Consider the following 57,671-nt stretch of genomic DNA (forward strand, 5'->3'; position numbering starts at 1 on the left):
GGGGGGAAGGTCGGTGGCTGCCGCGGGGCCGAAGGTGGCTGGACGGTCGGTGCTTGCGGGGTAACCGAGCCGTTCGGCGGGACAGTCGGAACCTGAGGCTGGACAGTCGGTATCTGGGACTGGCCAGTCGGGGCCTGGGGCTGGGTGGTCGTGCCGTTAGGTTGCGCGGTCGGTGCTTGGGGCTGGCCAGTTGGGATCTGGGGTTGGCCAGTCGGGGCCTGGGGCTGGGTGGTCGTGCCGTTTGGTTGCGCGGTCGGGGCCTGGGGCTGCTGGTGGGGCATGCTCGACTGGGGCTGCTTCGGAAGCTGGACGCCCGGGGCATGGGTGCCGCGCGCTGCGGCCAGTTGGAGCTGCAGCTCGTCGATTCTGGCGGCGAGCCGGGTAAGTGCCCAATCGACTTCACCGGCCTTATAGCCACGCACCACCTGTTGGAAGCGCAGGGCGCGCACATCCGCGCCGCTGATGCCCTCGGCGGGCAGCACGGTCGCCGTTGTTCCCTCGGGCAGTGGTCCGAGTTCCTCAGCTCGCCCGAAGACCGCACTGGCGAGTAGGAACAGCACCGCGGCGATCAAGCCGACGATCAGCACGTACAACAGCAGCGTGAGCATGTCCCCGAGCTTATTGGCCCACGCCGACACCTGACATCCGCCCGCCCGCGAAAAATGGACCTCGAATTGCGAGCGATCATGTCGTCGCCCGCCCGACCTGTGCGATCGCCCCGTCCATCCGAGTCGGGACTGCGCTGTTGCGGGGGTCGGGACTGCGCCTTTGCGGGAGTCGGCAATGCGCTGTTGCAGCCGACAAGGACCCGCGATTATGAAAAGCGTCGCAGGGCGGCCACACCGTGCGAAGGTGAGCTTCACCCAGCCGCCAGGGTGGCCCGCGATGCCTGTGTGGGCCTGCCGGTGACGAGTGCCCTCCATGGTGACTGTGCGGCCCGTCGTGGCGGCGCGGCGCGCGATGGCAGGCCGTTGTTCGCGATACCGGTGTGGGCCTGGGTTCGCCAGTGCGGTCCGTGGTGACCGTGCGGCCCGTCGTGGCTTGCCCGGCGTGCGATGGCAGATGTGGCATGGGGCGACATGTGCCGCCCGCGATGGCAGGCTGCAAGTATGTTCCGATCGGTCTCGCCCTGATCGGCACCGGCGTCGGGTGCACCGGCGTCGTGGGTCCATTGCTGGGCGGCGTACTCGTCGACAGCTTCGGCTGGCGGGCGCTGTTCTGGTTCGTGGCGGCGTTCGTTCTCGTGCTGACGCCGCTACTGCTGACCGTGGTTCCGGAATCCCCGGGCCGAGTGCCGGACCGGGTGGCCCGCGGCTGCGGGTGGCGCGTCCTATCAATACCGAGCGGCATACCCGCGAGTCCGCGGCGTCGCACTGCGGGTTTGTCGGCGGTATCGGTAGCGCCCTAGCGGCGGGTGTGGCGTGTGGTTATTGGTGGCGGGTCGTGTCGATTCCGGGTGGCATGCTCGCGAGTCCGCAGAGCGGGTTTGTCGTCAGTATCGGTAGCGCCCTAGCGGCGGGTGTGGCGTGTGGTTATTGGTGGCGGGTCGTGTCGATTCCGAGTGACATGCCCGCGAGTCCGCGACGTCGCACCGCGAGTTTGTCGGCGACGTCGAGCAGCGCCTTGGCAGCCGGATTCTCCGGGTCGCACAATACGATCGGGGTGCCCTCGTCGCCTGCCTCGCGCAGCCGCTGCTCGATCGGAATCTGGCCCAGCAGTGGCACATTCGCTCCGACGGCACGGGTGAGGCGCTCGGCGACGGATTGGCCGCCGCCGGAACCGTAGAGGTCCATTCGGGTGCCGTCGGGCAGATCGAGCCAGGACATATTCTCGATGACGCCCGCGATCCGCTGCCGGGTCTGCAGCGCGATCGCACCGGCGCGCTCGGCGACCTCGGCGGCCGCGGGCTGCGGGGTGGTGACGACCAGGATCTCCGCATTCGGAATCAGCTGTGCGATGGAGATCGCGACATCGCCGGTGCCGGGCGGCAGATCCAGCAGCAGCACATCGAGATCGCCCCAGAACACATCGGCGAGGAACTGCTGCAGCGCCCGGTGCAGCATCGGACCGCGCCACACCACCGGCGTATTGCCCTGGGTGAACTGCGCGATGGAAATCAGCTTCACATTGTGCGACTGCGGCGGCATGATCATCCGCTCGACCTGTGTCGGGCGCGCGTCGGTACCGAGCATCCGTGGAATCGAGTGGCCGTAGATATCCGCGTCGAGCACTCCGACGGACAGTCCGCGCGCGGCCATCGCGGCCGCGAGATTGACCGTGACACTGGACTTTCCGACGCCGCCCTTACCAGAGGCCACCGCGTACACGCGGGTGAGCGAACCGGGCTGGGCGAACGGGATAACCGGGTCGGCGGAGTCCCCGCGCAACTGCTTGCGCAGGCTGGTGCGCTGCTCATCGCTCATCACATCGAGGTCCACTGTGACCGCGCCGACGCCCGCGACATCGGCCACCGCCTTGGTGACCCGCTGGGTGATCTCGGTGCGCAGCGGGCAGCCCGCCGTCGTCAGGTAGACCTCGATATGGACATTGCTATCGGCACCGATCGCGATGCTCTTCACCATGCCCAGTTCGGTTATCGGTTTGCGGATCTCCGGGTCGTCGACCTTCGCGAGGGCTCCCCGCACATCCGCTTCCGTTACCACTGGCATGGCACGATTTTACGTTGTCTCAGATTCGCGGCAGGTCCCCGGGCTTAGGTGCGATGCCGGAGGCATACGATCCGGCCCACGCCATCACATTGGCGACATAGGCCATGGAGTTGTTGTAGCGCAGGATCGCCCGGGTCTGCTGGGTGAGATCGCGCATATTCAGCCCGCCGTCGCACAGGTACCGGCCCGCGGTCAGTGCCGCGTCGAACAGATTCTGCGGATCGGCGATGCCGTCGCCGTTACCGTCGGCGCCGTAGCGCTTCCAGGTCTCCGGCAGGAACTGCATCGGGCCGATCGCGCGGTCGTATCCGCTGAGTCCGTCCAGCGCGCCGCCGTCGGTATCGCGAATGACGTGGTTGCCCGCGAGGCTCCCGTCGAGCACGGGACCGTAGACCGGTGTCAGCGGATTGCCGTCCGCATCGGCCTTACCGCCGAAGGCGTGCGTCGATTCGACCCGGCCGATACCGGCGAGCATGTACCACGGAATTCCGCAGACCGGATTCTCGGCGGCGAGTATGTTTTCGGCGTTCTGATAAGCCGCGACGGCGACGCCGGGAATGCCGAGCGGCCCGGCTGGCAGTGCGGCCGGTTGCCTACCATCGGGCAGCGCAACGGTTTTCACGATCGGCGGCGCGCTCGGTGCCTGCTTTGCCATTGCGTTCGCGACGAATTCGGTCGCCGCCGGTTCCGCGGCGACCGATAATCTCGCCGCCTGGTTTTCTTGATCGTCCCCCGGAATGTGTTGCAGGACAGACGATTCGCTCGGATCGCCGGTGCCCGCGGACGCGGCGACAGCCACCAGTCCAGCGGGAACCAATCCGGTCAATGCGATAACGGAGCTGCGCTTGATCGTCGCAGGCGACTGCTTTCGGTGACGCCCCACTGTGCGGTGACCCTCCAATTGACTCGATAACGAGCCCTTCGTGATGGACGAAGTAGAGGGTACCGCATTCGAGACCTTTTTGTTACTGCTTCGTTATCGGGCCTCGGTGTGGCGTCGTCGCTTCGGTATCAGCCCTGGTCTCAGCCCTGCGGGGCCGGTACGGGCCCGGGCAGCGGGATCACGATGCCGAATGGCAGCGTGATGCCCGGGGCGGCCGGCGGCGGGGTTGCGGCTTCGGTCGGCGGCGGCTCCGGTGCATCGGCCACGCCGGGCTCCGGTGTCTTCTCCGGGGTGTTCTGCGGTGTTTCGCCCGGCGATTGCGCCGGATTCTGCGCATTCGGTGCGGGCGCCGGTTGGACGGCATCCGGTTGAGCGGGAGTGCAATTGGCGGGTTGCTGCTGCGGCTGCTGCTGATCCGGGTGCTGCTGGTTCTGCTGCTGAGGATCCTTCGGCTCGCCGTTTTCCGCAGCACCGTAGGTCTGCGCGGGTGCGATGGGCGACTGTGCCGGATCATCGGGTGCGGGCAGCTGCGCCGGGGCCACCTGCTGCGGATCGCATGGCGGCTTGGGTACCGGTCGCGGGCAGAAGATGCCACACGGGATCGGCGGCAGACCGGGGATGGTGATCATCACCTCGGTCGGTGTCGGGATGATCACCGTGTTCGGCGGCAGTTCGGGCTTGGTGGTTGTGGTCGTCGGTGCCGCCGAGGATGCGGCCAACATATCCGGGCCCGCCGTGATCGGCGCGGTACCCGGCGGGATGAGGTCGGGCGAGATGCTCACCTGGCTCGGGGTGCCGCCGGTGCGGTAAGCCGCCGACCAGCTCAGCACATTGGCGGCGTAGGCGAGGGAGTTGTTGTAGCGCAGCACCGCGCGCAGTTCCTGCTGCGGATCGCGCAGGTTCAACCCGCCCGAGCACAGGTACTTGCCCGCGGCGAGCGAGGCGTCGAAGACATTGTGTGGATCGGTGATGCCGTCACCGTTGCCGTCGGCGGCGTACCGGCTCCAGGTGCCGGGCAGGAACTGCATCGGCCCGATCGCGCGCACCGCACTGCCGTCGGCCGCCTTGATCACCTCGTTGCCCGGTAGCGAGCCGTCCAGCGCGGGTCCGAAAATCGGCGTCACGGTGGTGCCCGCCGCATCGGTGCGTCCGCCGCCCGCGTGCAACGATTCGATCCGCCCGATCCCGGCCAGCAGGCTCCACGACAGACCGCAGCCGGGCATCGAGGATTCCAGCGCGAGCTCGGCGTTGCGATATGCCGCGAGCACGATTTCCGGGATGCCGAGCGCGCCACCGGTGGCGGGCAGGGCGATGTCATGCAGCGGCACCGAACCCGCGAACAGCGGCGTGCCATCGGCAAGCGGAGTCATTGCTCGAAGTTTGCGGGGGGCCTCGGGTGTTACCGGAAGGAGACCAACTGTCCGGGACAATGCGGCCTCGCTGGTGTTGCCGGATGTTCCGTCGGCGACATCCGGGCCGGTCGACGCCGCGAGCAATGCCTCGGGGGCGGTATCGGGAGTGGTGGATTGGGTGGCATTGGTACCCGAGCCGGTGGCCACAAGACCAGCCACGACCAGCGCCGAGACGGTTATCGGAGCAGAGATTCGCATTCGGCCACACCAATCCTCTACGTCGTGAGAGCGCCTGTCCGGGACATCCCCCGCCCGTCCGCTCGGGACAACGTCGTCCAGGTTACCCGTGGGTCACAAGCTTGTTGAGCATTTCCTGTCAATCGTCAGCAACTGGCGGTGAAACCTGAACTGTGCCCGGCTTTCTGCCGGAGCTTTTCTTGCGATTGGCCTTCGGCGGTCTATCGGAGCTCGACTCGGAATCCGGTGACTGCGCGGCCTCGATCCGGTCCAGCACCTCTCGCATTTCCTCCAACTCCCGGCGCAAATAGTCACGCGTAGCAACCTCGCCGACCGCGATCCGCAGCGCCGCGAGTTCGCGGGCGAGGAATTCGGTATCGGCCTTGGTCTGGGCGGCCCGAGTTCGGTCCTCCTCCAACGACACTCGGTCCCGGTTGTCTTGTCTGTTCTGGGCTAACAGGATCAGCGGCGCGGCATATGCGGCCTGGGTGGAAAACGCGAGGTTGAGCAGGATGAACGGATACGGATCCCAGCGCAGCGCGATTACGAAGACGTTCAGCAGGATCCAGACGATCACCACAATCGTCTGGATCGCCAAATAGCGTCCGGTGCCGAGGAATCGGGCGACCCGCTCGCTGGAACGGGCCAGAGCCTCGGCGTCGTAGTCGAAGCGGAACCGGTATTCCAGCGGCGTTTCCAGCCGCTGGCGCGCCGGATTCTTCTCACTCGGCATCGACTACCCCCTCGTGGCCGACGACCGCGTCGTGGCCCGTATCTTCCTGCTCACGCCAATCCTCCGGTAGTAGATGGTCGAGTACGTCGTCCACACTGACCGCGCCGAGCAGGTGGTTCTCCTCGTCCACCACCGCACCGCAAACCAGGTTGTAAGTCGCGAAATAGCGGGTCACCGCACCGAGCGGGGCATCGGGGCGCAGCGGCGACAGATCGGTATCGAGAATGCCGCCGACCAGGTGTGCCGGGGGTTCGCGCAGCAGTCGCTGCAAATGCACCGAGCCGAGGAAGCGGCCGGTCGGCGTCGCGGTCGGCGGCCGCACCACGAACACCATGGTGGCCAGCGCGGGTGTCAGATCCGGATTGCGCACCCGGGCGAGCGCTTCGGCGACGGTGGTGGCCGGGGTCAAGACCACCGGTTTCGGCGTCATCAGACCACCGGCGGTATCGGGGGAGTGCTCGAGCAGCCTGCGGACCGGTTCGGACTCCTCCGGATCCATCAGTGCCAGCAGCGATTCCCGCTCGCCGGTCGGCAGTTCGCCGAGCAGGTCTGCGGCGTCGTCGGGATCCATCGCCTCGAGCACGTCGGCGGCCCGGCGCACCTCGAGGTGGCCGAGCAGATCGACCTGGTCGTCGTCGGGAAGTTCCTGCACGACATCCGCGAGTCGCTCGTCGTCGAGCGCGATCGCCACCTCAATGCGCCGCTTCTCCGGGAGTTCGCGCAGCATATGCGCGACATCGGCGGGGCGCAGGCCCTCGAACTGCTCGAGCAGTTGGGTGACGTCCTGACCCGGCCTGCCGATCTCGTACGGCGTCAGCCCGCTGACCTGCATCCAGTCCACCACGTGCACGGTCCGTCGGCGGCCGAGCCTGCGATGTCCGCGGACCGCGACCCTGGTCACCCGCCAGTCCCTGGTCCGGCTTTGTTCGATACCCAGATCGACAACGAGCACATCTACATCCGCCAGATCCGGCAGATCCGGATCAGCGACGCGCACCGAAGAATCCACGATCTGCGCCAGGGCGAGCATCTCACCGGGACGCTGGGTGAAGCGCCGCAGGCTCACCGTGCCGGTATTGAGCGCGACAACACCGGGTTCGATCGTGGTCACCCGCAGCATGGGCACGAAAATCCGGCGCCGGGACGGCAATTCGACGACCAGACCGTGCACCCTTGGTTGCTGGCGGTCGTAGCGGATGGCCACGACGACGTCCCGGATGCGGCCGATAGACTCGCCGTCCGGGCCGAGTACCACCAGTCCGGCCAGCCTGGCGACGTACACCCTGGTTGCTGCCATGGCTGTCAGGTTAGAGGGTTCGCGGACCGGTACTCGCACCATGCCACGATCGACGGGAGTGATCATGAAGCCGCGCCGCTCGGTGCTCGCCTGCCCCGGTAGCAGCAAGAAGATGATCGATAAGGCCAAGGGCTTGCCGGTCGACGAGGTCTTTCTCGATTTGGAGGATGCGGTCGCACCCGCCGCGAAGGCCGAGGCCCGCGCGAATATCGTGGCCGCGCTGAACGACACCGGCTGGGGTGAGCAACTGCGGGTGGTGCGGGTCAACGATTGGACCACCCAGTGGACCTACGCCGATGTGATCACCGTGGTCGAGGGCGCGGGTGCGGCACTGGACGCGATTCTGCTGCCGAAGGTGACCGACGCCGGTCAGGTGCAGGCGCTGGACTTGCTGCTCACCCAATTGGAGAAGGTCAGCGGGCTCGAGGTCGGACGGATCGGTATCGAACCGCAGATCGAGAACGCCATGGGGTTGCGCAATATAGATGAGATCGCCACCGCGAGCCCGCGGGTGCAGACCCTGGTCTTCGGTCCGGCCGACTTCATGGCCAGTATCAATATGCGCACGCTGGTGGTCGGTGAACAGCCGCAGGGCTATGACACCGGCGATGCCTACCACCACATTCTGATGACCATCCTGCTCGCCGCCCGTGCGCACGGCCTGCAGGCAATCGATGGCCCCTACCTGCAAATTCGGGATATCGATGGATTCCGCAGGGCGGCGGGGCGCACCGCCGCACTCGGTTTCGACGGCAAATGGGTGCTGCATCCCGGACAGATCGAGGCCGCGAACGAAATTTTCAGTCCGCGCCAGGCCGATTACGATCGCGCCGAGTTGATTCTGGATGCCTACGCCTTCCACACCTCCGAAAAGGGCGGTGCGCGCGGCGCGGTAATGCTCGGCGACGAAATGATCGATGAGGCGAGCGCCAAGATGGCTCAGGTAATCGCTGATAAGGGCAGAGCTGCGGGGATGCTGAGGTCCGCAGAGACGGGGACCACGCGTTTCACATCCCCGAACTCCGGCTCGGAATAGCAGAATAGAGATATGACGAATCCCTTGGGGAACTCGAATCGCGCGCGCCAGGGCTTGCCGACGCCGCCATCGGGCTGGCCGGTCGGCTCGTATCCGACCTATGCCGAGGCTCAGAAGGCCGTCGATTTCCTGGCCGACAACCAGTTTCCCGTGCAAGACGTGACTATCGTCGGCGTGGACCTGATGCAGGTCGAGCGCGTGTTGTACCGACTGACCTGGGGCAAGGTGATCGGCGGCGGGGTCGTTTCGGGCGCGTGGCTCGGCCTGTTCCTCGGCCTGCTACTGAGCTTGTTCACCACAAGCGGCGGGTTCGCGCCGGTGCTGGTCGGCCTGGTCGGCGGCATCATCTTCGGCGTCATCTCCACCTCCATCCCGTACGCGGCGACCAGGGGGCAGCGCGATTTCGCCTCCACCATGCAGTTGGTGGCGGGCCGCTATGACGTGCTGTGCGACCCGAAGTCGGCCGAGCAGGCTCGGGACATGCTGGCGCGGTTGGCGATCTGAGCGCATGGAGGTTGTGGACAAGGTCCGCGCCGAGGTGCTGGATCACTTCGGTGCCGCCTCGACGGGTGTCGACTCCGCGTCGGTGACCTTCCTCGGTCTCGAGCCCATCGAGATCCTGCGCATTTCGGGCGAGGAGCTGGTGCACTACGTGACCCTCGGCGGATCACGTCATCCCATGGGCGATCCCGGTGACCTGCATGCCGATCCGGTGCGCGGGCCGCGCGCCGAACTGGTGCTGACGCTGCGTGCCGGGGTCGGCCCGAGTTCCGGACTCGCCCGCACCCTCGGTGTACTCGTCGCGGCGCCCGCCGTGGAAGGTGTTGTGCTGCAGGCGGATGCGCTGCTCGATTTGGGCGAGCCGATGTGGCGCGACGCGCCGTTCACCGCGGTGTTGTTGGGACAGAGCGATATTCCCGAGGTCGCGCTGCCCGAACCTGCCGAACCGGTGCGGTATTTCGCGGTGGTTCCGGTGACCGCGACCGAGGCGGCCTGGGTGCGGGTGCGTGGTGCGCAGGCATTGCGTGATGCGTGGGCGGAGGCCGGAATCGATGTGCACGATCCGGCGAGAGGCGCTGCGTCGCTGTAGATCTCAGAGCCAGTTGTTGCGGTGGAAGTTGACATACAGGCCGGTGCAGATGGTCGCGATGAGCAGCAATACGGCCGGATAGCCCCAGATCTGTTTCAGCTCCGGCATATGCTCGAAATTCATCCCGTAGATCCCGGCGATCATTGTTGGCACCGCCGCGATCGCGACCCACGCAGAGATCTTGCGCATATCAGTGTTCTGCTGGACACCGACCTTGGCGAGCGCCGCGGTGATCAGTGCGCTGAGGGCCTCGTCGAAATCGTTGATCCGCTCGGCCACCGCGGTGTGGTGATCGCCGACATCGCGCAGATAGCGCCGAACCTCTTTGGGCAACGGCATTGCAGTGTTGCGGCCGAGTGCCTCGAGCGCGGTGCCGAGCGGATTCACCGCGCGACGCAGCTCCACGACCTCTCGCTTGAGCTGGTAGATCGATTCGATGGTCACCGTGCTGCGCGGCGTGAAGACCTCTTCTTCCATCTCGTCGATATCGTTCTCTACCGACTGCGCTACCGCCACATAGGAATCCACAACGTGGTCGGCGACCGCGTGTAGCACCGCGCCGGGACCGAGTATGAGCTGGTCGGGGTGATCCTCCAATTCTTTTCGGACACTGGCGAGTCCGGTGTGCTCGCCGTGTCGGACGGTCACCGTGAAATTGGGTCCGGTGAAGACCATGATGTCGCCGGTTTCGACGATCTCACTGACCGAGTGGATTTCGTGCGGGACGTAGCTGACGGTGCGCAGGACGAGAAACAAGGTGTCGTCGTAGCGTTCCAGCTTCGGCCGCTGATGAGCGTGGATGACGTCCTCGACGGCCAACGGGTGCAGGTCGAAGACCTTGGCGATATCGGCCATCTGGTACTCGTCCGGGTCGTGCAGTCCGACCCATACGAATCCGGTTCCGCGATTGCTGACCTCGGCCATCGCATCGGCATGGCTGAAGTGGCCGGGCAGGCGCCTGCCGTCGACGTACACGGCGCAGTCGACCACCGCACGCGCGGTGGGGACCGGGATACGGGGCAGTTGCGTCCGCGCTCGGCCTTGGCTGCGGAAAGACGGTAGCGGCGGAATCGATGGCACCGCCCGATGCTACGTCGCGTGCGCGTGCGTGCGCCCTGCGAGCGCACGGTATGAAAGAAGGCGTGCGCATCGACCTGCATACCCATTCGACCGCGTCCGACGGCACCGATACCCCGGCCGAACTCGTCCGCAACGCGGCGGCGGCCGGTCTGGATGTCGTCGCGATCACCGACCACGACACCACCGCCGGCTGGGCCGCGGCGGTCGACGCGCTGCCGAAGGGATTGACGCTGGTGCGGGGCATAGAGATGTCGTGTATCGGGCTCGGTGAGGACGGATGGCCGGTCCCGGTGCATCTGCTCGCATACCTCTTCGACCCGACCGACCGGAGTTTCGCCGACGAACGGGAACGTTTGCGCGCCGAACGGGTCGAGCGGTTGCGCGCCATGGCCGAGCGCATGCGCGCTGACGGACTACCGATCGATCCGGACGCGGTGCTGGCTTCGGCCGGACCATCGGCGGGGCGCCCGCATCTGGCACGCGCGCTCGTCGCCGCCGGTGTGGTGCCGACTGTGGACTCGGCCTTCACCGAATTGCTGGCACCGCACGGCCGCTACTACGCGGAGAAGGCGGATACGCCGCTGCGCCGGGCCGTCGAAATGATCGCGACCGCAGGCGGGGTCAGTGTGCTGGCACATACCCGGGCGCGTAAGCGCGGGCGGCTGCTGGCGATCGACGATATTCGCGAACTGGCCACCCTCGGACTCGGCGGGCTCGAAGTCGATCACCCGGATCATTCCGCGGCCGATCGCGCGCTGCTCACGGAGTTGGCTGCCGAACTCGGTCTCATCACAACCGGTTCGTCGGACTATCACGGATCCAACAAAACCATCCGGCTAGGTGAATTCACCACCGATCCCGCGCAATTCGAGGAACTCGCGGGCAAAGCGACGGGCGTGCCGGTGATCGCCTCGTGAGAGTGCTGCGCGGACTCAGCGGAATCGTCGCCGGTGGGATGTTCGTGCTGGCCCTGGTCGTTGTGGGTACTGCGGTAATCGCTGCTCGGCGTGGCTTTCCCGGACCCGGCGGCGAATCGGTGACCTGGCATGTGGTCACCTCGGCGATCGGCCTCGGCGCACAGCTTTTTTCGGATCGACATCGCGGGTTGGCAGCTTTTTCCGGATCGGTGGTCGTTTTTATTGTCGCCGCGATATTGCTGTGGACGCAGTGGTGGAGCTGATAAATCTGTAATGGTTGCGGCCGCGTGAATTGTGGCCGAACATTTCTTTTGTGACGGATTTCGAGACGGATGTGCTCGTGCTCGGCGGTGGTCCCGCCGGGACCTGGGCCGCCATCTCGGCCGCCGCCGCGGGCGCACGGGTTGCGCTCGTCGACAAGAGCCGCTGTGGTGCGAGCGGGCCGACCGCCGCCGGGACGACTTCGCTGTGGAATATCCCACCGGGCGCCGCGCGGGATGAGGCGGTGCGCCGCGCATATGCGCACGGCGGCGGGCTCGCCGAACCGGAGTGGATGCTGCGGGTGCTCGACGAGACGCACCGGCGGGTCGAACAGTTGGTGGCCTGGGGTTATCGGTTTCCGGGTGAGGCCAACGGTGGCACGTCATTGCGCGTATGCCTGGACGGCGCGGGCTATCTGCTCCGATTGCGCCGCGGCCTGCTCGAAGCCGGGGTGCGCATTCTCGATCATCATCCCGGGCTGCAACTGCTCGTCGATCGTGACGGTGTGGTCGCCGGTGCGGTCGGTGTGCAGCGGCACAACGGCTTTCGGCCATGGACCATCCGGGCCGGGGCCGTCGTCGTCGCCACCGGCGGCTGCGCCTTCCTCTCCGGCGGTGCGGGCACCGATGTGGATACCGGCGACGGACTGCTGCTGGCCGCCGAGGCGGGCGCGCGACTGTCGGGCATGGAATTCTCCAGCGCCTACGGTCTCGCACCGGCTGTCTCCCGCGACAGCGCCTTCGCTCCCGGGCTTGCTCTGCATTTCGCAACGCTCTACGACGAATCCGGCACGGAGATCACCGGGCATCGCTCCGCGGCATTCAACGCGATCGCCGATGGCCATCGGATCTACGCGGCCTTGGACGATGTGCCGTACCCGGTCCGGCGCTGGCTGTCCAGACAGGGATTGGTCGACCATACCCGCCGGGTGCCGTTGCGCGCGGTGCTCGAGGGCACGGTCCGCGGGACCGGTGGGTTGTGCATCGCCGGGACGGACTGCGCGACCACGGTGGCCGGACTCTACGGCGCGGGTGATGTGATGACGCGCGAGCCGATAACCGGCGCGGTCGGCGGCTTCGGCGGTCAGGGCGGAGCATGGGCCATCGCCTCGGGCGTATGGGCGGGAAAGGGCGCCGCGCGATTCGCACGTGGGCGCGGCGTGACCGGTCCGGTGCGCGAGGTGGCCGGTGCGGGACTGAATCCGGTGGCTCGCATCGATCCGCGCGCAGTGGTCGGGCTGGTCCAGGAGCACACGTTGCCATTGCGGCGCAGCTACTGGCGCAGCGCCGGGAGTTTGCGCGACAGCATCGGTGAACTCGATGCCATGTGGCCGGGCGCCGAATTCGACCTCGGCGGCTTCGGCGTGCAACGGTTGCGGGCCAGACAGGCGGCGGCGCTACTGGCGGTGGCGCGCTGGACCAAATACAGTGCGCTCGCGCGCACGGAGAGCCGCGGTATGCACCGGCGCACCGATCATCCCGGCGCAGCGGCCGCTTGGCGGGTGCGGCTGACCTCCGGCGGACTCGAAACGGTATGGGTACGCTCGGACACACGCCAGGCAGTTGCCGATATGATGCCCGCCCCGGAGCTCACCGCTGCCGATCCGCTGCCGATGTGACAGCTCACCGGATACGGCAGCCGAACTGCGAGTTTCTGCTTACTCCCTGGTAATTCCAGCGACCTACCCTCGAAAGATGACGCCAGGCCGGGACACGACACGCCGGTTTGGCAATGCGTCCGTCCGGCTGGCAGAATGTTGCGGATTCCCGCCTACGCCACCGCCGGGTTCGGGAACAACGGCGATCACCGCCTCGCGACGCACCGTCGCGACCCGAGGATCCCCATCGCTAGCGATTGCTTGCGGGTCGCTTGAAATGATCTGCATGTTCTACACGGACACACCCGTCCGGCTCTCGCTCTGCGGATCAGTGCCGCGCCACGTTTCGATATCGGATCATCGGATTTCCGGTGCTTTCGTTCCGACGCGAAACGTCCCGGTCAGCGCACTCGATGAGCGTGTGAAATACCTAATACCCATTACCCGGCGGTAACCCGTTCCCCGGCTTGTCCGACCCGATCAGGAGTGAAATCGTGTCACCTGTGACTGACGCAGCGAATGCCACCGCAAGCCTTTCAGAAATCACCCAAGAAGAAATTTTCGCGGGCCACCTAGGCGGCAAGCTCTCGGTCGAACTCACCGCACCGCTGGAGACCCAGCGCGACCTTTCCATCGCCTACACCCCTGGCGTTGCGAAGGTCAGCCTGGCCATCGCGGAGGATGAGGCGCTGTGCAAGCGCTACACCTGGACCGACCGGCTCGTCGTGGTGGTCAGTGACGGCACCGCGGTGCTCGGCCTCGGCGACATCGGCCCGCGCGGTTCGCTGCCCGTGATGGAGGGCAAGGCTGCGCTGTTCAAGAAGTTCGCCGGACTGAACTCGATCCCGATCGTCCTGGACACCAAGGACGTCGACGAGATCGTGGAGACCATCATCCGGCTGCGCCCGAGCTTCGGCGCGGTGAACCTGGAGGACATCTCGGCGCCGCGCTGCTTCGAGATCGAGCAGCGGCTCATCGAGGCCCTGGACTGCCCGGTCATGCACGACGACCAGCACGGCACCGCCATCGTGGTGCTCGCCGCCCTCAACGGCGCGGCCAAAGTGCAAGGTCGTGCCATCGACGACATGAAGGTCGTGGTGTCCGGCGCCGGTGCGGCCGGTGTGGCGTGCACGAATATCCTGCTCGCGGCGGGCGTCAAGGACGTGATCGTGCTCGATTCCAAGGGCATCGTCAACATCGAGCGCGGCGATCTCAACGCGGTAAAGGCCGAACTGGCACAGCGCACCAACCCGCGCGGGCTCGCCGGTGGTGCGGCCGAGGCGCTGGCCGGTGCCGATGTGTTCCTCGGACTCTCCGCGGGCACCATCGCCGAAGAGCTGATCGCCTCGATGGCGCCGGAGTCGATCGTGTTCGCCATGTCGAACCCGAATCCGGAGATCCACCCCGATGTCGCGCACAAGTACGCCGCGATCGTGGCCACCGGGCGCAGCGACTTCCCGAACCAGATCAACAATGTCCTCGCGTTCCCCGGCGTCTTCAAGGGCGCGCTGGACGCGGGTGCGCGCCGCATCACCGAGGGCATGAAGATCGCCGCCGCCGATGCCATCCTCAGCGTGGTCGCCGATGAGCTCGCCCCGGACAAGATCGTGCCGAGCCCGCTCGACCCGCGGGTCGCGCCGGCCGTCGCCGAGGCTGTGGCCGCCGCCGCTCGCGCGGAGGGCGTCGCGTAATTCGACCGAAAATACGGGGCTGCTCACTCGGTGAGCAGCCCCGTATTGCGTTGTGCGCGTTGATCAGTGGGGAACGAAGACCGCCGAAACGAATTCTGCGATTTCGGCATCGCTGAGGTTCTTGGCGATATCGGATTCGCAGATCATGCCGACGAGTCGCTTCTTGTCGTCGATCACCGGCAGTCGTTTGATCCGGTCGTGCTCCATCATGTCCAGCACCTGACGGACATCGGCATCGGCCGATATCCAGCGCGGGGTGCCCTCGGCCAGATCCCCGGCCCGGATCTTGCTCGGATCATGGCCCATCGCAATGCATTTCACGACGATGTCGCGATCGGTCAGCATGCCGACAAGCCGGTCGTCGCTGCCGATCGGCAATGCGCCGATATCCAGCCTGCGCATCATCTGCGCGGCCCGATCCAGCGTTTCGTCGGCGGGGATCCACTCCGCGTTTTCGTGCATGATGTCGCGCGCCTTCATAGAGCGACTTTTCACGGTACGCCTCCTGGTCTCGGATGAGTGATCCCGCAGAATTCGGCTCCGCGATCGAGCGAGCATCCGCGAAGCAAACTTCTGCGGCCACGTCACATCGTGACCCATGTCACATCATTGGTCAATGCCTGGTCGGTCAGCGCAGGCGAGCGGTCATCGACGCGACGCTGTCGCCGGTGAGCAGGTCCATTGCCGCTGTGCGGCCGGTGGCCAGGAGTAATAGCGCGGTGATCGGGCCGTGGATCTCGGGTCCGCTGCCGTGGGTCCAGTCGACGTCGGAGGCGACCAAGCGGACTCCGTCGAGGCGGTGTTTATCCCATACCGGCCATCCGATGGTTACCGCATGACCGGTCGCGGCCGCCGCGGCCGCTGGTTCGATGCCGATCGTGCGTGCCAGCGGTATCGCGATGTCCTGGCCGTGCACCATGGTGTCGAACAGGATGTTGCGATAGTTGGTGAGCTTGGGCAGCTCGCGGGAGCCGGCGTTGTCGCGGATCGCCGAAACGATTTCTGCGGCTGGATGTTGCGCGTAGCGCCTGGTCAGGTCATCGATGAACCGGTTGTAGTTCCCGCGCGCGCGGATCCCGGTGCCCAGCATGACGCCGATCGAGGGTGGTTGTGGTGTCAGCGCGATGTGTGCGGCGACCTCCCGGACTCGCCAGCCCGCGCACAACGACTGCGTTTCCCATTCGTCGGCCGAGAGGTCGGCCAGCAGGTCGGCAATCGCGCGCCGCTGCTGTTCGATGGTCTGCCAACAGGTTTCGCGGTCCATAGTGCGCTCCCCGGGGTTCGGACCGCACGTAGGATTGGTCAGATAGGCTTATCAATGTAGTAAGCTTATTTGACCAAAGTCAAGGAGCGGGATGGCCGACGGCGATATGAATGTGGGCCTGCTGATGTTCATCGCCCACCGATCGATGGAGGACCGGATCTTCGCCGACCTCGCCGAGTCCGGATACGACGATGTCACCGTCGCCCAGGGGCGGCTCGCGGCGCGTATCGGCGCCGATGGCAGCCGCCTGACCGAGTTGGCCGAGCAGGCCCAGGTCACCAAGCAAACCGCCGGATTCCTTGTCGATCAGCTCGAACGCGCCGGCTATGTGCGGCGGGTGCCGGACCCGAGCGACGGTCGGGCGCGGTTGGTCGTGCTGTCCGAACGCGGGGTGAAGATGGCGGCGTACGCGAACTCCGTCGCCGACCGGATCGAGGCCGAGTGGGCGACGCACCTCGGTGCGCAGCGCATGCGGCAGTTGCGCGACATATTGGCCCGGCTGCGCGAGATCACCGATCCCTATGCCTGAGCCCTAGTCCGTGGTCTGCAGGATTCCGGCGGGGGTGACGGGCAGCTGAGAGGCGCGGCGCAGGCGACCGGTGCCGGGGGCGCTGGCCCAGACCGCCAAGGCCAGCAGGCCGTCCATAACCATGGCGAGGACCGCGACCAGCAGTGCTCCCACGAGGACGCGGTCGTAGCGGTAGACGGCGATGCCGTCGAAGATGTAGCGGCCGAGACCGCCCAGGTTGACGAAGGCGGCGATGGTGGCGGTGGCGATGACCTGGAGGGTAGCCCCGCGCAGACCGGTGAGCAGGATCGGCAGCGCGTTGGGGACCTCGACGCGGAAAAGGATCTGGCGCTCGGTCATGCCCATGGCGCGTGAGGCGTCCACGACATCTGTCGCGACATTGGCGATTCCGGCGTAAGCACCGGCCAGCAGTGGCGGAATACCGACCGTGACGAGTGCGAGCAGGGGCGGAATCAGGCCGAGTCCGAGGCCGAGCACCAGGAAGGTCAGCAGGCCGAGGGTGGGCAGGGCGCGCATGGCGTTGGCGAATCCGACCAGCACCGCGGAACCGCGGCGGGTGTGCCCGATCACGAGCCCGAGCGGGACCGCGACCGCCGCGGAGACGACGACGGTCAGGAAGCTGTACCAAAGGTGCTCGGCGATGCGGTGTTGGATACCTGCCGGGCCGGTCCAGTTCGCGCTGGCGGTGAGGTAGTGCCAGGCATCGATGAAAAGGTTCATGTCGCAGCGCCTTTCGCGGTCCTGGTGTCCGCACGCGTCCACGGGGTCGCCCAGCGTCCGATGGCGTACACCAGGCGGTCGAAGATCAGGGCCAGCGCCAGCGTGACGATGATGCCCGCGATGATCTCGTCCGGATAGTCGCGCTGATAGCCCTGGGTGAAGAGTTTGCCGAGCCCGCCGACCCCGATCAGCGCGCCGACCGAAACCATGGCGATATTGGTGACCACCACCACGCGCAGGCTGGAAACGAAAACCGGTATGGCCAACGGCATATCGACGGTCACGGTGCGCCGCAGCGAACTGAAGCCCACCGCGTCGGCGGCGTCGATGACCGTGGGCGACACCGAATCCAGCGCCGTCGGCACCGCGATCACCAGCAGCGCCGTCGAATACACGGTGAGCGCGATTATCACATTCAACGGATCGATGGTCGAAATTCCGGCCAGCGGCGGAATGATCACGAACAGGGCGAGCGACGGAATCGTGTACGACAGGCTGGCCACCGTCACCGTGACGCGCCGCAGCCAGGAAATCCGGCGCACCAACGCGCCCACCGGAATCGCGATGATCAGCCCGAGCAGTAGCGGCATCAATGCGAGATAAAGGTGGGTCCTGGTGAAACCCATGATCTCGGAGAAGTTGTCGATCAGATACTTCATGCGTTTTCGGTTTCGAAGAAATGCCGATTGCGCTCGTCGTCCTCCAGTGTGCGCTGCCCGGCGAGCTGCTCGAGTACTTCCGGAGCCCGGATACCGCCACGGGCCGCACCGAAATCGTCAACGGCGACACCGATTCCCGACGGCGAGGAGATCGCCGCGTCCAGCGCCTGCCGGAGATCGCCGTCCGGCGGGAAGAGTGAACCACCCGCGGCGATGCTGTCGTGCAACGCCCGCCCGGCCCGAATGCTTTCCACACCGGTGACATCGATCCACCCGCGCGGAACACCGGAATCGGTGACCACCAATACCCATTCGCCCTGGTCCAGGCGCAATTCGGCGAGTTCGGGTTCGGTCGCGGTGTGAATCTCGTGCAGTGTCAGGCTATCCGCGCTGCGGAACGACAGTGCGCGATAGCCGCGATCACGTCCGACGAAGCGGGCCACGAAATCGGTTGCGGGCGCGGCGAGTACGCGCTGCGGTTCGTCGTACTGCTGCAGGACGCCACCCGGTCCGAATACCGCGATCCGGTCGCCGAGTTTCACCGCCTCGTCGATGTCATGGGTGACGAAGACAATCGTTTTGTGCAATTCGGCTTGCAGCCGCAGCATTTCGGCCTGCAACTCCTCGCGCACCACAGGATCGACGGCACTGAACGGTTCGTCCATCAACAGCACGGGCGGATCGGCGGCCAGCGCCCTGGCCACCCCTACCCGCTGCTGTTGTCCGCCGGAGAGCTGGGCCGGATACCGGTTGGCCAGCGATCGGTCCAACCCGACCCGGTCCAGCACCTCGAGTGCGGCCATACGGGCCGCGCGACGCCGAACCCCCTGCAGCACAGGCACTGTCGCGACGTTGTCGACGACCGTGCGGTGCGGGAGGAGTCCGGCGCTCTGGATCACGTAGCCGATACCGAGCCGCAGCTGCACTGGATTCACCGTCGAAATATCCGCGCCGCCAACGGTGATGGTGCCCGAACTGGGCGTGATCATCCGGTTGATCATGCGCATCGAGGTGGTCTTACCGCAGCCCGATGGTCCGACGAAGACGGTGAACGAGCCGGATTCGATGCGCAGCTCGAGTTCGGAGACGGCATGCGTGCCGTCGGGATAGGTCTTGCTGATACGACTGAATTCGATATCGGACACGCTGGCTCCTACCCGGTGGGCTTGTTCAGCCCCTGGGCGGTGACCCACTGCTGTGCTGCGGCCTTGGGCTCGGTCTTACTGCTACCGGAGACCGCCTCGTTGAGCTTCAGCAGCTCGTCGGTAGTGAGTTTCGCGGAGACAGCGTTGAGCGCGGCGAGTGCTTTATCGGTCTTCTTGCCGGAATTGAACAGCGGCACCACATTCTGGGCGGGGAAGTTGTGCTTCGGATCCTCCAGCACCACCAGATTGTTCTGTGCGATCGCGGGAGAGGTGGTGAAGATATTGGCCGCGGTTACCGTGCCCTCGACGAGCGCGCGCACCGTCGCGGGCCCGCCGCCGTCGGCGATCGGCACGAAATTGTTGGCGGCGATATCCAAGTTGTAGTTCTTCTTGAGACCGGGTAGGCCGCCTGCGCGCTCCTGGAATTCGGCGGGCGCACCGAACTTCACCTCGGCCGAATGTGCCGCCAGATCGGCGATGCTGTGCAGATTCCAGCGTTCGGCGGTGGCCTTGGTGACCACGACGGCGTCCGAATCCTGGCCCGGAGCCGGAGTGCCGACGGCGAGATCGGAGCCCGAACCCGTGGAACCCAGTGCTTTCGTGAGGGCGGCGTCGATATCACTGGAACTGGTCGCGGTGGCGTTCTTGTCCAGGTACTGCAGCAAGTTGCCGTTGTACTCGGGGATCACCGAGATCGCGCACTGGCGCAATGCCGGGATATAGGCCTCGCGACTACCGATATTGAGTTTGGTGTCGACATTGAATCCGTTGACGCGCAACACTTCCGCGTAGATATTCGCGACCGTCTCCGATTCCGGGAAGTTCGCCGAGCCGACGGTCAGCCCGTCACCCTCGCAATTGCCCTTGGCCGCAAGCGGATCGGAGTTACCGCAGGCGGCCAGGATCATGGCGGCGGCCAGTGCCGCGGCGGCGACGAGAATGCGGACGGCACGCAGCGTCAGCCGCAGCGCGAACCTCCCGTGCCGCGCGGCACCGGGGTTGATCGTGGTTTTCACTGGAGTCCTTCCGGCATGACGAGCAGTGCGAGAAGCCGTGCACGCACGGCCACCCGGTACATTCTGGTTGTTCATATTGCCCGCTGCATGCAGTTCCTGTTCACTACCGAAGGTTGGTGTCGCCGGATGGGGTTGGCCGCGTCGAGGCGGATGCTGGCACGGGTCGTGGTCGTCACGGCCCTCGGCCTGGTTGTTTCCTGTGGAAGCGACGATCCGGGCCCGACGATAGCGGTCGGCGCGGGCGATTCGATGGAATCGAATCTGCTTGCGCAAATTTATGCGGGCGCGTTGGCGCGGGCCGGTGCGCGCACCTCGGTCACCGCCGATCTCGGTGGTCGGGCGGACTATCTGGCCGCATTGGACGCGGGCACGGTGACGGTGGTCGGCGACCAGAGCGGCGAATTTCTCACCTTTCTGAATGCCGATGCGCAGGCGCGCAAGCCCGAGGTGACGACCGATGTCGCGGACAAGTCCGCATCGGTTCGACTGTCGGTGACTGAGGAGTTGAACCGGTCGCTGCCGGAGGGGCTCGCGGTCTCCGATCCGGCCGATGGCACCGATATGCGGGCTCGGGTGCTATTGACCGAAGCTGCGGGCAAGGACGTGCGGTCGCTCGGCGCGCTCGCACCCCGGTGTGGCGAAATCCAGGCCGGGGTGGCACCGGTGCCCGGTGTGCCGCAAACGGCGCCCGTGCGGATTTTCGGTTGTGACTTCGCCGCTACCAGGCCTTATCCCGATGCGACGGCGCTGCGAAAGGCATTGCTGGACGGTGAAATCCAGGCCGGAATCCTGACCGGGCCGCCCGCGCTGGTTCCCGGTGCGACCGATGGGCTGACCGTCCTCGCCGATAACGACTACGCGGTGCGGGCCGAGAATGTGCTCGCGGTGTACCGCAAAGGTCTGCTCGACGATCGGCAAATCAAGAAGCTGAACTACGTCTCGGGTGAGCTCACCACCGATGAGTTGGCGCAGATGATCGGCAAGGTCCGCGAAGGTGCCGCTACCGCAGAGGTGGCACGCACCTGGTTGGACAACCACGCCCTGTAGAGAATCTCCTGGTCACGACGGCCCGGGCGGTTTGCGCCCGGGTCGTTTGCTATGTCGCCGATCACAATTCCGCTCGATGTCGCGGGCTTGTGGCCGGACTGTTCCTCGCCGTATATTCCACGTGGAGTATTTGATGTGGAGTATGTCGGTGGCTATGGCTATCGTGCTCCGAGGATTCGATCTCGCATCCGCGAGTGTTGTGCAGGAGGTGACCGAAAATGGGGGAGCATGCGCGCCCGTCGGTGACGCCATTGGCGATCGCCGTGCTCGCGCTGCTCGACGAGCGGCCCATGCATCCCTACGAGGCGTATCAACTGCTGATCGCCCGTCGGGAGGACATCCTGGTCAAGGTGCGGCCGGGTTCGCTCTATCACACGGTGACGCGGTTGGCCGACCAAGGAATGGTGCAGGCCGAAGGGGTCGACCGGGACGGGAATCGGCCGGAGCGCACCACCTACCGGATCACCGAAAGCGGCCGGGCGGCATTGCGTTCCCGCATCGCCGAGATCCTGCGCAATCCCGGACGGGAATACCCGGTTTTCCCGGTCGCGCTCGCGGAGGCGCACAACCTGCCCGCACCGGAAGTGCTCGCGCTATTGCGGGAGCGGGTCGAGCGGTTGGCGCAGGACCTCGCCGATGTCGAGATGATGAGCCAGTGGGCGGGTGTGCACGCCGTGCCGCGTCGCTACTGGATCGTGCTCCCGTATATACATGCCACCGTCGCGGCCGAAATCGCGTGGGTTCAAAACCTCATCACCGAACTCGACAGCGGCGAGATGGAATGGGACGAATTCGACCCGGCCACCGGCGTCCGCATAACCGAACACCAGCACCCCTGGTCCGACCAGGACCGTTCCGAACCACCCCCGGTGCCGCGCCGCTGGAACGAAACCAGCGCGTCACCGCCCTGATGAGTACCGATGTGCACCGCCGCCGGTACAGACATCCGAGATAGGAACCAAATCCATGACCACTCAACGCAATCCGTGGCTAGCGCTATTCGCGCTGGTCGTCGGCTTCTTCATGATCCTGCTGGATATGACGATCGTCGCGGTCGCCAATCCGGCGATCATGCTGGATCTGCAGGCCGATATTTCCCAGGTCATCTGGGTGACCAGCGCCTACCTGCTGACCTATGCGGTGCCGCTGCTGGTCACTGGTCGGCTCGGTGATCGCTACGGGCCCAAGAACCTGTACCTGGTCGGTCTGGCCGTATTCACCGCCGCCTCGCTGTGGTGCGGTCTGTCCGGATCGATCACCATGCTGATCGCCGCGCGTGCCGTACAGGGTCTCGGCGCCGCGCTGATGACGCCGCAGACCATGGCGGTGATCACCAGGACCTTCCCGCCGGATAAGCGCGGTGCGGCCATGGGTCTGTGGGGCGGTGTCGCCGGTCTTGCCACACTGGTCGGCCCGATCCTCGGCGGTGTGCTGGTCGACGGGCTCGGCTGGGAGTGGATCTTCATCGTCAATGTTCCGGTCGGCGTCGGCGCCTTCGCGCTCGCGGTCTGGTTGGTTCCGGCGCTGCCGACGAATGAGCACAAGTTCGACATTCCGGGTGTGGTGCTCAGCGGAATCGGTCTGTTCCTGCTGGTCTTCGGTATCCAGGAGGGCAATACCTACGACTGGTCGCTGCGCATCTGGCTGATGATCGGCGCGGGTGTGGTTGTGCTCGCGGTATTCCTGGTGAATCAGTCGCGCAATGCCGGTGAGCCGCTGCTGCCGTTGGGGCTGTTCCGTGATCGCAACTTCGCGCTGTCGAATGTGGCCATCGCGACCATGGGGGCCGCGGTCACCTCGATGATGGTGCCGGGGTACTTCTACCTGCAGGCGGTGCGGGAGATGTCACCGACCAAGTCCGCCCTGGTCTTCGCGCCGATGGCGATCGTCACCGGTATCTTCGCACCGATCATCGGCAAGTTCTCCGACAAGTTGCATCCGCGCATCGTGCCGACGCTCGGATTCATCGGATTCTCGGCCTCGATCTTCTGGTTCGCGGCCGCGATGACGCCGCATTCCTCGCTGGTGTGGTTCCTGCTTTCGGCCGCGCTGGCCGGTATCGCCAACGCCTGCATCTGGGCGCCACTGGCTTCCACCGCCACGCACAACCTGCCGATCCAGCAGGCCGGCGCGGGCGCGGGTGTCTACAACACCACCCGCCAGGTGGGTTCGGTACTCGGTAGCGCCGCGATCAGCGCCTTGGTCTCGGCCCGCATGAGCGCACATGGCCTCGGCGGCGGCAAGATCTCCGAAGGCGGTGCGGGCCAAGGCCCCATCCCCGAATTCGTCAAGGACGCCTTCAGCACTGCCCTCAGCCAAGCCATCCTGCTCCCCGCGGGCATCCTGGTGGTCGGCGTAATCGCCTCGGCCCTGTTCATCCGCCACGGCCAATCCGCCGCAACCGGTCCGAAGACCGATCTGGCCAAGGTCGACACCGTCGGCGTCTGAGTCGTCGGTATTGCGCCCCGCGGGCCGATCGGCCCGCGGGGCGCAATGCGCTTATCTCGTCGGCGAATTCGGCTCAGCCGACGGTGACTGTGGTGGAGGGGTAGCCGGTGGCGCCGTCGGGGACTACCGGGGCGCGGGCTTCGGTTTGAGTTTCGCCGGTGCCGTCGGTGGCGCGGGCACGGATGGTGTGCGGGCCTGGGGTGGCGTTCCAGTCGTAGACCCACTGGCGCCAGGTGTCGATGGATTGTTCGGTGGACAAGCGGGCGGGTTGCCATGGGCCGTTATCGATTTGGACTTCGACGGCGCGAATGCCGCGATGTTGGGCCCAGGCGACGCCTGCGATGGCGGTGCTACCCGGTTGCAGTTTGGCGCGGGAGCGCGGGGTGTCGATGCGGGTGCCAGTTTTGATCGGACCGTAGGCGGACCAACCGCGGCGGGTCCAGTAGGCGGTGGCGCGGTCGAAGCGGGTGATCTCGAGTTCGGTCACCCATTTGGTGGCGGAGACGTATCCGTAGAGGCCGGGGACGACCAGGCGGGCCGGATAGCCGTGTGCGACCGGGAGCGGCTCGCCATTCATGCCGACGGCAAGCAGCGCATCGCGGCCGTCGGTGAGCACGGCCAGCGGGCTGCCCGCGGTGAAACCGTCGATGCTGTGCGACAGGACCATATCGGCGTCCGGATGCGGTCCGGCTTCGGCGAGTAGTTCGTCCAGGCGGTAGCCGCGCCAGCGGGCATTGCCGATCAGATCGCCGCCGACCGGATTCGATACACAGGCCAGTGTCACCAGTTGCTCGACCGGTGTGCGCTTGGCGAGATCATCCCAGCTGAGCTGGATTTCGTGATCGACCATCCCGTGGATCCGCAAGGACCAATCGTCAACGGAGACCTGCGGCAGGATCAACGCGGTGTCGATCCGATAGAAGTCGCTATTGGACGTCAGATATGGGGTCAGCCCCGGCAATTTCAAATCCGCATCGGGTGCGAGCGAAACGGTCGGTCCGCTCGGTTCCGGCAGCTGAATCGCCGCCCGCTCCCCGGAAACATCCCGCCGCTGCGCCCCGATCAGTCGCCCACCCACCCCGCTGAGCAGCGCCAGTCCACCCGTAATCGCAATGCCCCGCAGCACCTGTCGCCGCCGCGCAACCGGCTCTGCCGTCGAAGCCGTAGGTTCCTTCTTCTGCGCTGCGGCAGTCGAACGGGCCGCCGGCAACTCCGACGCGGCCGCCTTCGCACTGCTGCTCGACGCTAGTTCTTCCGCAGGGACCGAACTGGCCTCAGGGATCTCCACCGTGCCCTGGTCGGTCGAGTCTCGGTGGTCGGCAGTCGGTTCCGGTGCCGCCGATGACGACGCTGCCGGGCTCTCCCCAACTTGCTCGGCCACCTCGTCGGTCCTGCTGCGCGCGGCCGAGGTGTCGGTGCTGGACGAGTCGGCTCGGATGGCCGTGGTTTTCGGTGTTGCGGACTCGGCCCGAGCCTGCGGCCCGACCGATTGGTCTTCGCCGGGGGCGGCTTCGGGTGCGGTGCCCACTGGCAGGGGCGTTTGCGCGGCGGCCGCCGCGTCGTCGATGCGGGCCGTCAGGGCGCGCAGAGCGTAAATGCCTGCGGCAATGCCGATTACGGTGGGCCAGGCAGCGGACAATCCGGCGCGGCCGAAGGCAATGGCCGCGGTGAGCAATCCGAGGGCGGTCAGAAGCCAGGATCCGCGAGGGTGGTCTGTTCGTTCGATGACTCCGATGAATCCGGCGACCAGTACGGCCACCAGTGCCATACAGACGAACAAGAGGGTCTTGTCATTGGTGCCGAAGGTTTGGATGACCCATTCGCGCAGGCCGTCCGGGGTGTGGTCGATGACGGTCGAGCCGAGAGCGTTCGGGGGTGCGCTGTCGGGGCCGATGAAGGCGGCCACGAGCTCGGCCACGCCGAGCGCCAAACCGGCGGCGACAATGCCCGCCGCCACCCGAAAGCGCAGTTCAGCCATGGTCCGAGCCTACTGCCGGGTGCGGTCGGGGAGTATGACCATTCGGTGACGTGCACGTCAGTCCGCGGACTTGTGCCGCTGGTAGTAGCGGGCGACGCGGACCCGGTTGCCGCAGCGTTCGGCCGAGCACCAGCGACGGCGCGGGTGGGCGGGCAGGAACAGCAGAACGCAGTCGTCGGCCTCGCAGCGCTTCAGCTTGCCGATCGACGGATCGGCGAGCAGGTCAGCGGCGGCTTCGGCTACCACTGCGGCCAGCTTCTCGGCCGTCGTGCCATTGCGGCGCATGGTCGCGATCACCGCATCGCCGTCCCACTCCAGCTGTCGGATCGCGGGTGCGGCGGACTGTGTGGCATTGAGTCCGCGCAATGCATCGACGGGCGGGTGGCGATCGTGGAGCAGTGCGTCGAGGACGGCGCTGATGTGGTCGCGCGCCGCATGAACGGCAGCGAGGTCGGCGGAAGTGGGATGCGCAACCGCCAGCTCCGGAAATCGTTCGGCCTGCAGCGCAAGCCAATTCGCGAGGTCATCCGGGGTCGCTAGCAGATCGACACCGGTCGGCCGGGTATTGACCAGGTCCAGTGCCAGCGGCTCGCCGATCAGCAGAGCTTCACTCATGGAACTAATGGTACGTCGAGCAATTGACACATTAGAACTCGATACGATAGAACTAATGCAACATCACGGGAAGAAAGCATGTGAAGTCATGATCGAGCTGCCAGCAATCCAGCACCGCCACATCGATGTCGACGGTGTCGAGGTCCACTACCGTGAATCGGTCCCGGCCCGTGCGGATGCGCCGGTGCTACTGCTGCTGCACGGTTTTCCGTCGGCCTCGCACCAGTTCCGCAGGTTGTTCGATGTGCTGGGCGCGCGGTACCGGTTGATCGCCCCGGACTACCCGGGCTTCGGAAACACCACCGCACCAGCCGATTTCGACTACTCCTTCGACCGACTGGCCGATGTGGTCGAGGGTTTCGTCGAGCAGCTCGAACTGCGCGAGTTCGCCATGTACGTCTTCGATTTCGGCGCTCCGGTCGGCTTCCGCATCGCGCTGCGTCACCCCGAACGGGTCAGCGGACTCATCGTTCAGAATGGCAATGCCTATGAGGCCGGACTATCGGATCTCGCTCGCGACTTCACCGCACTGCGTCCCGAGGACGAAGGAGCGGAAGACACGATTCGCGGCCTGCTCACGCTGGAAGGCACACGCGGTCAGTACGAACACGGCGTTCCCGACCCGACCGTGCTCAGCCCCGAATCGTGGATCCTCGATCAGTATTTCCTCGACCTGCCCGGCCGCAAGGAGGCCCAGGTAGCCCTCGCCTTCGACTACAAGTCGAATGTCGCCGCCTACCCCGAATGGCAGCTGTGGCTGCGCAAGTACACCCGCCCCACCCTCATTGTCTGGGGCTCGAACGACCCCTTCTTCCCGGAGCCCGGCGCGCACGCCTACCTCGCCGACCTCCCCGATGCCGAGCTGCACGTCTTCGATACCGGCCACTTCGCCCTGGAGACACATCTGACCGAGATCGCGCCGCTCATCGCCGACTTCCTGGACCGCCTCCCCAACTGAACCAAAAGCGAAGGCGCCGCCCGCAAATCGCGGACGGCGCCTTTGCAAACCCAGCGTCAGCTGTAGATCTTCTCCACCTCGGACGCGTACTGCTTCATCACAACGGCCCGCTTCAGCGACATCTTCGGCGTCAGCTCACCGGTCTCCTGGGTCCAGTCGACGGGCAGGATGCGGATCTTCTTGATCGCCTCGGCATGCGAGACCTTCTTATTGGTCTCCGCGACCGCCGCATTGACCTCCGCGACCAGCGCCGGATTCTCGATCACCTGCTCGATCGGGGTCTCGACGGGCAGATTGTTGCGTTCCTTCCAGCCCGGCAGTGCCTCCGGATCGAGAGTGATCAGCGCGCCGACGAAGGGCTGTCCGTCGCCGACCACCATGACCTGGCTGATCAGCGGGTGGGCGCGCAGCGAATCCTCCATCAGACCGGGGGAGACGTTCTTACCGCCCGCGGTGACGATGATTTCTTTCTTGCGGCCGGTAATGGTGACGTACCCGTCGCCATCGATGGCGCCCAGGTCACCGGTCTTGAACCAGCCGTCGGTGAACGCGTCCTCGGTGGCGTCGGCATTGCCCCAGTAACCGTTGAAGACAACCGATCCGCGCAGCAGCAGTTCGCCGTCTTCGGCGATCTTGACCGCATGGCCCTCGATCGGCTTGCCGACGGTGCCGACGCGAATATTGCCAGGAGTGTTCACAGTGACCGCCGCAGTGGTCTCGGTGAGGCCGTAACCCTCGTAGATGGTGACGCCGACGCCGCGGAAGAAGTGGCCGAGGCGCGCACCGAGCGGTCCGCCGCCGGAGACCGCCGCCTCACACTGACCGCCGAGCGCGACCCGCAGCTTGCTGTAGACGAGCTTGTCGAAAACCGTGTGCTTGAGCTTGAGCACCAGGCCGGGACCACCGTTATCGAGGGCCTGACTGTAGGCGATGGCGGTCTCGGCGGCCGCGTCGAAGATCTTGCCCTTGCCGCCGTCGTGCGCCTTCTGCTTGGCGCTGTTGAACACCTTCTCGAACACGCGCGGCACCGCGAGGATGAAGTGCGGGCGGTAGCTGCCGAACTGTTCGACCAAGGTGGACCAGTCGGCGGTGAACGCGACAATCACCTTGGCGTCGAAGGCCGCCAGCGTGACAGCACGCGCGAAGACGTGCGCCAGCGGCAGGAACATCAGCGTCTTCTTGCCCTCGGCGACGTACCTGTTCAGCGCGATCCGGTCGGACTTCGACTCCGCGTACAGATTCGAATGCGAGAGCATGACGCCCTTGGGGCGGCCGGTGGTGCCCGAGGTGTAGATCAGGGTGGCCGGGGACTTGGCATTGACCTCGGCGCGGCGCGCGTGCACAGTCGCGTCGTCGAGGTCGGCGCCACGCGCGATCAGCTCGTCGACCGCACCCTTGTCGATCTGCAGGGTCTCCCGCAGATCCGGCAGCGCGCCCGCCTCGATCTCCTCGATGACCTTGCGGTGCTTATCGCTGTCGACCACCAGCAGCTTGGTGGCGGAGTCCTGCAGGATCCACTTGGCCTGTTCGGCGGCCGAGCTGTCGTAGATGGCGACGGTGCAACCACCGGCGGCCCAGATGGCGAAGTCGAGCACCACCCACTCGTAGCGGGTCGGGGCCATGATGGCGACGCGGTCGCCGAGCTCGAGACCGGAGGCGATGAGTCCCTTGGCCACATCGGTGACCGTTTTGGCGAATTCCGCGGCCTTGACTTCCCGCAAGCCGCCACCCTGTGACGCTCCCTCTTGGGTGACGTTGAACAGCACCGCACCGGGCGACTGCTCGGCATGCCGGAAGACGTTATCGGAATTGTTCGCGTCTTCCGGGATGGTGTAGGAAGCCGGGACTTCGAACTCTCGCATCAGTGCCCTTCCACGTGGGTTTACTCGCCAGTAATCTACGACACCTGTGACCGGGACGTCAGCTCGGCCTGCTCGCAGATCTATCCTAAGTCGCGGATCGAGACCGGTTGGACGGCTTCTCGCAGGAAATCCGCCAGTTCGGTCAGTGCGGCGGCCGCGGGACCCACGAGCGCGGCCTGCAGCTGCGCGACGTGCCATAGCCCATTGCTCTCAGTAAAGCTGGCATGTACGCCCGCCGCCCGCAACGCCGTCACGAATTCGACACATTGCGGATGCAGCAACTCGCTGACATCGACCTGCACGTAGGTCGGCGGCAAACCCCGCAGTTCACCATGTAGTGGTGCGTAGCCGGTGTCCTTGCCGTCCCCATCGCCCAGATAGGCCGCGGCGCACGCGCGCGACCAAGCTCGGTTGATCACCAGATCCCGGAACTTGTCCGGGGCCTGATTCGGGTCGACCCACGGCGCGATCAGACCGAGCGCCGCGGGGGTGTAGCCGTGTTCGGCGATGAGCCGCTGTGCGGTGGCAAGCGACAGTCCGCCACCTGCCGAATCGCCCGACAGCGCGATCTGATCGGGCCGGTAGCCGATATTGCCGACCAGCTCCAGGAAGGCCGATTCGGCATCCTCGAGCCCGGCCGGGAACGGGTGCTCAGGTGCCAGTCGGTAGTCGAGAACATAGACGGCGCAACCGGTTTCGTGCGCCAGCCGGGCGGCCAGCGAGCGATGTGTCGCCAGTGATCCGACCGCGTAGCCGCCGCCGTGCAGGTAGAGCACCGCGCCCGCGTTCAGGTTCGGCCTGGCCGAGCCCGCGGTGATTCGTTCTGCGGGTCGACCGCCGAGGCGGAGTCGGTGCACGGTCGTGCTCGATGGCAGAAACTGTGCGCGCGAGCCGATTTCGAGCAGCAGCCGCTGCGTCCGCCAGGGCAGTCGCGCGTTCAGCGAGACCCGGAAGATCGGACCCAGCAGCGCCCGCGCTACGGGTAGCGGAAGGTTGATGTCACGCATGGGTTTTCCTCGATTCCACGCGCTGGTTCAGGGTAGGAAGGGGCGGTTCACCGCGGCGGCGATGCGCTGGTAGCCGGAGGCGGTGACTCGGACGAACAGGTCGAGCACCTTGGCCTCCCAACCGATCAGCACGCGGCCGTGTCCCTTGCGGACGCCCTCGGTAATGGTCTGCGCGGCCATTTCCGGTGTGTGAATAGCCAGCTTCTTGTCGAAAAGCGATGCGGCGCTCTGGCTGTCGATGCCCTCGGCGTAGGTGGCGTTGCGGGCCACGGCGGTCTTGATGCCGCCGGGATGCACACAGGTCACCTTGACCGGATGCTTGCTTACCAGCATCTCCTGGCGCAGCGATTCGGTGAATCCGCGCACCGCGAATTTGGCTGCGTTATAAGCACTCTGGCCCGGGACCGCGATGAGACCGAACAGACTGGAGACATTGACGACGTGTCCGTCGCCGGATTCGATCAGCAACGGCAGGAAGGCCTTGGTGCCATTGACGACGCCCCAGAAGTCGACGTCCATGATGCGCTCGATGTCCTTGAACTCCGAGCGGATCACCTCGCCGTGGTAGGCGATGCCTGCGTTGTTGTAGATCTGGTGCACCTTGCCGAAGTGCGCTTTCACGGCGTCGGCATACAGCAGTACTGCTGCACGCTCGGTGACGTTCAGCCGGTCGGATTTGATCTCGGCCCCGTACGCCTCGCAGCGGCGGACGGTCTCTGCCAAACCGTCGGTGTCGATATCGGAGAGCGCGAGCTTGGCGCCGCGCTTGGCGAGGTTTTCGGCGAGGGCGCGGCCGATGCCGGAACCTGCCCCGGTGATCACACAGACCTTGCCCTTGAAGTAAGCGTCATTGCTCACTGTGCTGCCACCACTTTCAGATCGTTTCGGAAGCTTTCGACGCTAGTTGTCTCATAGGCGGAGACGTCGAAATTCTTTGTAATCCTGCGGAATTCGAAGGTGAAGTCCGGCCAGAGCGTCGTGTTGTTGCCGTGCTTGTCCAGGTACCAGCTGGCGCAGCCGCCGGTACTCCATACGCTCTTCACCAGTTTGCCCTGCAGATCCTTGTTGTAGGCGTCCTGCGCCGCGCGCTGCACCTCGACGGTGCGCAGGCCGAGGCGGTCGATGGTGGCCAGGGCGTCGGCGATGTAGTTGATCTGCGATTCGATCATGTACACCATCGAGGTGTGGCCGAGGCCGACATTCGGGCCGAGCAGGAAGAACATATTGGGGAAGTTGGCGACGGCCGAACCCTTGTAGCCCTGCTGGCCGATCTCGTCGAATACCTCCGCCAGCGTGCGACCGTTCTTGCCCGAGATGGCGTTGTAGGTCGGCGAATCCGTGACGTGGAAGCCGGTCGCGACGATGAGTGCGTCGATTTCGCGCTCGGTGCCGTCTTTGGTGACGATGGAGTTGGCGCGTATCTCGGCGATGCCGTCGGTGACCACGTCCACATTCGGGCGGCTCAGCGCCGGATAGTAGTCGTTGGAGATCAGCATGCGCTTGCAGCCGATCCGGAAGTTCGGGGTGACCTTCTTGCGCAGCTCCGGATCGCGAATCTCCAACTGCAGCTTGGCTTTTGCGATCAGTTCGAAGGCCCGCATAAGTGCTGGAACCTTAGCGAGGCCGACGACCTGGGTTTCGCGTGTGGCGTAGATGGCGGCGCGGGATAGTCGCTGGAAGCCCGGGATGTGTCGGAAGGCAAGGCGCTCCGGCAGAGTGTAGGGGCGGTCCATGCGGGGCAGCAGCCAGGGCGCGGTGCGCTGGTAGACGTCCAGGTGCGCGACCCGCGGTGCGATGGACGGCACGATCTGGATGGCCGAGGCGCCGGTGCCGATGATGGCGACGCGCTTGCCGGTCAGATCGGCGTCGTGGTTCCAGCGGGCCGAGTGGCAGATCTCGCCCTCGAATTCGTTGATGCCCTTGATATCCGGGAGTGCGGGCTCACACAGCGCGCCGACCGCGGACACCACGGTGTCGGCGGTGAACCTGCCCTGGGTCGATTCGATATGCCAGAGGTTGGTGGCGTTGTTCCAGCGGGCCGCGGTCACGTCGCAGTTGAACAGGTGTTTGTCGAGCACGTTGTATTCGCGCGCGACGCCCTGGATGTACTGCTGGATCTCGCCCTGCTTGGAGAACGAGCGCGACCAGTTCGGGTTCGGTGCGAACGAGTACGAGTACAGGTGCGACGGCACGTCGCAGGCCGCGCCCGGGTAGGTGTTGTCGCGCCAGGTGCCGCCGACATCGCTTCCGCGTTCCAACACGAGGTAATCGTTGCGGCCTTGCTTGCTCAACCGGATTGCCAGGCCCAGACCAGCGAAACCGCTGCCGATGATGATGGTCTTGACATGGCGGCTGCCGACAGCTTTGTCTGTAACCTTGCGACTCATATAACCCAGACTACGATCCTATTGAGCATGAGTCAACAGTATTGACCGGCGTTCAGTAAGATGGCCCCGTGAGTAGTCGAGGCACCGTCAAACGCACCCGGCTCAGCCCGGACGAACGCCGTCTACAACTGATCACCCTGGGTGCGAAGATGCTCGGCGACCGCGCCATCGAAGACATCTCGATCACCGAAATCGCAGGGGAAGCCGGGATCTCCCGCGGCCTGCTCTTTCACTACTTCCCAACCAAACAGGACTTCCAACTGGCGATAGTCCGCCATGCCAATGCCGAGCTAATGGAGCGCGTCGCGCCCGATCGCACCCTCGGAGTATTCGAGATGCTGCGCGATTCGATCGAGCGCTACATCGAGTACGTCGGCGAGAACCGCAATTCCTATGTATCGCTGCTGCGCGGCCCGGCCAGCGTGAGCGCCGAGGTGCTCCCCCTAGTCGACCAGACCCGCAATGCCATCATCGACCTCATCCTGACCGAAGTGCCCGTCGATATCCCGGACTCCGACCGCCCCCGCCTCGTCCTCGCCATGCGCGGCTGGATCGCCTTCGTAGAGGAAACCACCCTCACCTGGCTCCGCCACGAAACCATCACCCGCGAACAGTTGGTCGATCTTCTTGTCGAATCCCTACTCGCCCTGGCCCTTTCACTGAACCCCGCGCTGGCCGCCGCGCTACGCGGGTGATCTGCGGGCGATTCGTTACAGCCCGCTGGCCGCCTGACCGAGGCGCGCCTCGATATCCTTTCCGCCAGCAAACGCAACCGCAGCTGGGCCGCAGTCGATGTCCTGGCCGAGTTGGATGCTCTCGGCGCTGCCATCGGCAAACGGACGACGGAACATCTGTGGAGAGATCGAGCGGCGGATATCCTGACGTATGGGTCTGTCTCGTCGGCAGCTGTTGAGGGTGGGTACGGCTGGATCGGTTGCGGTGCTGGTGGGGGCGTCGGCGGCGAGCAGTGGGCGGTTTCGGGCGCCGCGGTGGTTGAGAGATCCGTTCACGTTAGGGGTGGCTTCAGGGGATCCGCTGCCGGATGGGGTGGTGTTGTGGACGCGGTTGGCGCCGGATCCGTTGGCGCCGGACGGGCTCGGGGGGATGGCGCAGCATCCGGTGACTGTCGATTACGAGGTTGCGCACGATGAGCAGTTCCGGCAGGTGGTGGCGCGGGGGAGTGCGATCGCAACACGCGAACTCGCACATACGGTGCATCCGGAGGTCGGGGGACTCGAGCCGGATCGCTGGTACTTCTATCGATTCCGCGCGGGTTCGGCGATTTCGCCGGTCGGTCGCACCCGAACGGCTCCACCGAGCGGACAGCCCACTGCGCGAATGCGATTCGCGTTCGCGTCATGTCAATCGTGGACCTCCGGCTACTACACCGCTTATGAGCATATGAGCGCCGAAGACCTCGATCTCGTTGTGCACCTCGGGGATTACATCTACGAACGCGGCTGGAACCGTGGTCGCGAGGGGATGTCGGTGGAGCCCTATCTCGCCGCAGAAGCGGTCGATCTCCCCGGCTACCGACTGCGCTACGCGCAGGCCAAGGCCGAACAACCGCTGCGCGCCGCGCATGCGGCCTTCCCGTGGCTGGTCACCATGGACGACCACGAGATCGACAACAACTGGTTCGCCGACCACCCTGGCCTCGGCCTCGATATCTACCGCATCCCCGCCCTGTTTCGCCGCCGCAAAGCCGCCGCCTTCCAGGCGATGTACGAACATCAGCCACTGCGCATCGCGGCTATGCCGTCCGGCCCGACCATGCGCATTCATCGCCGCTACACCTTCGGCGACCTCGCCGACATCACCATGCTCGACACCCGCCAATACCGCACCGGCGGAGCCTGCGGCAACGGCAATATCGGCGACGACTGTCCCGGCCGACTCTCACCCGACCGTTCGATACTGGGTGCACCACAACGAGATTGGCTGCTCGACGGCCTAACCCGCTCCACTGCGCGCTGGCAGATCCTCGGCAACCAGGTGGCCATGGCCAAATCCGACTACGACCCAGGCCCCGGCACCAATTTCGGCACCGACGCCTGGGACGCCTACGTAGCCGACCGCAATACCGTCCTCGCCACCGCCGCCGCCCGCGACATCCACAACCTCGTCGTCATCACCGGCGACCGCCACCACAACTACGCCGCCGACCTCCGCCCCGATAACGCCACCACCCCCGAATCCCCGGTCGTAGCAGCCGAATTCACCGGCACCTCGATCACCACCGGAGGCGACGGCACCGACATGAACCCCACCGGCCGCAACCTCCTAACCGCCAACCCGGACATGAAGTTTTTCAACTCCCAACGCGGATACGTTCGCGTCGATCTCGACCATTCCTTGTGGCGGACCGATTTTCGCGTCGTCCCGTATATCCGCCGCCCCGCCGCCCCCATCCACACCCGCGCGAGTTTCGTTGTGCAAGACCGAGTACCAGGTGTGGTTGCGGCATGGCGCCCCGATGACCACACCGACCAGGCCGCTGACCCTGGTACAGCAGGTCCGGCACCACGCTGAGCCGTGTGCTGAATCCGGCCGGACCCGAGCGGTCGGAAACGACAACGCCGGGCCGAATCACTCTGGGGGAGAGTGGATTCGGTCCGGCGTTGGGGCAGCGGAAACCTACGCGGTGGGCTCGAAGGCCTCGGCGACGATTTCGGCTTGCTCCACGGCGTGAACTTTGGACGAACCCGAGGAGGGTGCCGACATGGCCCGGCGGGAGATGCGGCGGAGTTTGGTGAAGCGCTCCGGGAGGAGTTCCGGGAGGTTCAGGCCGAAGAAGGGCCAGGCGCCCTGGTTGGCCGGTTCCTCTTGGACCCAGGCGATATCCGTCGCATTCGGATAGCCAGCCAGTGCCTCGTTGAGGCGGAACTTGGGCAGCGGGTATAGCTGCTCGATGCGGACGATGGCGACGTCTTCGCGCTTCTGCTTGGCCTTTTCGGCGACCAGCTCGTAGTAGAGCTTGCCGCTGGTGAGCAGTACGCGCTTGACCTTGCTGCGGTCGCCGATGCCCTGTTCGTAGGTGGGCTCATCGAAGACCGAGCGGAACTTCGACTCGGTGAAGTCCTTCAGGTCCGAGACCACGGCCTTATTGCGCAGCATCGACTTCGGGGTGAAGACGATCAGCGGGCGGCGGATGCCGTCGAGTGCGTGGCGGCGCAGCAGGTGGAAGTAGTTCGCCGGGGTGGACGGCACGGCGACCGTCATCGAACCCTCGGCGCACAGCTGCAGGAAGCGCTCGATGCGACCGGAGGTGTGGTCCGGGCCCTGACCCTCGTGACCGTGCGGCAGCAGCAGCACGACCTCCGACAGCTGACCCCACTTGGCCTCACCGGAGGAGATGAACTCGTCGATGATGGACTGCGCGCCGTTGACGAAGTCACCGAACTGCGCCTCCCACAGCACGAGTGCGTCCGGGTTGCCCAGCGAGTAGCCGTATTCGAAGCCGACGGCGGCGTATTCGCTCAGCGCCGAGTCGTGCACCGCGAACCAACCCGGGTTGGAGCTGCCGATGTTGTGCAGCGGGGTGTATTCCTCGGCCGTCTTGCGGTCGATGATCACCGAGTGACGCTGGGTGAAGGTGCCGCGACGCGAATCCTGACCGGTCAGACGCACCGCGCGACCCTCATCGATCAGTGTGCCGAAGGCGAGCAATTCGGCGAAGGCCCAGTCGACCTTGCCCTCGTAGGCCATTTCGCGCCGCTTCTCCAGCACCGGCTTGACGCGCGGGTGCACATTGAAGCCGTCCGGCACGCCGAGGAAGGCGTCGCCGATGCGCTGCAGCACGGTCTTGTCCACGGCCGTCACGATGGTGGTGGGCACCTGCTGGTCGTCCTCGACCGATTCGCTCGGTTCCGGGACGTACTTCTCCAGCTCGCGAACCTCATTGAAGACCCGCTCCAACTGACCCTGGTAGTCACGCAGCGCGTCCTCGGCCTCTTTCAGCGAGATGTCGCCACGGCCGATCAGGCTCTCGGTGTAGGCCTTGCGCACCGAGCGCTTGGTGTCGATGACGTCGTACATGTACGGCTGGGTCATCGACGGGTCGTCGCCCTCATTGTGGCCGCGGCGCCGGTAGCAGATCATGTCGATCACGACGTCCTTGCGGAACTTCTGGCGGAAGTCCACCGCGAGACGCGCCACCCAGTCGCAGGCCTCCGGGTCGTCACCGTTCACGTGGAAGATCGGTGCGCCGATGAACTTCGCGATATCGGTGGAGTATTCGGTGGAGCGGCTGTTCTCCGGTGCGGTGGTGAAGCCGATCTGGTTGTTCACCACGATGTGGATGGTGCCGCCGACGCGGTAACCGCGCAGGCCCGACAGGTTCAGCGTCTCCGCGACCACACCCTGACCCGCGAACGCGGCGTCACCGTGCAGCATCAGCGGCATGACGGAGAAGCCCTCCGGCCCGTCGCCTTTGTCCAAAAGGTCTTGCTTCGCGCGTACCAGACCCTCGAGCACCGGGTCCACCGCCTCGAGGTGCGACGGGTTGGCGGTCAGCGAGACCTCGATCTCGTTGTCGCCGAACATCTGCAGGTAGGTACCGCGCGCGCCGAGGTGGTACTTCACGTCGCCGGAGCCGTGCGTGGCGGCCGGGTTCATGTTGCCCTCGAACTCGGTGAAGATCTTCGAGTACGGCTTGCCGACGATATTGGCGAGCACATTGAGGCGACCGCGGTGCGGCATGCCGATGATGACCTCGTCGAGCGAATGCTCGGCGCACTGGTCGATGGTGGCGTCCATCATCGGGATGACGGTTTCGGCGCCCTCGAGCGAGAAGCGCTTCTGGCCGACGTATTTGGTCTGCAGGAAGGTTTCGAAGGCCTCCGCCGCGTTCAACCGGTTCAGGATGTACTTCTGCTGTGCGACAGTCGGCTTGACGTGCTTCTGCTCGACCCGCTCCTGAATCCACTGCAGCTGCTCGGTTTCCAGGATGTGGGTGTACTCCACACCGACGTGGCGGCAGTAGGCATCGCGCAGCACCGAGAGCACATCGCGCAGCTTCATCCGCTCCTGGCCGTGGAAGCCCGCGACATCGAAGGTGCGGTCCAGGTCCCAGAGAGTGAGGCCGTGCTGGGTGACATCGAGGTCCGGGTGGCTGCGGAACTTGTCCTTGACCAGCCGCAGCGGATCGGTATCGGCCATCAGGTGGCCGCGGTTGCGGTAGGCCGCGATCATCTCGAGCACGCGGGTGCTCTTGTCGACACCGCGTTCCTTGACGTCCTTGCGCCAGCGCACCGGCTCATACGGCACGCCGAGGCCGTGGAAGATCTCGTCGTAGAACTCGTCGCTGATCAGCAGGTTGTGGATGGTCCGAAGGAAGTCGCCGGATTCCGCGCCCTGGATGATGCGGTGGTCGTAAGTCGAGGTCAAGGTCATCAGCTTGCCGACGCCGAGCTCGTTGATGCGCTCGTCGCTCATGCCCTGGAATTCGGCCGGGTACTCCATCGCGCCGGCACCGACGATCGCGCCCTGGCCCGGCATCAGCCGCGGCACCGAGTGCACGGTGCCGATGGTGCCCGGGTTGGTGAGCGAGATGGTGACGCCGGTGAAGTCGTCGATACCGAGCTTGCCGTCGCGGGCGCGGCGCACGATGTCCTCGTAGGCGGTGTGGAACTGCCCGAAGGTCATCGCCTCGCAGCCCTTGATGGCCGCGACGACCAGCGAGCGGTTGCCGTCCTTGCCCGCCAGGTCGATGGCGAGACCGAGGTTGGTGTGCGCGGGGGTGATCGCGTTGGGCTTGCCGTCGATCTCGGCGAAGTGCCGGTTCAGATTCGGGAACGACTTGACCGCCTGCACGATCGCGTAGCCGAGCAGATGGGTGAAGGAGATCTTGCCGCCGCGGGTACGGGCCAGGTGATTGTTGATGACCAGGCGGTTATCGATCATCAGCTTCGCCGGAATGGCGCGCACGCTGGTCGCGGTCGGGATCGCCAGCGACGCGGACATGTTCTTGACCACCGCGGCGGCCGGCCCGCGCAGGACCTTCGCCTCGTCGGCCGCAGTGTCCGCGGGCTTCGGCGCGCCAGAGGTGGGCGCGGCATTCGAGGTCGGCGCGGGAGTCGTCTGCGGCGCGCGGGCGGTGGGCTTCGCTGGGGCGGGAGGCTTGGGCGCGGCGGGCGCGGGTGCTGCCGGGGCGGCGGCCACTGTTGCTGGGGTCGCGTTCACCTGCGCGGGAGCCGGTGCCGGGTTGGCCGCCTGCGCGGGTGCTGCCGCGGGCGCGGCGCTGTTACCAGAATCACCCGGGACTTCGGGCGTGTAATCGGCGAGGAACTCGTGCCAACTCTCATCGACGGAAGATGGATCCTGTTTGTATTTTTGATACATCTCATCGACTAGCCACTGGTTCTGTCCGAACTGGGAAGTTGAGCTGCTCACAGCAGGTGTTCGCCTCATTTCGTTCTTCGCGCTGCGACGTTTGTGACGTGCCCGGCACGGGGATCAGCGGATGCGCGCCGATGCGCCCTCTCTGAGAATAGGCCCAGCAGTAAATCAGTGGATCGACTGACCGCCGGACAAACCCGATCCCAAAGATGACGACCCGTCCTCACCCGAGAATATTCCCCCCGTTTCGCTGGCCGCCGCCCAGAGCTGGGCATAGGGGCCACCGGCCGCAACCAACGTGTCGTGCGGCCCGATTTCGGCGATCCGCCCGCGTTCCACGACGGCGATCCGATCGGCTCGCGCGGCGGTGCCCAGGCGGTGCGCCACGACGATGGTGGTGCGGCCGCGAGTCAGCGATCGGCTTGCTACCAGCACCGACGCCTCGGTCTCCGGATCGAGGGTGGCGGTGGCCTCGTCGAGCAGCAGCAGATCCGGACGGACCAGTTCGGCTCTGGCCAGTGCGATCAGTTGGCGTTGGCCTGCCGAGAGGCCGCGGCCGCGCTCGCCGATCGGATGGCGCATGCCCTGCGGTAGCGCGGCGATCATGTCGGCCGCGCCGACGGCGGTGGCGGCCACCGCGATCTCGGCTTCGGTCGCGGAAGGTTTCCCGAATGCAATGTTGCTGGCGACATCGCCGGTGAAGAGGTGAGCTTCCTGCGGGACGATGCCGAGCCGGCCGCGGTAGTCGGTGAGGCGGTAGTCGCGGATGTCGATGTCGTCGACCGCGATCGCGCCCTGGGTGTCGCGCGGCAGGTCGTAGAGGCGGGCCAGCAACTTGACGATGGTGGATTTACCCGCGCCCGTCGGTCCGACCAGGGCCAGCGTGGATCCGGCCGGGATCCGTAGCGAAACTCCGTCGAGGGCGGGCTTCTCGGTGCTCGGATAGTGGAATCGGATGTCGTCGAGGACGACCTCGCCACGCAATCCGTGGTCGATGGCGATCGCATCCGGTGGATCGGCGGCGATGGAGGACGGGGTGCGCAGCAGGTCGCCGATGCGGCGCAGGCCGACGCGCGCCTGCTGGTAGCCGTCGAAGACCTGGGACAATTGCAGGATCGGGCCGAAGAGCAGCTGTAGGTAGAGCACGAAGGCGATCAGTGTGCCCGCGGTCATGGTGTTCTCGGCGACTTCGCGCGCGCCGAAGTACACGACCGCGGCCAGTGCCAGATCGGCCCAGGCGATGACGAAGGCGAAATACATGGCGATCGCGCGCTGGGCGCGCATCCTGCTGGCGCGGTAGCGATCGGAGTATTCGGCGAAGCGGCGGGCGGCGATCGGCTCGTGTCGGTTGGCCTGGACGGCGCGCAGCCCGGCGACATTCTCCTGGAAATCGGCATTGACGGTCGAGACGTGTTCGCGCGAGACGGTGTAGGCGGTAGACGAGACGCGGCGGAACAGCGCTGTCGCCACCAGCAGCGGCGGCAGCGCGATCAGTACCACCGCAGCGAGCGAGGCATCGATGACCAGCAGCGCGACCGCGATGCCGACCAGGGTGAGCAGGCCGATCAGGGTGGTCGCGACGCCGGTTTGCAGGAAGGTCGACAGTGCGTCTACGTCGGTGGTCATCCGGGTCATGATGCGACCGGACAGTTCGCGCTCGTAGTAGTCCAATCCCAGCCGTTGCAGATGGGCGTAGCTGCGCACGCGCAGGCCGTAGAGGACGCGTTCGCCGGTGCGGGCGGTGAGGACGGTGGTCGCCGCGCCGACCGCGAGACCGAGTACCACCAAGACCGCACCGAGCACTCCGGCTCTGGCGAGCGCGCCCGAATCATGGCCGCTCACCCCGGAATCGATGGCGTATCGCACGATCGGTGGGAAGGCGACGCCGATGAGGGTGTCCAGTGCGAGCAGGGTGATTACGGCCAGGACCAGCCAGCGCACCGGACGTAGGAGGCGAGCGAGCCGAAATCCGGGATCTGGTTGGCGCAGCTGCTCATCGTCCGAGCCGGGTTGTTCGGTGGCCGGTGGCAGATGTTCGATGGTGCGGCGCAATTCGGGGGTCTCGCTGAGATCGGCTGCGGCGCCGGAGAAGCCGCCTGGGCCGCTGGTGGGTGTTGCGGCGCGGGCGAAACCTGTGGTGCGCCCGGCACCGATAGCCGTTGTGCGCCCGGGATCGGTGGTTGTGGTGTGCGCGGCGCCGGTGGTTGTGGTCGGTTCGGGATCGGTGGCTGTGGTGCGCGCGGAACTGATGGTTGCGGTGCGGGCGGCACCGGTGGCTGTGGTGCGGGTGGTGCGCTTGGCATCAGCTGACGCTGGGGTGTCAGCGCCTGTGGCTTCGCCGGTGGCGTATGAGACCGGACCGGGAAGCCGGATCACCCGATCCGCGTGCGCCAGTGTGGATTCCCTATGCGCCAGGATCAATGTCGTGCGTCCACCCACATCGGGCAGTTTCTCGAAGATGGCCGCCTCGGTCACGGCATCGACCGCGGAGGTCGCGTCATCGAGTACCAGAATCCGTGGCCGCGCCAAAAGCGCTCTGGCCAAAGCGATTCGCTGCCGCTGCCCGCCGGAGAGTGTCAATCCGCGTTCACCGACAACGGTGTCGTAGCCGTCTGATAGTTCGGTGATGAACTCGTCGGCCGCGGCAAGCTTTGCGGCATAGCGGATTTCGGCATCGGTAGCCGCTGATCGACCGAGGGCGATGTTGGCGGCGATGGTGTCGGAGAACAGGAACGGATCGTCGAACACCACCCCGATCGCGCTCCGGAGATCGGTCGCCCGCAGATCCGCGATATCCACGGCGTCCGCATTTCGCGGGTCTGCCCGCACCGTCGAGCCGTTCGCGGGGCCGCCGAGCTGTGGACCGAAGGGTGCTGCCAGAGGCGAGTCGGCGGTATCGACGGTTCGTTTCTTCGCACCGGTGAATTCACCTGCGATGGTGCCCGGTTCGGCTCCGAAGAGGCGGATGCTGCCGGAGTCGGGGGCGTAGAAGCGGGGGAGAAGCAGTGACAGCGTCGACTTTCCGGAGCCCGCAGGGCCGATGATGGCAACGGTTTCGCCGGGCCGCACGGTCAGGTCGAGGTCACGCAGGATGGGCTGTGAGGGATCGAATCCGAAGGTCAGCGAATCGATTTCGATACCCAGAGGCCCATCGGGGAGGTCGGCCGGGGCAGGCGGGTCGGCGATTTCGGGTGCCGCGTCGATGACCTGGTAGACACGCTCGGCCGCGGCCCTGGTGAGCTGGGCCATGATCACCACAGACGACATGGTTCGGGTGGTCACGGTCATAGTCGTGACATACGCGGAGAAGGCGAGAAACGTGCCGATACCGATAACGCCGTGCAGGGCGAGCAGGCCGCCGACAACGATCACCGCGACCAGCCCGGCTTGCGGAATCGTGGTCACCACGGGGGCGAAGCGCGCATTGATCTTGGCGGCGCGCATGCGCTCGGCGTAGAGAACGCGCCCGTGCTCCTCCAGCACGCGCACCATCCGAGCTTCCTGCCCGAAGCCCTTCACCACCCGCACGCCGGTGACGGTCTCTTCGACATGCTGCGCGACCTCGGCTGCGCGCTGCTGCGCCGACCACGTCGCCGCGTACAGGCGCGGCCGCATCCGATATACCAGCACCGCGATGGCGGGGACCACCAGCAGAGCGACGGCGGCCAGCGGCGGCGACAGCCACACCATGACCGCGGCCGCCAGCAGGAACTCCAGCAATGCCAACCCGGACAGCGGGACCATCGCCAAAAGGCCCTGCACCAACTGCAGATCCGTGATCGAACGCGATACCACCTGCCCGGTGCGCAGTGCGTCCTGCCCGACGCCGTCCAGTCGCTGCAACGAAGCGAGCAGGCTGACACGCAACGAATGCTGCACATCGAGGGAAAGCCGTCCGGCCAACATACGTCGTCCGAACGCCGCCGAGAACCGGCCCAATGCGACAAGCGCGAGTAGTGCCGCGATGGTCCCGATGACGGAGGTGTCACCGACTCCGGCCGCATCGACCGCCCGCTTGGTCAGCAGTGGCGCGGAGATCTCGACCACTGCTCCGGCCACCAACGCGATCGCGATGCCCGTGACCGTGCCCCGGTGGCTCCAACACTCGGTCCACAGTCTGCGCATCCAACCCATACCGCGCTCGGTCACTTCCGCTGCTCACCCCGTCTTGTCGTGCTTGTACCGACGGTAATGACACGTGCCGCACCGCTGTTTGTTCCCCGCTGCCGAGGCTGGATCAGATGTCGCGTGTGCGAAGCAACCACCAGGCCCCGCCCGCGGCGGCGATGGTCCAGAGAATGAGGACCACCAGGGCAGCGGGGGTGGGGGCCAGGAAGTCGCTGTCTTTGAAGGAACCGACGGCAACGGTGCTGACGGTGGCCGAGCCGGGCAGGACGGTCACCACTCCGGCGAGGCCGATTGCTTTAGCGACGACCCAGATCAACGGTTCGATGATCACCAGCCAGCCCAACATCGCCACTATCGCGGTGGTGGAGGTGCGCAGCAGCAATCCCAGACCGGCGCCGATCAGGGACCAGCAGACCGCAGCGAGTAGACCGCCGCCGAGAACCGCGAGGAAGCGCACTCCGAAGTCGAATTTGCCGTGGCCGAAACCGAGCAGGCAGGCGAAGGCGATGAGTTCGACGACGAAAGTCGCCGCAAGGGCGAAGCCCGCGGTGACGAGGTATTTCGCGGCGGCGAGACGATCCCGATCGGAGGTGAACAGGGCGGTCGACGACATTGTCGCGTAACGATATTCGGCTCCCGCACCGGCCGCGCCGAACGCGCCCGCCAGCACGATCGCGGCCGCGAGCCCGATATAGAGCCCGATGGTCGCCGCGCCCGTGGCCGGATTGGATTTCGGATCGGCGGGCCCGGCAAGCAGTGTGGTCACGGTGCTCGCGACGAGGGCGATCGCGGGGATCAGTGCGGCCAGGATTCGGCTGGCGCGCAGCGTGCTGACCTTGCGGACCTCGGAGTTGACGGCCGGAACGAGGTCCGGCGGCAGCACGGCGATCATCGGGTAATCCCGTAGGGGGTCGATTGCTGCGGTGCGATCCCGGCATAGGGGGCGGGCTGGGGCGGGCGGGCCGGTTTGAGCAATGAGGCGAGCACTCGGTCCGGGTGGATCTGGTCGGCGGCGATATTGTCCACGCGCACACCGGCCGCCGTCGCCGCCGCGCGGATCTGCGCTTCGGTCGCCTCGGCAACTGCCAGACGTCCGTCGGGACGGATCACCGCATCGGTGAAGTCCTGTGCGGCCAACATGGTGGCGAGTGCGATCGGGGTCGATGCGGCGACGACCAGTCGATCGGGATGGCCGCGCCGCAGCCGGGCGGGCGTCCCCTGATAGACCACCGAACCCTCGCTCACGACAATGATGTTGTCCGCCATGGGAATCACATTCGCGAGGCTTTCGCTGGACAACAGGACCGAGCCGCCCCGGCGGGTGTGTCGCCGCAGGAAGTCGGCCAGCCAGGCGCGTTCGGCCGCGTCGAGACCGGCCAGTGGCTCGTCGAGAATCAGCAACTGCGGGTCACCGAGCAGCGCGGTCGCCAGGGCCAGCCGGGTCTGCGGTCCGGCCGACAGCTCGCCTGCCCGCGTCTTCGCCGAGTCACCGAGGCCGACCACCTGGATCACCTCGTCGACCCGCGCGTCCTCGACACCGGCGGCTGCCGCATAGACCAGCAGATGATCGCGCGCGCTTCGAGCCGGATGCAGCCCGCGCGGCTGCAGCATGCCGCCGACGACAACCGCGGATCCGGCGCGCCGCCGGGAGCCCGGCCCGCCGACCGCAGCGGTTCCGGAGGTCGGCTGGAGCAGACCGAGCAGGATCCGCAGAATCGTCGACTTACCCGCGCCCGCCGGACCCACCAGGGCGGCGGTTGTCCCGGACGGCACGGTGAAGCTCACATTTTCGACCGCGGTGACCAGGTCGTAGCGCTTGGTCAGGCCGCGAACGGAGAAGGCGAGCGGTTGGCCCGCGCTCATCGCGGCGTGGTCGGGGGTTGCGGCTTGGCCGGATCCAGGGCGGGCAGCGGATCGGCATCGATGACGAGCTGTCGATCGGCGGGCCAGGTCACCGGCGCGGGGCCGAAAGCCTTGCGCGCGTTGCTGATCGTGGTCTTGCCGAGTGAGCGGTTGCCGACGCCGCCGATCACCGCGCCGATACCGGCGGGCACCACCTTGCCCGCCATCAATGCGGCCCGCTTGGTGATGAAGCGGATGATGAATCGCTTGAGCAGCGAATCGTTCATGCTCGACAGGCCGGGAATCTTATTGGCGAACAGCGTGCCCCAGTTCTTCGCCGAATGACCGACCGTCTTCTCGACGATCTCCATTCCGCTCTCGCCGAGCACGACCGCGAGCACCAACGCCCGCCGCGTCTCCTTGTCCTCCGGGGAGATGCCGTGCACGGCCGCGACAGCCAGCGTGAACACCGCGGACGCCTCCATGAAGAAGGTCGTCTCGGCACTGACCGCCGCGAGCGCCGCGATCGTGCCGACGCCCGGCACCGCGGCCGTCGCACCGACGGCGCCGCCACTGCTGGTGACCGCGAGCAGGTATTGGTGCTCCAGCCGCTCGATGATCTGCGCGGGATTCTCCGCCGGATGCGAACGCCGCAGCCGGTCCACGTACTTGGCGACCGCGGGCGCCTGCAAGCGCGACCCGGTATCGAGTAGCTGGACCACCGTCTTCTCGAACGTGCCTTTGAACACGGCGATATCCTCCTCTTCCGCCCGTACGCAACGACCTTATTGCACCGACCGCTATCGGCCCGTCATGACAACGATGTACCCGGTCGGCCGGGTTCCCAGCATGTCGGTTCGATCACGCCGGCTCGCGCAGCGCGGGGACCCGTTCGGTGAGCGGCGGCGGTGGTGGCGGGGCGCCGTCGCCGAATGGCCTGCCGCCCAGCGCTTCTCGGCCGTGTGGGGTCAGCAGGTTGGTCGGATCCGGGCCCTTGGGCACGATCTGGGTCGGGTTGATATCGCTGTGCACCACGTAGTAGTGCTTCTTGATCTGCCCGAAATCGACGGTGTCGCCGAATCCGGGTGTCTGGTAGAGATCACGCACATAGGCCCAGAGCACCGGCATTTCGCTCAGCTTGCTGCGGTTGGTCTTGAAATGGCCGTGGTAGACCGGATCGAAGCGGATCAACGTAGTGAACAGCCGAACGTCGGCCTCGGTAATGGTGTCGCCTACCAGGTAGCGCTGGGTGGCGAGCCGTTCCGACAGCCAGTCCAACCGAGCGAAGAGCCGATCGTAGGCCGCCTCGTACGCCGCCTGCGTTCCGGCGAATCCGCACCGGTAAACGCCGTTGTTGACATCCCGGAAGACGGCCAGGTTCACCTCGTCGATCTCGGCTCGCAGCTCCCATGGATACAGCTGCGGCGCGCCGGGTCGGTGGAATTCGGTCCACTCACTGGAGAAGTCGAGCGTGATCTGCGCGTAGTCGTTGGTCACCACCTGACCGGTGGGAACGTCCACGAGGGCGGGCACCGTGATGCCGCGCGGGTAGTCCGGGAATCGCGCAAGATATGCCTCACGCAACCGGGGGATGCCGAGTACCGGATCCACCCCGCCGGGATCCAGATCGAAGGTCCAGCTGAGCTTGTCGTGTGTCGGCCCGCACAGTCCGAGCGATATGACGTCTTCGAGCCCCAGCAGCCTGCGCACGATCAGTGTGCGATTGGCCCACGGACAGGCCCGCGCCGCGACCAGCCGATAGCGCCCCGGCTCAACCGGATACCCGTCGCGGCCGTCGGCAGTAATGCGTGTAGTGATGTAGTTCGTATCCCGGTTGAACTCACCGGGCTCGACGTAGGAACCGTTTTCCGATACCGACTTGGTCACTCGCCTAGTCTGGCAGATCGACGCCTTACTCTTGCCGGATGAGTGATACGAAGGCCACCAGGCTGACCCGGGAAACCACCGATGGCGGCGCCGAGGTCGCGACCCTCACCCTGGCCAATCCGCCGCTGAATCTGTTCGACCAGCCGATGTTCGATGCGCTCATCGAGGATCTCGCCGCACTATCGGCCAATCCGCCGCGCGCGGTGCTGCTGCGGGCCGAGGGCAAGCTGGTCTCCGGTGGCGTCGACGTACACGTCTTCGATGGTTTGACGGTGGAGCAGGGCGCCGAGTTGTGGCGCACCCAGTTCGCGCAGATCATCCATCCGCTGGAGGCGCTGCCGTGCCCTGTGGTCTTCGCCGCGCACGGCCTCACCCTGACCGCCGCCTTCGAAATGGCCCTGGCCTGCGACATCATCCTGGCCGCGCCGAAGGCGAAATTCGGTCTGGTGGAGACGGTCGTCGGCCTCACACCGTCGATGGGCGGTCCGCAGCGACTGGCCGAGCGCGCCGGTTCGGGTCGCGCCCGCGAATTCGTGATGACCGGTGACCTCTACGACGCGACGACCATGGCCGAGTGGGGCGTGGTCAACGCCGTTCACGACGATGTCGACACCGCGGCAAGGGAATTGACGAATCGCCTGGCCGAGGGCCCGACCCGGGCGCATGCCGCGACCAAACAGATCATCGAAGCGTGGCGCTCGGGCGGTGTGGCGCACGCGGATTCGGTTACGCCGGAGGTGTCCGGCGCGCTGTTCGACACGGCGGATCTGCGCGGCGCGGTGCGCAGCTTCCTGGAGGTCGGACCAGGGAAGGCGACTTACACCGGCCGATGACATCCGAGACACGTTCCTCTCCTATGCCAGCGAAAATGTGACTCGCGTCATATAGTCGCAAGAGCCTGCGGGCTCGAGGCGCGTGCGGAGGACTCATGTCGCAGTTTCTGGTCGAATATCCACCCAGCCGTCCGCATGCTTGCGACGCCCCGCTGGCCCGCGGCGCCGATGGGGTGCTGCGCTACGGCAACCTCACCCCGGCGTTGACCGAACTATTGGATCTGCAGGTGCACGCCTTCTCGACCAGGGAGGCGGTGGTGGAGATCGGCGGCCCCCGGCTGAGTTATCGGGAGCTGTGGCACTGCGCCTCCCGCATCGCGGGCGGTCTGCAGGAACACGGCATCGGCTACGGCGACCGGGTCGCCATCCACATGCCGACGGGCGCGCGCTGGGTCCAGGCCTTCCTCGGGGCGCTGCTCAGCGGCGCGGTACCGGTGCTGGTGCACCATGGACTGCCCGATGCGGTGGCCGAGCGGGTGATGGCCGACAGCGGTACCGATTTCGTGCTCGGCGGCGGCAGCGACGAACTGCCCGACGGGGCCGCCTTCATCGATGACGGTGCGGCCTTGGGTGATCTGGCACTGCTCTGTTACACCAGCGGCGCCGGGGCCTGTCCGGCCAATGCCACTGTCGCGCCCAAGGGTGTCGAGCTGACCAATGAAAATCTGCTCTCGGCAATCCGTTCCGTCGTCGCGGCGCTGGATCTGCCGACCGATGGGCTGCGCAATCTGGTGCTGTTACCGCTGGCGCATGCCAGCGGCTGTGTGGACCAGCTGCTGCCGACCTTCGCGGTCGGCGGCACCGTAGTCCTCGCACCGGATAGTCGCAGTCTCGCGGAAACCATTGTCTCCGAACGGATCGATATGGTTTCCGCGACTCCACGCATATTCGCCCGCTTGCTGCCCGAACTCGCGGCGCTGCGCAGCGAGGGATTGCGCACCGAGGGCATCGTCCGGGTCAGCAATGCGGGCCATCGCGGCGAACGCGCCGCCGATCGCACCGATCCCGCCGATCTGGTCGCGCCCCTGCGGAACATGTTCCCGGCCGCGCGGCAGTGGTCGGTCTGGGGTGCGACCGAAACCAGCGGCATCGGCCTGGTCGTCGACGACGACACCGACACCGCACCCGGCGCCGATCCGGTGCTCGGATTCCCGTTCGGCGGTACCGAATTGGCGCTGTGGGGGCCGCGGGCGCAGTCAGGCCAAGGCGAATTGCTGTGTCGCGGACCGAATGTGACCCATCGCTACTGGAACGATCCGGAGACAACCGCCGACCGGTTCACCGGAAGTTGGTTCCACACCGGCGATCAGGTCAGCATCGATGCCGACGGTCTGGTCCGACGCGAGCAGGCGCAGGCGGGATGACTCACTCGAGCAGGCGATCGCGCAGCCGCGCGCGCAGGTCCGCGGTGAACCCGATGTCGGTCAGATAGGTCTCGAAATCACCGTGGCTTTCGTGCACGGCGTCCGTCGCGATGCGCAGGTAGTCCTCCCGCACGCCGAGGATATCGATGGAAAGTTCCGCTCCCGCAGTCAGTTTCGGCGTCATCATGGCGCGCAGGGCTGGGACGGCGTCATTGCTGGCCATGAAGTCGACGAGCACATCGGCCTCGTCGACCGCGACCGCACGCAGCAGCGTCGCGATTGCCCAGCCGGTGCGGTCTTTACCCGCCGCACAGTGCACCAGCACCGCGCGGTCGCCGTCGGCGATCGTCTCGGCGATGGTGATGATCGCGGCATTTGCCTCGGGCAGGGCCGGGAAGTACCGGTAGACCTCGAGCATGTGCGTGAACGCGGCGTCGGTCTGCGCATCGTGCGGCGGCGCCTCGGCCATTCGGGAATCGAACGGTGCGACATTCAGGCGGACGTCCTCGGGCAGATTGTCGTGGCCGATGTGCTCGATCTCGCGCGGCCCGCGTAGGTCGAAAACATCGGTGACGCCGAGTTCGCGCAAGATCGCGTGCCCGGGCAGATCGAGTCCGCTCAGCTGGGCCGAGCGCAACAGCACGCCGGGGCGGATCCGGGCGCCGTCGACAGTGCGCAGACCGCCGAGATCGCGGAAGTTGAACGTGCCGGTCAGATAGAACTGGTCGGCCGAGGGCGAGAGAGTCACCGGTCCAGGCTAGCTACCTCACGGTGTCGGCACGGTGTCGATCGCGGAACCGTCGGCCGTCCAGTTTGCGAGGTATTGGTGTGGTATCCGCCACATAAGACCGGGGCGGTACCGTTACGTACCGTAGTGTGGTCGATGGTCTATCTTGCGTAGGCAGACGCGAGAGTCACGCCCTCGGAGGCGATTCCGGTGAACACCGCTCGATCGCAGCGGGATTCCGGTTGGGTAACAAAACATTCTTCCAGTCTGGAAATACCCAACGAACCCGTTCTTAAACCCCGGAAAGCCTCTACCATTGATGAATGTTGGACTGGGCATCCAGGAAATTCCCTAGTGGGGGATTCGTGAGAGCGGCCTGTCGTGTTCAACGAGCCGCGCCGACGAAGGTGCGCGAGTTCTTTCCCCGAGGGAGTCGTCGTTGAGCGTACGTGGAGATATAGCGGCGGTTCGGCTGCGGCCGACCATTTGCGAGGCCGTCGAGAAGGCGGCCGCCTCGCTCGATTTCACCGGAGTGCGAGCACTTCGGGTGCTGCTGCATGCCGGTGTGAGTGCGTACTGGCCGCTGGTCCAAGCGGCTCCGGCCAAGCAGGCCCGCAGGTACGAGGCGACCGCGCATCAATTGGCCGAACGGTGGGAGGCGCAGACCGAATGCGTCGCCGACCCGCAGGCCACGGCTCTGTTCCGTGAGATGGACTCCGAGGTCGCAAGTTTCCTCGACCTCTGTGCCAACCGCTCGGGCGCGCAGTGGTTGGAGCCGACGGAAGCCATTGCGGCCTATGCGGTCTCAGTGCTACAGGGCACGGTGCTGCGGTGGCTTGCGGATTGCAATGACGAAACGATGCTGGTGGTGCTCGACGACCTGGTCAGCAGCCTGGCTACCCGGGCTGCCGAAGTCTGATTCCCGCATTACTGGACGTTTGACCAGTTTGGTGATTGAGTGGACTGGTGACAGACACGTCGCCGATTGCCACACTGCATGCGGCCACGGCCGAGCTGGACCCGCCGCTTGCCGCCCTCGACCTGACCGCGCTGCGTGCCAACGCCGCTGACCTGGTCCGTCGTGCGGGTGGGGTGCCCATTCGAGTCGCGAGTAAATCGGTGCGCTGTCGCGCCGTGCTCGAGGAGGTGCTCGGTGCCGGGCTAACCGCATCCGGCGGCTTCGCGGGCATCATGTCCTATTCGTTGGCGGAGGCCATCTGGCTGGTCCGCCTCGGCGCGCGCGACGTGCTGCTCGGCTATCCGACCGTCGACCGCGCGGCGCTCGCCGCGCTCGCAGCCGATGACACGCTGCGCCAATCCATTACGTTGATGGTCGACGATCGCGCGCAGCTGGACCTGATCCGCGCCGCGGTCGGAACCGATCTCGTGCGACCACGAATCTGCCTCGATGTGGATGCCTCGCTGCGAATCGGGCCGCTGCACTTGGGTGTTCGGCGCTCGCCGGTACGCACCCCCGAGCAGGCCGCCGAACTCGCGCGCGAGGCCGTGAACCGTGGGTTCGACGTGGTCGGCGTGATGACCTATGAGGCGCAGATCGCCGGGCTGCCCGACTCTAATATCGCTGTGCGCCTGGTGAAGCGGGCCTCGGCGGCCGAAATCGGCAAGCGGCGCAGGCGGGTTCTGGACGCGGTACGTTCGGTGGTCGGCAAGTTGGAGATCGTCAACAGCGGTGGTTCCGGATCCATCGAGGTCAGCGTCACCGATCCGGATGTCACCGAGGTGACCGCGGGCTCCGGGCTGTATGTGCCGACGCTCTTCGATCACTACCGCGCCTTCACTCCGCGACCCGCGCTGTTCTTCGCCACATCCGTGCTGCGCAAGCCGACCCCATCCATCGCGACGGTTTTCGCGGGCGGCTACATCGCGTCCGGTCCCACCGGGGCGTCACGGGTGCCGAAGCCGGCGTGGCCCACCGGTTTGAAGCTGCTCGGTACCGAGGGTGCTGGCGAGGTGCAGACGCCGCTCTCCGGAGCCGCTGAACTGCGGATCGGCGATCGCGTGTGGTTCCGGCATGCCAAGGCGGGGGAGCTGTGTGAGCGGTTCAACCAGGTGCACCTGATCGATGGCGACGGCGCGCGGACGACGGTGCCCACTTATCGCGGTGAGGGCAACTGCTTCGGCTGAGCTGACTGCTAATCGCGAATTACGCGGGATAGCAATTTCAAGATCGAATTCCATTAAAAGAACCAACCGGTTCGGACTGATTATTTCGGTCACAAACCACCCAAATGCTGAAAGAAATATTCAGCTGAGTCGTAGGAATGTCGCCAGATCCGATAGCTCGTCCGGCGCACTCGGCAGATATTCGGTGAGCAGTGGTGACCGAATGACGACGGCCTTCCACATGGCCCGGCACAGCGTCGCCTGAACCAGACTGCGTGACAGCAGGAATCGCATACCGTATGGCGCGTCGGCGGGGCTGGAAGTGGTCATCGACATGAGCACGACCGCCGCCTCCCGGCCGCGGAAACGCTCCGCGGTGCCGACCAGCACATCCTCGATCTTGGCTCGGGCCAGCAGCGTTCGGATCAGGGCGACCTGGGCGCTGTAGGGCGCGACCACGAGGATGTCGTGCGGATGTAGCCGTCGCGTCATCGCACCGGTCGTCCACGAGACGCCGAGCAGGGCGCGCACCCGGCGGACCACCTCGCGGGCCTCGGCCATCGATTCGGTCGAATCGCCACTGTGCGGCACCAGCACCGTCTCCACACCCGGTTCGACACCCTCCAACTGCCGTGCGAGCGTGACGGTTTCGTTGGAGCGCAGGCGGTTGTCGTAGTACAGCCGGGAGATCGGATCGCAGACCCGCGGATGCATCCGCCAGGTGCGGTCCAGGAAGTAGCCGCGGTCGGCGGGCAGCGTGTGGCGGCCCTCGGTGAGCCAGCCCAGTACCGATTCGTCGACCGGTTCCGGATGCGCGCTGCGCGCCGCGGACGGCGCGGGATCGCCGAGCAGCAGCAGATTGCGCGCACTCACTGCGACGGCGACGGTATCGGCGAGCGGAAAGCGGCCCGCATCGGCGAGCACCAGCAGGTCGAGACTGTCGCTGGGGACCACCTCGGCATCGGCGAAATCGGTCGGTAGGCCGCCGATTACGCAGCCGTTGACCGCATTGTCCAGGAACCGCGGATAGCGCGCGCCGTCGATCACCGACCACTCCGGCGCCACCGCCACGACATCCTTCTTTGCCACCAGTTCCGGTAGCACGCCCATCGCGACGATCATGTCGAGCAGGCTCTCCACCGTCGCATGCGTCTGCGCGACAATCCCGACGCGCCACTTGTGCCGCGTGACCATACGTTCGATCGCCCTGGCGATGGTGGAGGTCTTGCCGGTGCCCGACGGCCCCTGCACCGCCAGGTAGGAATCGTCGAGATCGCGCAGCCCGGCCGTGATCGCCGCCGCGTGGTCACCGTGCACATCCGGCAGCCGTTCGGCACGCCGTAGGCGCGGGGGTCGGCGGTCGAGGATGTCGAAGACCGCGCCCGCCGGGACCTGCGGTAGTGCCATCAGTAGTTGCTGGGCGGCGAATTCGACCGCGGTCTCGATATTCTCGTCCCAGGCGGGCAGACCGGGTGCGATCGCGATCGGCAGCTCGTCGTAGGGTTCGCAGCCGTCCGGCAGCAATTCCTCCAGCCGCACGGTGTCGTCGAAGTTCGCGTCCACCGAGCAGCCGAGCACCGTCGCGGAGGCGGTCGCGCGCCGACCGACGGCGGTGATCATTCCGGCGGCGACCGGCTGATCATAGAAGGTGTACACGGTGGCCCCCGGCGTCAGCACCGTGCCGGTGGCGGCGCCGCCCGCGGTTTCGCTACCGCCCCAACCGATGCCGATCCGTCCGGTCAGCGTGAGGTATCTGCGCATGGTCGGCTGATGCGGGCTGCGATGCCATTTGGTGTCCACCGTGCCCCAATCGGCGACCAGTACGCCTGGCGCATCGGCCCATTCGTCGACCGGATGACTGAGCCGGTCGGCATGTGCCCACCACAGCGGCTGACGTTCGCGCCGGTGATAACCGAGCGCCGCCGCCATCAATGCCGCAGGATGGTGCGGCTGCCTCTGTGCCGCCGCGAATTCCGCGAGTGCGGCCTCGATCGACGAGGGCCGCGACGGAGGCAGCGGATCCGTCTCCTCCGGACTCGGCACCAGGCACCACGAACTCGCCTGATCCAGCAGCATCGCGTCCGAGTCCACGCGCCGCTCCGCCGCCCGATCCAGCAGCCAGTCACGCAGCCGCAGCACGGTGACGCAATCGCGTTCCTGGCCGGCCACAGTCGGCAGCAGCCGCCGCAGTCGACTGAGCCGATAGGAGCGTTCCCCGATCAGCAGCGCATTGCGCACGATCGGATACAGATCGACGAGCACACCGGTGTGCAGCAGATCCTCGACGGTCTCCTCACCGACTCCGTACCGACCGGTCCACCGCAGCAGCGCCGAGCGCACGTCGGAGGTGTAGTGGTACACGCGCATATCCGGATACATCCGCTGCCGCTGTGCCACGAAGTCGAGCACCTCGTCCAATGCGCGCCGCTGCCCGGCCTCCTCGTCGGCTATATCGGTCATCGCCCGATACGGTGCGGGTGCCGCGCCGAACGGGGCACGGAAGGCCAAGTGGACTGTGCCGTTGCCACCCACCTCGATACCGAGCAGCCGACCCGATGCCCCATCCTCGATGGTGAGCGCGAGATCGCCCGGTGACGGCGGCGGCAACGCCCCCAACGCGATCGGGTCGACCAGCGTGTGCGTCGGCTGTCCGGAATCTTCTCGAGCCAGCTGGACTTCGGCTTGGCGACGCAATGCCGTGAAAGTGCGCGGCGGCAGGCCGGGCACAGTGGAGGTGCTGCTCGCCAGCCGGTCGATGGTGCTCACCCCGGCCTCGCGCAGTCTGGCCCGCGCTGTGCGCGGCATACCCGCGACCAGTAGCAAATCGCGTGCCGCCGAGATGGCGCCGGTGCAGGTCGGGCAGTGGCCACAGGCGAGATAGCGCGGATCGCCCCACTGCACGGGCAGCAACTCGCCGAGTTTGTCTTCCAGGATCCGCTCCACCCGGCCGCGCCGAGCCAGATACACCGGCAGCAGATCGGTGAGCGCGACGGTCTCGCAGTCCTCGTCCAGGTACAACCGCACCAGGGGAGCGGTGAGCGCGCCGCTGCGGTCCAAAGCGTCGGCGCAGGCGGCGAGTTCGAGCGCGGCATCGATCCGATCCGGTGGACCGGCCGCGGTGCCGTGCACTGTGTAGCGCACCCGATGACCGGCCCGCAGCAGGAAATCGCCGGTACAGACGAATTTTCCGTCGAAGAAGGTGGCACCGTGGATCACATGCGCGCCGGCCCGCAGGGCCGCGATCGTCTCGGCATTGGCGGCCCGCAGCGCGGCGATATATCCCTGGGGATCGGTCGCTGGATCGTGCGCGGCGCAATGGATCTCCACCATCTGACTGCCGTACCGATCCCGGAAGTCCGCGAGCCTGCGTGCGCGCGCATCGTGGAATGCGCTGCGCGACGCATGATCCGGCACCATATCCGCCGTGCCCGCGATGGTGCCCAGTTCAGTATCGAGGGCACGCAGCAACTCGAATTCACAGCGCGCCGCGCGTACCAGGTCGACGGCGGAACAGACGACACGATCACCGAACACGATCAAACGCGGCCTCCTGTGTCTTCGCCGGACACGGACGGCAACACTGTAGCTAGCCGATTCGACTGCGCTGAATTCGGTGTCCGCGGGGCCCTGCGTGGCTACGCAAGCTACCGCCTCCGGGCCCGTCGCTCCCACCGGCGTTGAACTCGGTGTCCGCGGGGCCCTGCGTGGTTACGCAAGCTACCGCCCCCGGGCCCGTCGCGCCCATCGGCGGTTTACCCGTCCCCGGTTCAGGAGCGTGGTTTACGCCGTTCGGGTCGCTTGCCGCCGTCGCGATCGCGTCGCGGTCCGGCGCGGAACGGACGTGCGCTCGGCGCGCCGGAATCGAGCTGCAGCTGAATGAGCTGGCCGCTGATCCTGGTGCGCCGCAATGCTTCCAGCGTCTCCGAGGATAGGTCCGCTGGCAGTTCGACCAGGCTGTGGTCCGGCCGGATGCTGATATGGCCGAAATCACTGCGGCGCAGTCCGCCCTCGTTGGCGATGGCGCCGACGATCGCGCCGGGCACCACCCGGTGCCGCTTACCGACGCTGATTCGGTAGGTCGCCAATTCGGCTCCGGTACCGCGGTGATGCGATGGACCGCGGTCTTCGCCCTCGAACCGGCGCGCTGGGCGATCTCCGCGCGGCATGCGTTCGCGCTGCGGGCGTTCGACCGGCTCCGGCTCGGGCTCCATGAAGAAGTTGTCGCCGTCGTAGCCGCTGACCGCCAGCGCCGCCGCGATATCCACCAGCGGAATGTTGTGCTCGCGCTCGTAGTCCTCGATGAGCTTGCGGAACAGCGCCAAGTTCGTCGAGCTGAGGTTCTCGGTGATCGAATCGCCGAATTTGGCGACGCGCTGGGTATTCACATCATCGACGCTGGGCAGCTGCATTTCGGTCAGCGGATGCCGGGTGGCGCGCTCGATCGCCTTGAGTAGATGACGTTCCCGCGGTGCGACGAACAGCAGCGCCTCACCGCTGCGCCCGGCCCTGCCGGTGCGGCCGATCCGGTGCACATAGGACTCGGTGTCGTGCGGAATGTCGTAGTTGACCACATGCGAGATGCGATCCACATCGAGTCCGCGCGCGGCGACATCGGTGGCGACCAGAATGTCGAGCGCACCGGACTTCAGCTGGCCGATGGTTCGCTCACGCTGGTTCTGCGCGATATCGCCGTTGATCGCCGCGGCGGAGAATCCACGCGAGCGCAGCTTTTCGGCCAGTTCCTCGGTGGCCTGCTTGGTGCGCACGAACAGGATCATCGCCTCGAACGACTCGACCTCGAGGATCCGGGTCAGTGCGTCGAGCTTGCGCTGATGCGAGACCTGGACCCAGCGCTGGGTGATGTTGGTCGCCGTGGAGGTCTTCGACTTGACGGTGATCTCGACCGGTTCGCGCAGGTACTTCTTGGAGATGCTGCGGATCGCCGAGGGCATCGTCGCGGAGAACAGCGCCACCTGCTTCTCGCGCGGAGTGTCGGCGAGGATGCGCTCGACATCCTCCTGGAACCCCATCTTCAGCATCTCGTCGGCCTCGTCGAGCACCAGATACTGCAGCTGCGACAGGTCGAGCGTGCCCTTCTCCAGGTGGTCGATCACCCGGCCCGGCGTACCCACCACGACATGCGCGCCGCGGCGCAGGCCGGAGAGTTGGACGCCATAGGCCTGGCCGCCGTAGATCGGCAGCACATGCAGTCCGGGAATGTGGGTGGCATATCGCCCGAATGCCTCGGCGACCTGGATCGCGAGTTCGCGCGTCGGGGCCAGCACGAGGGCACGCGGAAGTTTGCCGGTCGCCTCGATACCCATGAGGATCGGGATGGCGAATGCCGCGGTTTTGCCGGTGCCGGTCTGGGCCAGCCCGACCACATCGGCGCCTTCGAGCAGCGGTGGAATGGTCGCGGCCTGGATGGGAGACGGCGACTCATAACCCACATCGGCGATGGCCGCGAGGATGCGGTCATCGATGCCCAGATCGGCGAAGGTCGGGCCGTCGTTGTCCCTGTCGTTGTCGCCAGGAACGCTGTCGACCTGATTGGTACTCATTGACCAGCAGTTTACTGCCTCCCGGTGGTCGTCCCGGCCACCGGGCCAATACGGTGAGACGTATGCAACCCGAAAGCGTGTCCGCGCATCACGATCCGACGACATCGGCGGTGGCTGTGGCGGTGGTTCAATTCGCGCCGGGAATCGATCCGACCAGCAATCTGCGAACCCTGCGCGAGTATGTTCGCGCGGCCTCCGAACGGGGTGCGAAGGTGGTGGTCGCGCCGGAATACTCGATGTTTGCCGTGACCCGGCTCGACGAGCGGGTCGTGGCCGTCGCCGAACCGCTGACCGGGCCGTTCGTCACCGGCCTCGGCGATATCGCGCGCGAATGCGGGGTGTATCTGGTCGCCGGAATGGTCGAGCAAGTGGCGCCGGAGGCGGGTCG

General features: G+C 66.1%; 47 protein-coding genes and 1 pseudogene (1 of these 48 cut by a window edge). 20 read left to right on the forward strand and 28 right to left on the reverse strand.

The annotated features are described in order from the left end of the window. Window positions 1–329 precede the first annotated feature (329 nt). Window positions 330–608, reverse strand: a pseudogene (locus ACIBJI_RS04035) (DivIVA domain-containing protein); the annotation flags it as partial. Window positions 609–1,093: 485 nt separating this feature from the next. On the opposite strand from ACIBJI_RS04035, the gene ACIBJI_RS04040 reads away from it, so the two are divergent. Then, the gene (locus ACIBJI_RS04040) at window positions 1,094–1,408 is read left to right on the forward strand and encodes an MFS transporter (protein ID WP_364344346.1); all 315 of its coding nucleotides are present in this window, start codon (window positions 1,094–1,096) and stop codon (window positions 1,406–1,408) included. 124 nt (window positions 1,409–1,532) lie between these two features. Here ACIBJI_RS04040 and ACIBJI_RS04045 read toward each other — a convergent pair whose 3' ends face one another. From ACIBJI_RS04045 to ACIBJI_RS04065, 5 genes are all read right to left on the reverse strand, one after another. Next, complete coding sequence (locus tag ACIBJI_RS04045; protein ID WP_364344343.1) at window positions 1,533–2,669, reverse strand: Mrp/NBP35 family ATP-binding protein; 1,137 nt, start codon at window positions 2,667–2,669, stop codon at window positions 1,533–1,535. 19 nt (window positions 2,670–2,688) lie between these two features. Then, window positions 2,689–3,552, reverse strand: coding sequence for a lytic murein transglycosylase (locus ACIBJI_RS04050; RefSeq protein WP_364344340.1), 864 nt, complete (start codon window positions 3,550–3,552; stop codon window positions 2,689–2,691). Between the two features lie 140 nt (window positions 3,553–3,692). Further along, on the reverse strand, window positions 3,693–5,162 hold the full coding sequence (locus tag ACIBJI_RS04055) for a lytic murein transglycosylase (protein WP_364344337.1): 1,470 nt from the start codon (window positions 5,160–5,162) through the stop codon (window positions 3,693–3,695). A 118-nt stretch (window positions 5,163–5,280) separates the two neighbouring features. Next, window positions 5,281–5,874: a DUF1003 domain-containing protein gene (locus ACIBJI_RS04060; protein ID WP_364344334.1), complete on the reverse strand. Its 594-nt coding sequence runs from the start codon at window positions 5,872–5,874 to the stop codon at window positions 5,281–5,283. Beyond that, the gene (locus ACIBJI_RS04065) at window positions 5,864–7,171 is read right to left on the reverse strand and encodes a magnesium transporter MgtE N-terminal domain-containing protein (RefSeq protein ID WP_364344331.1); all 1,308 of its coding nucleotides are present in this window, start codon (window positions 7,169–7,171) and stop codon (window positions 5,864–5,866) included. Before ACIBJI_RS04065 ends, ACIBJI_RS04060 begins: the two co-directional genes overlap by 11 nt. Window positions 7,172–7,235: 64 nt before the next feature. On the opposite strand from ACIBJI_RS04065, the gene ACIBJI_RS04070 reads away from it, so the two are divergent. The 3 genes from ACIBJI_RS04070 to ACIBJI_RS04080 are packed head-to-tail and all read left to right on the forward strand — an operon-like array spanning window position 7,236 to window position 9,297. Beyond that, window positions 7,236–8,207, forward strand: coding sequence for a CoA ester lyase (locus tag ACIBJI_RS04070; protein ID WP_364344328.1), 972 nt, complete (start codon window positions 7,236–7,238; stop codon window positions 8,205–8,207). Window positions 8,208–8,219: 12 nt separating this feature from the next. Further along, on the forward strand, window positions 8,220–8,711 hold the full coding sequence (locus ACIBJI_RS04075) for a general stress protein (RefSeq protein WP_062993263.1): 492 nt from the start codon (window positions 8,220–8,222) through the stop codon (window positions 8,709–8,711). 4 nt (window positions 8,712–8,715) lie between these two features. Further along, window positions 8,716–9,297 carry a suppressor of fused domain protein gene (locus ACIBJI_RS04080; RefSeq protein ID WP_397082949.1) on the forward strand — a complete coding sequence of 194 codons (582 nt, stop codon included), beginning with the start codon at window positions 8,716–8,718 and terminating at the stop codon, window positions 9,295–9,297. A gap of 3 nt (window positions 9,298–9,300) precedes the next feature. On the opposite strand, the gene ACIBJI_RS04085 is transcribed toward ACIBJI_RS04080, so the two are convergent. Then, window positions 9,301–10,377 carry a magnesium and cobalt transport protein CorA gene (locus ACIBJI_RS04085; RefSeq protein ID WP_364344321.1) on the reverse strand — a complete coding sequence of 359 codons (1,077 nt, stop codon included), beginning with the start codon at window positions 10,375–10,377 and terminating at the stop codon, window positions 9,301–9,303. A 62-nt stretch (window positions 10,378–10,439) separates the two neighbouring features. Here ACIBJI_RS04085 and ACIBJI_RS04090 point away from each other — a divergent pair, with 62 nt between their 5' ends. The 4 genes from ACIBJI_RS04090 (at window position 10,440) to ACIBJI_RS04105 (ending at window position 14,843) form a co-directional block, all read left to right on the forward strand. Further along, window positions 10,440–11,294 carry a PHP domain-containing protein gene (locus ACIBJI_RS04090; RefSeq protein WP_397082951.1) on the forward strand — a complete coding sequence of 285 codons (855 nt, stop codon included), beginning with the start codon at window positions 10,440–10,442 and terminating at the stop codon, window positions 11,292–11,294. After that, entirely contained in the window at window positions 11,291–11,557 is a 267-nt protein-coding gene (locus ACIBJI_RS04095) for a hypothetical protein (protein WP_364344315.1), read from the forward strand. Before ACIBJI_RS04090 ends, ACIBJI_RS04095 begins: the two co-directional genes overlap by 4 nt. Window positions 11,558–11,607: 50 nt before the next feature. Next, complete coding sequence (locus tag ACIBJI_RS04100) at window positions 11,608–13,173, forward strand: FAD-binding protein (RefSeq protein ID WP_397082953.1); 1,566 nt, start codon at window positions 11,608–11,610, stop codon at window positions 13,171–13,173. A gap of 473 nt (window positions 13,174–13,646) precedes the next feature. After that, on the forward strand, window positions 13,647–14,843 hold the full coding sequence (locus ACIBJI_RS04105; protein WP_396957186.1) for an NADP-dependent malic enzyme: 1,197 nt from the start codon (window positions 13,647–13,649) through the stop codon (window positions 14,841–14,843). Window positions 14,844–14,906: 63 nt separating this feature from the next. Here the strand turns inward: ACIBJI_RS04105 and ACIBJI_RS04110 are convergent, their stop codons facing one another. Continuing rightward, entirely contained in the window at window positions 14,907–15,323 is a 417-nt protein-coding gene (locus ACIBJI_RS04110) for a CBS domain-containing protein (protein ID WP_364344609.1), read from the reverse strand. Window positions 15,324–15,471: 148 nt separating this feature from the next. Beyond that, window positions 15,472–16,107, reverse strand: coding sequence for a maleylpyruvate isomerase family mycothiol-dependent enzyme (locus ACIBJI_RS04115; protein WP_397082955.1), 636 nt, complete (start codon window positions 16,105–16,107; stop codon window positions 15,472–15,474). 91 nt (window positions 16,108–16,198) lie between these two features. Here ACIBJI_RS04115 and ACIBJI_RS04120 point away from each other — a divergent pair, with 91 nt between their 5' ends. After that, the gene (locus ACIBJI_RS04120; protein ID WP_364344303.1) at window positions 16,199–16,636 is read left to right on the forward strand and encodes a MarR family transcriptional regulator; all 438 of its coding nucleotides are present in this window, start codon (window positions 16,199–16,201) and stop codon (window positions 16,634–16,636) included. Window positions 16,637–16,639: 3 nt separating this feature from the next. Here ACIBJI_RS04120 and ACIBJI_RS04125 read toward each other — a convergent pair whose 3' ends face one another. The 4 genes from ACIBJI_RS04125 to ACIBJI_RS04140 are packed head-to-tail and all read right to left on the reverse strand — an operon-like array spanning window position 16,640 to window position 20,068. Then, entirely contained in the window at window positions 16,640–17,356 is a 717-nt protein-coding gene (locus tag ACIBJI_RS04125) for an ABC transporter permease (RefSeq protein WP_397082957.1), read from the reverse strand. After that, window positions 17,353–18,015 (reverse strand): ABC transporter permease, encoded by a 663-nt coding sequence (locus ACIBJI_RS04130; protein WP_397082959.1) that lies wholly within the window; start codon window positions 18,013–18,015, stop codon window positions 17,353–17,355. Before ACIBJI_RS04130 ends, ACIBJI_RS04125 begins: the two co-directional genes overlap by 4 nt. Continuing rightward, window positions 18,012–19,160: an ABC transporter ATP-binding protein gene (locus ACIBJI_RS04135; RefSeq protein ID WP_397082961.1), complete on the reverse strand. Its 1,149-nt coding sequence runs from the start codon at window positions 19,158–19,160 to the stop codon at window positions 18,012–18,014. The genes ACIBJI_RS04130 and ACIBJI_RS04135 overlap by 4 nt, the downstream gene beginning before the upstream one ends. Before the next feature lie 8 nt (window positions 19,161–19,168). Further along, a complete protein-coding gene (locus ACIBJI_RS04140) occupies window positions 19,169–20,068 on the reverse strand; it encodes an ABC transporter substrate-binding protein (RefSeq protein WP_397083064.1) in 900 nt (299 codons plus the stop codon). A 195-nt stretch (window positions 20,069–20,263) separates the two neighbouring features. Between ACIBJI_RS04140 and ACIBJI_RS04145 the strand changes: the two genes are divergently transcribed. The 3 genes from ACIBJI_RS04145 to ACIBJI_RS04155 all read left to right on the forward strand — a co-directional run bounded on the left by ACIBJI_RS04145 (window position 20,264) and on the right by ACIBJI_RS04155 (window position 23,671). Continuing rightward, window positions 20,264–21,223: a glycine betaine ABC transporter substrate-binding protein gene (locus tag ACIBJI_RS04145; RefSeq protein ID WP_364344291.1), complete on the forward strand. Its 960-nt coding sequence runs from the start codon at window positions 20,264–20,266 to the stop codon at window positions 21,221–21,223. Window positions 21,224–21,441: 218 nt separating this feature from the next. Beyond that, a complete protein-coding gene (locus tag ACIBJI_RS04150) occupies window positions 21,442–22,134 on the forward strand; it encodes a helix-turn-helix transcriptional regulator (protein WP_364344288.1) in 693 nt (230 codons plus the stop codon). A gap of 55 nt (window positions 22,135–22,189) precedes the next feature. Further along, window positions 22,190–23,671, forward strand: coding sequence for a DHA2 family efflux MFS transporter permease subunit (locus ACIBJI_RS04155; RefSeq protein ID WP_364344285.1), 1,482 nt, complete (start codon window positions 22,190–22,192; stop codon window positions 23,669–23,671). Window positions 23,672–23,744: 73 nt separating this feature from the next. On the opposite strand, the gene ACIBJI_RS04160 is transcribed toward ACIBJI_RS04155, so the two are convergent. Continuing rightward, complete coding sequence (locus ACIBJI_RS04160) at window positions 23,745–25,649, reverse strand: sulfite oxidase (protein ID WP_364344282.1); 1,905 nt, start codon at window positions 25,647–25,649, stop codon at window positions 23,745–23,747. Window positions 25,650–25,706: 57 nt separating this feature from the next. Next, entirely contained in the window at window positions 25,707–26,264 is a 558-nt protein-coding gene (locus ACIBJI_RS04165; RefSeq protein ID WP_364344279.1) for a CGNR zinc finger domain-containing protein, read from the reverse strand. An 88-nt stretch (window positions 26,265–26,352) separates the two neighbouring features. Between ACIBJI_RS04165 and ACIBJI_RS04170 the strand changes: the two genes are divergently transcribed. Next, window positions 26,353–27,222 carry an alpha/beta fold hydrolase gene (locus ACIBJI_RS04170; RefSeq protein ID WP_397082964.1) on the forward strand — a complete coding sequence of 290 codons (870 nt, stop codon included), beginning with the start codon at window positions 26,353–26,355 and terminating at the stop codon, window positions 27,220–27,222. A gap of 56 nt (window positions 27,223–27,278) precedes the next feature. On the opposite strand, the gene ACIBJI_RS04175 is transcribed toward ACIBJI_RS04170, so the two are convergent. From ACIBJI_RS04175 to ACIBJI_RS04190, 4 genes are all read right to left on the reverse strand, one after another. Further along, window positions 27,279–29,084, reverse strand: a complete 1,806-nt coding sequence (locus ACIBJI_RS04175) for an AMP-dependent synthetase/ligase (RefSeq protein ID WP_396957175.1) — start codon at window positions 29,082–29,084, stop codon at window positions 27,279–27,281. Window positions 29,085–29,164: 80 nt separating this feature from the next. Beyond that, window positions 29,165–30,091: an alpha/beta hydrolase gene (locus tag ACIBJI_RS04180; protein ID WP_364344270.1), complete on the reverse strand. Its 927-nt coding sequence runs from the start codon at window positions 30,089–30,091 to the stop codon at window positions 29,165–29,167. A gap of 27 nt (window positions 30,092–30,118) precedes the next feature. Beyond that, the gene (locus ACIBJI_RS04185; protein WP_364344266.1) at window positions 30,119–30,949 is read right to left on the reverse strand and encodes an SDR family NAD(P)-dependent oxidoreductase; all 831 of its coding nucleotides are present in this window, start codon (window positions 30,947–30,949) and stop codon (window positions 30,119–30,121) included. Next, the gene (locus ACIBJI_RS04190; protein ID WP_364344263.1) at window positions 30,946–32,478 is read right to left on the reverse strand and encodes an NAD(P)/FAD-dependent oxidoreductase; all 1,533 of its coding nucleotides are present in this window, start codon (window positions 32,476–32,478) and stop codon (window positions 30,946–30,948) included. The genes ACIBJI_RS04185 and ACIBJI_RS04190 overlap by 4 nt, the downstream gene beginning before the upstream one ends. A 68-nt stretch (window positions 32,479–32,546) precedes the next feature. On the opposite strand from ACIBJI_RS04190, the gene ACIBJI_RS04195 reads away from it, so the two are divergent. After that, window positions 32,547–33,173 (forward strand): TetR/AcrR family transcriptional regulator, encoded by a 627-nt coding sequence (locus tag ACIBJI_RS04195; protein ID WP_364344260.1) that lies wholly within the window; start codon window positions 32,547–32,549, stop codon window positions 33,171–33,173. Between the two features lie 190 nt (window positions 33,174–33,363). Then, a complete protein-coding gene (locus tag ACIBJI_RS04200; RefSeq protein ID WP_397082966.1) occupies window positions 33,364–35,010 on the forward strand; it encodes an alkaline phosphatase D family protein in 1,647 nt (548 codons plus the stop codon). A 105-nt stretch (window positions 35,011–35,115) separates the two neighbouring features. On the opposite strand, the gene ACIBJI_RS04205 is transcribed toward ACIBJI_RS04200, so the two are convergent. The 6 genes from ACIBJI_RS04205 to ACIBJI_RS04230 all read right to left on the reverse strand — a co-directional run bounded on the left by ACIBJI_RS04205 (window position 35,116) and on the right by ACIBJI_RS04230 (window position 46,674). Continuing rightward, window positions 35,116–38,889, reverse strand: coding sequence for a multifunctional oxoglutarate decarboxylase/oxoglutarate dehydrogenase thiamine pyrophosphate-binding subunit/dihydrolipoyllysine-residue succinyltransferase subunit (locus ACIBJI_RS04205; protein WP_364344249.1), 3,774 nt, complete (start codon window positions 38,887–38,889; stop codon window positions 35,116–35,118). A gap of 96 nt (window positions 38,890–38,985) precedes the next feature. Further along, the gene (locus ACIBJI_RS04210; RefSeq protein ID WP_397083066.1) at window positions 38,986–42,951 is read right to left on the reverse strand and encodes an ABC transporter ATP-binding protein; all 3,966 of its coding nucleotides are present in this window, start codon (window positions 42,949–42,951) and stop codon (window positions 38,986–38,988) included. A gap of 103 nt (window positions 42,952–43,054) precedes the next feature. Then, window positions 43,055–43,837, reverse strand: a complete 783-nt coding sequence (locus ACIBJI_RS04215) for an ABC transporter permease (protein ID WP_397082968.1) — start codon at window positions 43,835–43,837, stop codon at window positions 43,055–43,057. Beyond that, window positions 43,834–44,808 carry an ABC transporter ATP-binding protein gene (locus tag ACIBJI_RS04220; RefSeq protein ID WP_397082970.1) on the reverse strand — a complete coding sequence of 325 codons (975 nt, stop codon included), beginning with the start codon at window positions 44,806–44,808 and terminating at the stop codon, window positions 43,834–43,836. The genes ACIBJI_RS04215 and ACIBJI_RS04220 overlap by 4 nt, the downstream gene beginning before the upstream one ends. Beyond that, the gene (locus ACIBJI_RS04225) at window positions 44,805–45,536 is read right to left on the reverse strand and encodes a hypothetical protein (RefSeq protein WP_364344240.1); all 732 of its coding nucleotides are present in this window, start codon (window positions 45,534–45,536) and stop codon (window positions 44,805–44,807) included. The genes ACIBJI_RS04220 and ACIBJI_RS04225 overlap by 4 nt, the downstream gene beginning before the upstream one ends. A 112-nt stretch (window positions 45,537–45,648) precedes the next feature. Next, window positions 45,649–46,674 (reverse strand): glutathione S-transferase family protein, encoded by a 1,026-nt coding sequence (locus ACIBJI_RS04230; protein ID WP_396957169.1) that lies wholly within the window; start codon window positions 46,672–46,674, stop codon window positions 45,649–45,651. 38 nt (window positions 46,675–46,712) lie between these two features. Here ACIBJI_RS04230 and ACIBJI_RS04235 point away from each other — a divergent pair, with 38 nt between their 5' ends. Both ACIBJI_RS04235 and ACIBJI_RS04240 read left to right on the forward strand, forming a co-directional pair. Next, on the forward strand, window positions 46,713–47,507 hold the full coding sequence (locus ACIBJI_RS04235) for an enoyl-CoA hydratase/isomerase family protein (RefSeq protein WP_364344234.1): 795 nt from the start codon (window positions 46,713–46,715) through the stop codon (window positions 47,505–47,507). A gap of 95 nt (window positions 47,508–47,602) precedes the next feature. After that, on the forward strand, window positions 47,603–48,871 hold the full coding sequence (locus tag ACIBJI_RS04240) for an AMP-binding protein (protein WP_364344231.1): 1,269 nt from the start codon (window positions 47,603–47,605) through the stop codon (window positions 48,869–48,871). A gap of 1 nt (window position 48,872) precedes the next feature. Here ACIBJI_RS04240 and ACIBJI_RS04245 read toward each other — a convergent pair whose 3' ends face one another. Beyond that, window positions 48,873–49,619: a tyrosine-protein phosphatase gene (locus tag ACIBJI_RS04245; RefSeq protein WP_397082972.1), complete on the reverse strand. Its 747-nt coding sequence runs from the start codon at window positions 49,617–49,619 to the stop codon at window positions 48,873–48,875. 418 nt (window positions 49,620–50,037) lie between these two features. Here ACIBJI_RS04245 and ACIBJI_RS04250 point away from each other — a divergent pair, with 418 nt between their 5' ends. Then, window positions 50,038–50,517 carry a TetR family transcriptional regulator gene (locus ACIBJI_RS04250; protein WP_364344225.1) on the forward strand — a complete coding sequence of 160 codons (480 nt, stop codon included), beginning with the start codon at window positions 50,038–50,040 and terminating at the stop codon, window positions 50,515–50,517. Between the two features lie 47 nt (window positions 50,518–50,564). Continuing rightward, a complete protein-coding gene (locus tag ACIBJI_RS04255; protein ID WP_364344222.1) occupies window positions 50,565–51,743 on the forward strand; it encodes an amino acid deaminase/aldolase in 1,179 nt (392 codons plus the stop codon). 120 nt (window positions 51,744–51,863) lie between these two features. On the opposite strand, the gene ACIBJI_RS04260 is transcribed toward ACIBJI_RS04255, so the two are convergent. Further along, window positions 51,864–55,256 (reverse strand): AAA domain-containing protein, encoded by a 3,393-nt coding sequence (locus tag ACIBJI_RS04260; protein WP_397083068.1) that lies wholly within the window; start codon window positions 55,254–55,256, stop codon window positions 51,864–51,866. 233 nt (window positions 55,257–55,489) lie between these two features. Then, entirely contained in the window at window positions 55,490–57,283 is a 1,794-nt protein-coding gene (locus ACIBJI_RS04265; protein ID WP_364344219.1) for a DEAD/DEAH box helicase, read from the reverse strand. 62 nt (window positions 57,284–57,345) lie between these two features. Between ACIBJI_RS04265 and ACIBJI_RS04270 the strand changes: the two genes are divergently transcribed. Next, window positions 57,346–57,671, forward strand: partial view of a carbon-nitrogen hydrolase family protein gene (locus ACIBJI_RS04270; RefSeq protein ID WP_397082975.1) — the 5' end (the start) only. The gene runs 529 nt beyond the window's last position; the window shows 326 of its 855 coding nt (coding positions 1–326); it begins with the start codon at window positions 57,346–57,348; its stop codon lies beyond the right edge, outside the window.

The sequence above is a fragment of the Nocardia sp. NPDC050408 genome (assembly GCF_044458905.1).
Taxonomy (GTDB): Bacteria; Actinomycetota; Actinomycetes; order Mycobacteriales; family Mycobacteriaceae; genus Nocardia.

What these genes read in the sequence shown, in the direction of transcription:
- ACIBJI_RS04040 (WP_364344346.1), top strand. Translation starts at nt 1,094, where the DNA reads ATGGCAGGCTGCAAGTATGTTCCGATCGGTCTCGCCCTGATCGGCACC.
- ACIBJI_RS04045 (WP_364344343.1), bottom strand. Translation starts at nt 2,669, where the DNA reads ATGCCAGTGGTAACGGAAGCGGATGTGCGGGGAGCCCTCGCGAAGGTC.
- ACIBJI_RS04055 (WP_364344337.1), bottom strand. Translation starts at nt 5,162, where the DNA reads ATGCGAATCTCTGCTCCGATAACCGTCTCGGCGCTGGTCGTGGCTGGT.
- ACIBJI_RS04060 (WP_364344334.1), bottom strand. Translation starts at nt 5,874, where the DNA reads ATGCCGAGTGAGAAGAATCCGGCGCGCCAGCGGCTGGAAACGCCGCTG.
- ACIBJI_RS04065 (WP_364344331.1), bottom strand. Translation starts at nt 7,171, where the DNA reads ATGGCAGCAACCAGGGTGTACGTCGCCAGGCTGGCCGGACTGGTGGTA.
- ACIBJI_RS04070 (WP_364344328.1), top strand. Translation starts at nt 7,236, where the DNA reads ATGAAGCCGCGCCGCTCGGTGCTCGCCTGCCCCGGTAGCAGCAAGAAG.
- ACIBJI_RS04075 (WP_062993263.1), top strand. Translation starts at nt 8,220, where the DNA reads ATGACGAATCCCTTGGGGAACTCGAATCGCGCGCGCCAGGGCTTGCCG.
- ACIBJI_RS04080 (WP_397082949.1), top strand. Translation starts at nt 8,716, where the DNA reads ATGGAGGTTGTGGACAAGGTCCGCGCCGAGGTGCTGGATCACTTCGGT.
- ACIBJI_RS04110 (WP_364344609.1), bottom strand. Translation starts at nt 15,323, where the DNA reads ATGAAGGCGCGCGACATCATGCACGAAAACGCGGAGTGGATCCCCGCC.
- ACIBJI_RS04115 (WP_397082955.1), bottom strand. Translation starts at nt 16,107, where the DNA reads ATGGACCGCGAAACCTGTTGGCAGACCATCGAACAGCAGCGGCGCGCG.
- ACIBJI_RS04120 (WP_364344303.1), top strand. Translation starts at nt 16,199, where the DNA reads ATGGCCGACGGCGATATGAATGTGGGCCTGCTGATGTTCATCGCCCAC.
- ACIBJI_RS04125 (WP_397082957.1), bottom strand. Translation starts at nt 17,356, where the DNA reads ATGAACCTTTTCATCGATGCCTGGCACTACCTCACCGCCAGCGCGAAC.
- ACIBJI_RS04130 (WP_397082959.1), bottom strand. Translation starts at nt 18,015, where the DNA reads ATGAAGTATCTGATCGACAACTTCTCCGAGATCATGGGTTTCACCAGG.
- ACIBJI_RS04140 (WP_397083064.1), bottom strand. Translation starts at nt 20,068, where the DNA reads ATGATCCTGGCCGCCTGCGGTAACTCCGATCCGCTTGCGGCCAAGGGC.
- ACIBJI_RS04145 (WP_364344291.1), top strand. Translation starts at nt 20,264, where the DNA reads ATGCAGTTCCTGTTCACTACCGAAGGTTGGTGTCGCCGGATGGGGTTG.
- ACIBJI_RS04150 (WP_364344288.1), top strand. Translation starts at nt 21,442, where the DNA reads ATGGGGGAGCATGCGCGCCCGTCGGTGACGCCATTGGCGATCGCCGTG.
- ACIBJI_RS04155 (WP_364344285.1), top strand. Translation starts at nt 22,190, where the DNA reads ATGACCACTCAACGCAATCCGTGGCTAGCGCTATTCGCGCTGGTCGTC.
- ACIBJI_RS04160 (WP_364344282.1), bottom strand. Translation starts at nt 25,649, where the DNA reads ATGGCTGAACTGCGCTTTCGGGTGGCGGCGGGCATTGTCGCCGCCGGT.
- ACIBJI_RS04165 (WP_364344279.1), bottom strand. Translation starts at nt 26,264, where the DNA reads ATGAGTGAAGCTCTGCTGATCGGCGAGCCGCTGGCACTGGACCTGGTC.
- ACIBJI_RS04170 (WP_397082964.1), top strand. Translation starts at nt 26,353, where the DNA reads ATGATCGAGCTGCCAGCAATCCAGCACCGCCACATCGATGTCGACGGT.
- ACIBJI_RS04175 (WP_396957175.1), bottom strand. Translation starts at nt 29,084, where the DNA reads ATGCGAGAGTTCGAAGTCCCGGCTTCCTACACCATCCCGGAAGACGCG.
- ACIBJI_RS04180 (WP_364344270.1), bottom strand. Translation starts at nt 30,091, where the DNA reads ATGCGTGACATCAACCTTCCGCTACCCGTAGCGCGGGCGCTGCTGGGT.
- ACIBJI_RS04190 (WP_364344263.1), bottom strand. Translation starts at nt 32,478, where the DNA reads ATGAGTCGCAAGGTTACAGACAAAGCTGTCGGCAGCCGCCATGTCAAG.
- ACIBJI_RS04200 (WP_397082966.1), top strand. Translation starts at nt 33,364, where the DNA reads ATGGGTCTGTCTCGTCGGCAGCTGTTGAGGGTGGGTACGGCTGGATCG.
- ACIBJI_RS04205 (WP_364344249.1), bottom strand. Translation starts at nt 38,889, where the DNA reads ATGAGGCGAACACCTGCTGTGAGCAGCTCAACTTCCCAGTTCGGACAG.
- ACIBJI_RS04210 (WP_397083066.1), bottom strand. Translation starts at nt 42,951, where the DNA reads ATGGGTTGGATGCGCAGACTGTGGACCGAGTGTTGGAGCCACCGGGGC.
- ACIBJI_RS04215 (WP_397082968.1), bottom strand. Translation starts at nt 43,837, where the DNA reads ATGATCGCCGTGCTGCCGCCGGACCTCGTTCCGGCCGTCAACTCCGAG.
- ACIBJI_RS04220 (WP_397082970.1), bottom strand. Translation starts at nt 44,808, where the DNA reads ATGAGCGCGGGCCAACCGCTCGCCTTCTCCGTTCGCGGCCTGACCAAG.
- ACIBJI_RS04235 (WP_364344234.1), top strand. Translation starts at nt 46,713, where the DNA reads ATGAGTGATACGAAGGCCACCAGGCTGACCCGGGAAACCACCGATGGC.
- ACIBJI_RS04240 (WP_364344231.1), top strand. Translation starts at nt 47,603, where the DNA reads ATGTCGCAGTTTCTGGTCGAATATCCACCCAGCCGTCCGCATGCTTGC.
- ACIBJI_RS04265 (WP_364344219.1), bottom strand. Translation starts at nt 57,283, where the DNA reads ATGAGTACCAATCAGGTCGACAGCGTTCCTGGCGACAACGACAGGGAC.